At 42.5% G+C, this 41,655-nt stretch carries 39 protein-coding genes and 1 pseudogene; 18 read left to right on the top strand and 22 right to left on the bottom strand.

The window, feature by feature from the left end; all coding sequences use genetic code 11:
* Positions 1-120: pseudogene (locus VB775_RS26490) on the top strand (IS30 family transposase); the annotation flags it as partial.
* On the opposite strand, the gene VB775_RS14270 reads toward VB775_RS26490, so the two are convergent.
* Positions 94-450: an AAA family ATPase gene (locus VB775_RS14270; protein WP_281005938.1), complete on the bottom strand. Its 357-nt coding sequence runs from the start codon at positions 448-450 to the stop codon at positions 94-96. The pseudogene VB775_RS26490 and the gene VB775_RS14270 overlap by 27 nt on opposite strands.
* Positions 451-676: 226 nt before the next feature.
* On the opposite strand from VB775_RS14270, the gene VB775_RS14265 reads away from it, so the two are divergent.
* From VB775_RS14265 to VB775_RS14255, 3 genes are all read left to right on the top strand, one after another.
* Positions 677-1,102: a cupin domain-containing protein gene (locus VB775_RS14265; RefSeq protein WP_281005939.1), complete on the top strand. Its 426-nt coding sequence runs from the start codon at positions 677-679 to the stop codon at positions 1,100-1,102.
* Positions 1,103-1,110: 8 nt separating this feature from the next.
* Positions 1,111-1,755 (top strand): pyridoxamine 5'-phosphate oxidase, encoded by a 645-nt coding sequence (pdxH, locus tag VB775_RS14260; RefSeq protein ID WP_281005940.1) that lies wholly within the window; start codon positions 1,111-1,113, stop codon positions 1,753-1,755.
* Positions 1,756-1,833: 78 nt separating this feature from the next.
* Positions 1,834-2,286 carry a hypothetical protein gene (locus VB775_RS14255; RefSeq protein WP_281005941.1) on the top strand — a complete coding sequence of 151 codons (453 nt, stop codon included), beginning with the start codon at positions 1,834-1,836 and terminating at the stop codon, positions 2,284-2,286.
* Here VB775_RS14255 and VB775_RS14250 read toward each other — a convergent pair.
* Both VB775_RS14250 and VB775_RS14245 read right to left on the bottom strand, forming a co-directional pair.
* Entirely contained in the window at positions 2,273-3,328 is a 1,056-nt protein-coding gene (locus VB775_RS14250; RefSeq protein WP_281005942.1) for a glucokinase, read from the bottom strand. The genes VB775_RS14255 and VB775_RS14250 overlap by 14 nt on opposite strands.
* Positions 3,329-3,485: 157 nt before the next feature.
* On the bottom strand, positions 3,486-4,166 hold the full coding sequence (locus VB775_RS14245) for a HEAT repeat domain-containing protein (RefSeq protein ID WP_281005943.1): 681 nt from the start codon (positions 4,164-4,166) through the stop codon (positions 3,486-3,488).
* Positions 4,167-4,515: 349 nt separating this feature from the next.
* On the opposite strand from VB775_RS14245, the gene VB775_RS14240 reads away from it, so the two are divergent.
* Positions 4,516-6,141: an iron uptake porin gene (locus tag VB775_RS14240; protein ID WP_281005944.1), complete on the top strand. Its 1,626-nt coding sequence runs from the start codon at positions 4,516-4,518 to the stop codon at positions 6,139-6,141.
* A gap of 174 nt (positions 6,142-6,315) precedes the next feature.
* Here VB775_RS14240 and VB775_RS14235 read toward each other — a convergent pair whose 3' ends face one another.
* Positions 6,316-6,732, bottom strand: coding sequence for a hypothetical protein (locus tag VB775_RS14235; protein WP_281005945.1), 417 nt, complete (start codon positions 6,730-6,732; stop codon positions 6,316-6,318).
* 321 nt (positions 6,733-7,053) lie between these two features.
* Here VB775_RS14235 and VB775_RS14230 point away from each other — a divergent pair, with 321 nt between their 5' ends.
* Positions 7,054-12,396 carry a hypothetical protein gene (locus VB775_RS14230; RefSeq protein WP_281005946.1) on the top strand — a complete coding sequence of 1,781 codons (5,343 nt, stop codon included), beginning with the start codon at positions 7,054-7,056 and terminating at the stop codon, positions 12,394-12,396.
* Between the two features lie 294 nt (positions 12,397-12,690).
* A complete protein-coding gene (gene hisF, locus VB775_RS14225; protein ID WP_281005947.1) occupies positions 12,691-13,479 on the top strand; it encodes an imidazole glycerol phosphate synthase subunit HisF in 789 nt (262 codons plus the stop codon).
* 689 nt (positions 13,480-14,168) lie between these two features.
* On the opposite strand, the gene VB775_RS14220 is transcribed toward hisF, so the two are convergent.
* The 4 genes from VB775_RS14220 to VB775_RS14205 all read right to left on the bottom strand — a co-directional run bounded on the left by VB775_RS14220 (position 14,169) and on the right by VB775_RS14205 (position 17,156).
* The gene (locus VB775_RS14220) at positions 14,169-15,191 is read right to left on the bottom strand and encodes an SPFH domain-containing protein (protein ID WP_281005948.1); all 1,023 of its coding nucleotides are present in this window, start codon (positions 15,189-15,191) and stop codon (positions 14,169-14,171) included.
* Between the two features lie 87 nt (positions 15,192-15,278).
* Positions 15,279-15,503 carry a ferredoxin-thioredoxin reductase variable chain gene (locus VB775_RS14215; protein WP_281005949.1) on the bottom strand — a complete coding sequence of 75 codons (225 nt, stop codon included), beginning with the start codon at positions 15,501-15,503 and terminating at the stop codon, positions 15,279-15,281.
* Positions 15,504-15,908: 405 nt separating this feature from the next.
* The gene (gene rsfS, locus VB775_RS14210) at positions 15,909-16,343 is read right to left on the bottom strand and encodes a ribosome silencing factor (RefSeq protein ID WP_281005950.1); all 435 of its coding nucleotides are present in this window, start codon (positions 16,341-16,343) and stop codon (positions 15,909-15,911) included.
* 222 nt (positions 16,344-16,565) lie between these two features.
* On the bottom strand, positions 16,566-17,156 hold the full coding sequence (locus tag VB775_RS14205; protein WP_281005951.1) for a GNAT family N-acetyltransferase: 591 nt from the start codon (positions 17,154-17,156) through the stop codon (positions 16,566-16,568).
* A 133-nt stretch (positions 17,157-17,289) separates the two neighbouring features.
* Between VB775_RS14205 and rsmA the strand changes: the two genes are divergently transcribed.
* A complete protein-coding gene (rsmA, locus tag VB775_RS14200) occupies positions 17,290-18,117 on the top strand; it encodes a 16S rRNA (adenine(1518)-N(6)/adenine(1519)-N(6))-dimethyltransferase RsmA (RefSeq protein ID WP_281005952.1) in 828 nt (275 codons plus the stop codon).
* Positions 18,118-18,132: 15 nt separating this feature from the next.
* Here the strand turns inward: rsmA and VB775_RS14195 are convergent, their stop codons facing one another.
* The gene (locus VB775_RS14195; protein ID WP_281005953.1) at positions 18,133-18,987 is read right to left on the bottom strand and encodes an Rpn family recombination-promoting nuclease/putative transposase; all 855 of its coding nucleotides are present in this window, start codon (positions 18,985-18,987) and stop codon (positions 18,133-18,135) included.
* Positions 18,988-19,220: 233 nt separating this feature from the next.
* Here VB775_RS14195 and VB775_RS14190 point away from each other — a divergent pair, with 233 nt between their 5' ends.
* Both VB775_RS14190 and VB775_RS14185 read left to right on the top strand, forming a co-directional pair.
* Entirely contained in the window at positions 19,221-21,032 is a 1,812-nt protein-coding gene (locus tag VB775_RS14190) for a DUF1565 domain-containing protein (RefSeq protein WP_281005954.1), read from the top strand.
* Positions 21,033-21,187: 155 nt separating this feature from the next.
* Entirely contained in the window at positions 21,188-21,955 is a 768-nt protein-coding gene (locus VB775_RS14185; protein ID WP_094530845.1) for an amino acid ABC transporter ATP-binding protein, read from the top strand.
* A 36-nt stretch (positions 21,956-21,991) separates the two neighbouring features.
* Here the strand turns inward: VB775_RS14185 and VB775_RS14180 are convergent, their stop codons facing one another.
* The 9 genes from VB775_RS14180 to VB775_RS14140 form a co-directional block, all read right to left on the bottom strand.
* Positions 21,992-22,396 carry a hypothetical protein gene (locus VB775_RS14180; RefSeq protein ID WP_281005955.1) on the bottom strand — a complete coding sequence of 135 codons (405 nt, stop codon included), beginning with the start codon at positions 22,394-22,396 and terminating at the stop codon, positions 21,992-21,994.
* A 162-nt stretch (positions 22,397-22,558) separates the two neighbouring features.
* Positions 22,559-23,218, bottom strand: a complete 660-nt coding sequence (locus VB775_RS14175) for a Na(+)/H(+) antiporter subunit B (protein ID WP_281005956.1) — start codon at positions 23,216-23,218, stop codon at positions 22,559-22,561.
* Positions 23,219-23,283: 65 nt separating this feature from the next.
* The gene (locus tag VB775_RS14170) at positions 23,284-24,018 is read right to left on the bottom strand and encodes a DUF4040 domain-containing protein (RefSeq protein ID WP_281005957.1); all 735 of its coding nucleotides are present in this window, start codon (positions 24,016-24,018) and stop codon (positions 23,284-23,286) included.
* A gap of 364 nt (positions 24,019-24,382) precedes the next feature.
* Entirely contained in the window at positions 24,383-24,664 is a 282-nt protein-coding gene (locus tag VB775_RS14165; RefSeq protein ID WP_407072994.1) for a monovalent cation/H(+) antiporter subunit G, read from the bottom strand.
* 8 nt (positions 24,665-24,672) lie between these two features.
* Positions 24,673-24,957 carry a hypothetical protein gene (locus VB775_RS14160; protein WP_281005959.1) on the bottom strand — a complete coding sequence of 95 codons (285 nt, stop codon included), beginning with the start codon at positions 24,955-24,957 and terminating at the stop codon, positions 24,673-24,675.
* On the bottom strand, positions 24,954-25,346 hold the full coding sequence (locus VB775_RS14155; RefSeq protein ID WP_281005960.1) for a Na+/H+ antiporter subunit E: 393 nt from the start codon (positions 25,344-25,346) through the stop codon (positions 24,954-24,956). Before VB775_RS14155 ends, VB775_RS14160 begins: the two co-directional genes overlap by 4 nt.
* Positions 25,343-26,785, bottom strand: coding sequence for a cation:proton antiporter (locus VB775_RS14150; RefSeq protein WP_281005961.1), 1,443 nt, complete (start codon positions 26,783-26,785; stop codon positions 25,343-25,345). The genes VB775_RS14155 and VB775_RS14150 overlap by 4 nt, the downstream gene beginning before the upstream one ends.
* The gene (locus VB775_RS14145) at positions 26,782-27,129 is read right to left on the bottom strand and encodes a cation:proton antiporter subunit C (RefSeq protein ID WP_281005962.1); all 348 of its coding nucleotides are present in this window, start codon (positions 27,127-27,129) and stop codon (positions 26,782-26,784) included. Before VB775_RS14145 ends, VB775_RS14150 begins: the two co-directional genes overlap by 4 nt.
* Positions 27,130-27,365: 236 nt before the next feature.
* The gene (locus VB775_RS14140; protein ID WP_281005963.1) at positions 27,366-28,538 is read right to left on the bottom strand and encodes a molecular chaperone DnaJ; all 1,173 of its coding nucleotides are present in this window, start codon (positions 28,536-28,538) and stop codon (positions 27,366-27,368) included.
* A 947-nt stretch (positions 28,539-29,485) separates the two neighbouring features.
* Between VB775_RS14140 and VB775_RS14135 the strand changes: the two genes are divergently transcribed.
* The 6 genes from VB775_RS14135 to VB775_RS14110 all read left to right on the top strand — a co-directional run bounded on the left by VB775_RS14135 (position 29,486) and on the right by VB775_RS14110 (position 34,779).
* Positions 29,486-30,667: an NAD(P)H-quinone oxidoreductase subunit H gene (locus tag VB775_RS14135; RefSeq protein WP_190580035.1), complete on the top strand. Its 1,182-nt coding sequence runs from the start codon at positions 29,486-29,488 to the stop codon at positions 30,665-30,667.
* Positions 30,667-31,785, top strand: a complete 1,119-nt coding sequence (gene nuoH, locus VB775_RS14130) for an NADH-quinone oxidoreductase subunit NuoH (RefSeq protein ID WP_281005964.1) — start codon at positions 30,667-30,669, stop codon at positions 31,783-31,785. The genes VB775_RS14135 and nuoH overlap by 1 nt, the downstream gene beginning before the upstream one ends.
* A 179-nt stretch (positions 31,786-31,964) precedes the next feature.
* Entirely contained in the window at positions 31,965-32,552 is a 588-nt protein-coding gene (gene ndhI, locus VB775_RS14125) for an NAD(P)H-quinone oxidoreductase subunit I (RefSeq protein WP_281009421.1), read from the top strand.
* A gap of 131 nt (positions 32,553-32,683) precedes the next feature.
* Complete coding sequence (locus VB775_RS14120; protein WP_281005965.1) at positions 32,684-33,292, top strand: NADH-quinone oxidoreductase subunit J; 609 nt, start codon at positions 32,684-32,686, stop codon at positions 33,290-33,292.
* 233 nt (positions 33,293-33,525) lie between these two features.
* A complete protein-coding gene (nuoK, locus tag VB775_RS14115; RefSeq protein WP_009627748.1) occupies positions 33,526-33,831 on the top strand; it encodes an NADH-quinone oxidoreductase subunit NuoK in 306 nt (101 codons plus the stop codon).
* Between the two features lie 96 nt (positions 33,832-33,927).
* A complete protein-coding gene (locus VB775_RS14110) occupies positions 33,928-34,779 on the top strand; it encodes a hypothetical protein (protein ID WP_281005966.1) in 852 nt (283 codons plus the stop codon).
* A gap of 102 nt (positions 34,780-34,881) precedes the next feature.
* Here VB775_RS14110 and VB775_RS14105 read toward each other — a convergent pair whose 3' ends face one another.
* Together VB775_RS14105 and VB775_RS14100 are read right to left on the bottom strand one after the other, a co-directional pair.
* Positions 34,882-35,568 carry a diacylglycerol/polyprenol kinase family protein gene (locus VB775_RS14105; protein ID WP_281005967.1) on the bottom strand — a complete coding sequence of 229 codons (687 nt, stop codon included), beginning with the start codon at positions 35,566-35,568 and terminating at the stop codon, positions 34,882-34,884.
* A 29-nt stretch (positions 35,569-35,597) separates the two neighbouring features.
* Complete coding sequence (locus VB775_RS14100; protein WP_281005968.1) at positions 35,598-38,621, bottom strand: tetratricopeptide repeat protein; 3,024 nt, start codon at positions 38,619-38,621, stop codon at positions 35,598-35,600.
* 233 nt (positions 38,622-38,854) lie between these two features.
* Between VB775_RS14100 and VB775_RS14095 the strand changes: the two genes are divergently transcribed.
* Positions 38,855-39,169: a hypothetical protein gene (locus VB775_RS14095; RefSeq protein WP_281005969.1), complete on the top strand. Its 315-nt coding sequence runs from the start codon at positions 38,855-38,857 to the stop codon at positions 39,167-39,169.
* A gap of 444 nt (positions 39,170-39,613) precedes the next feature.
* Here the strand turns inward: VB775_RS14095 and VB775_RS14090 are convergent, their stop codons facing one another.
* Complete coding sequence (locus tag VB775_RS14090) at positions 39,614-40,192, bottom strand: histidine phosphatase family protein (RefSeq protein WP_323216829.1); 579 nt, start codon at positions 40,190-40,192, stop codon at positions 39,614-39,616.
* 138 nt (positions 40,193-40,330) lie between these two features.
* Positions 40,331-40,534, bottom strand: a complete 204-nt coding sequence (locus VB775_RS14085) for a DUF29 family protein (RefSeq protein WP_281005971.1) — start codon at positions 40,532-40,534, stop codon at positions 40,331-40,333.
* Positions 40,535-40,673: 139 nt separating this feature from the next.
* Here VB775_RS14085 and VB775_RS14080 point away from each other — a divergent pair, with 139 nt between their 5' ends.
* Entirely contained in the window at positions 40,674-41,510 is an 837-nt protein-coding gene (locus VB775_RS14080; RefSeq protein WP_281005972.1) for an Rpn family recombination-promoting nuclease/putative transposase, read from the top strand.
* The last annotated feature ends 145 nt before the right edge of the window (positions 41,511-41,655 follow it).

The following is a 41,655-nucleotide window of genomic DNA, read 5'->3' as shown; positions in this document are numbered from 1 at the left end:
GAAGAGGACTTTCAGAAGGCAGTGAATTTGATCAATTACAGACCCAGAAAATCACTTGACTATCGTACTCCTTACGAAGTATTCTTTGCTTCATCAGAACCCGTTGCATTTCATCCTTGAATTGGCGTTCCACTCTTTAAAATCTTTTGAAGTTCCAAGAAGAGTTATTAAGGGATAAGCACGATAAGGAGAATCTAAATCTTGCCTGCTCGGAATTATTTCCATACCAGCTAGACATCTTAAAAGTGTCGTTTTCCCGACTCCATTATTGCCTAAAATAACAGTCCATTGTGATGGTTTTCCTTGGTTGTCTGAAAGATTAAGTTCCTGTTTCCCTTTGAAGCAAAGAACATTTTCCACTTCCAATGAAAGAAAATAGACTGGAGGAGTTTTGTTGCTTGATGTCGAAGGTTTACTTTTGGTTGTAGCTTTCTTGGGCTGGTTGGTCATGGCTTTTGAGTGAGAAACCCTATGATCGAGCTAACTATCTAGATATTGGTATATTAACAGATGCTCGATCTAGCAAAAAATTGATGACTGAAAAGGATGATTTAGCAAGCCTTTAAATCACAAATGATCGGTGCGATCGCAGTATTATTTTGATGAGTATATGATTAAAGATGTAATTAGTACTTGTAGCAAGTACTGCTAAACACAAAAACTATCTCTAATTGCTATGGTTAATTCTGATTCTGAGCAATTACCTAACCATTCTAGTCAAATCATCACAGTGCGTCCTGACAGTGAAACTGCCACATTGCAAAAGCTGCCCTATTTTGTGGGAATTTCTGGGACTACTGCAGGAGCCAAGGGGATTTCGATGAATTTAGTGGTTATTCCCGCATGTGGTGCAGCAGAGCCACATTTTCATCGTGACTATGAAACTGCTATTTATTTAGTCAAGGGTCGCGTAGAAACTCGCTATGGTCAAGGGCTGAGCCAATCAGTAATTAATGAAGCTGGTGATTTTATTTTCATTCCCGCAGGTGTCCCACATCACCCCCATAATCTAAGTGATACCGAAGCCGCCCATGAGATCGTCTCCCGCAACGATCCTAACGAGCAAGAAAATGTTGTTCTTTACAATCCTAATATTGAGTAGTAAAAAAAATGGATATTCATGCATTAAGAGAAGATTACAAACAAGGGGAACTTAGGCGCAAAGACCTGCTTGATGATCCCTTTAAGCAATTTGAGAAATGGTTTCAGCAAGCTTGTAATGCTGAGTTGTTAGAACCAAATGCAATGACCTTATCGACAGTTTCCGAGCAAGGACAGCCGTTTATGAGGACAGTATTGCTCAAATATTTTGACAATAATGGATTAGTATTTTTTACCAACTATGAGAGTCGAAAAGCTCGTCAAATCGAGATAAATCCCAAAGTTTCAATTTTATTTACTTGGTTACCTCTCCAAAGGCAAGTACACATTACAGGAACAGCCGAAAAAGTAACCACAGCCGAATCATTACAGTATTTCACCTCGCGTCCTAGGGGAAGTCAATTAGGGGCATGGAGTTCTCAACAAAGCTCTGTAATTTCTTCACGGCAACTTCTACTGATGCAATTTGAACAGGTTAAGCAAAAGTTTTTGGATGGAGAGATTCCATTACCTGATTTTTGGGGAGGATATCGGGTTGTTCCCACCAGCTTTGAGTTTTGGCAGGGATGCACAAATCGCCTACACGATCGCTTCTTATATACATATACACCACAAGAAGAGCATTCGTGGCAAATTCAAAGGCTAGCTCCTTAGAGTAATATTGGGCAGCGCTTTGCGCCGCTCAATTAATTTCTGATAATTTCTGAAGGTTAATTTAGGAGACAAATTATAATGACGGTTAGCATGATCTTATTTATTGGGCTGGCAAGCTTAGGATATCCTCCGTTACGGCTATTGCATCCATTGCATCCATTAGCGATCGCTCAAAATTCACACATTCAAGGCAATGTACCTGAGCAGTTTGACCAGTTGCTTAAACGTGATCTCATAATCTACTTTCAGGATCTATACAAACAAACAGTAACAGTTGAATATGAACTGTTGCGAGAGATACCGACCCAAGTGGGTGTGGCTTTGCCCAAATATTACATCTGGGTAAAAATCTATAGCCAAAAAGTCTTACTCAATGAAGGCGCTGTCAAAGTTTCAGCCATAGAAAAAACTCACTTTACGGTACTTAACTACTTGGCGATCGCTGATTTAAAAAAATCACCAGAGAGAATTAATCAAATATTCCCATTACCCGTAGGCGATAAGATCCGATCTCGCTTCAAACAAGACTAGCAGAGTAAAGCATGGCTCCAATTAGCCCAACTTCGGGATTAAGCACAATATAAATAGGAATATCTTCTAAAACAGGACTAACTCTCCCTTTATTTTTGAGAATCTGCAAAAACCTTCCGTCTTGGAGTAAAGGCAATATTTTAGGGGCAATACCACCCGCAATATATAAGCCCCCATTAGGAATTAATTTCAAAGCAAAATTACCAACTTCGGCAGCATAAGCCTCTACAAACATTTGCATCGTTTGGGTGGCTAAATGATCAACATGATCAATATTAGTCTCACTATTAACTCCACAATTTGCTAACGCAGCATCGGCGATCGCTGCCGCCGCATTAACACTAAGATCTCCAGCTTCCCAAGACCGCACTTTTTCAGCAATTTCATCTGATTCAGGCGCAAATTGGTGATCGCGTAAAAACTGATAAATCGCCACAATTCCCATTCCTGAAGCTACACGCTCCACCGATACCCGCTCATGGCGCTTGAGCAAATATTGCAATAACTCGATTTCTAGGTTGTTTCGGGGTGCAAAATCCGTATGTCCACCCTCAGTGGCATACACATCATAGCGATCGCCATTCCATCCCAAATATGCCTCACCTAGACCTGTACCAGCACCAATCACCCCAATCGGCGATCGCGCTTTTACAATCCCCTCTTGCAAAGTATATAAATCATGGGGCTGTAATCCTAAAACCCCATAACCAACTGCCACAAAGTCATTAATTAAACTTACTTTGGCAATATTAAATTCTTCAGCAAGGCGATCGCTATCAAACGACCAACCGAGGTTAGTTAACTGCGATCGGCGATCGCGAACGGGGCCAGCAATCCCAAAACAAGCCGCCGATAATATTGGCAATTCACCCAAATTTATTTTGGCAGTTTCTATAAATTCGCCTAAAACATCTGAAAAGCTAGCGTAATCAGCACCAGCAAAACGCTGTTCATACAAAACGGTAAATCCATCGGGATTTTTTTCAGCAACCCGCAAAAGGGTTTTTGTACCGCCAATATCTCCAGCCAAAATTATTGTCATTGCTTATTATTTTCTTGTCTAATCATCTGAAAGTTCTACAATTTCATAAAGAACCAAATTTTTTAGTAGCACGGCTTTGCCGCGCCACTAAAAATTGGTTCTTTATTTTACGGCACGGCTCTAGAGCAGTAAGTTATAGAGCTTTACAGATTCTGTATTAATTAGTTACCAATTGCTCGATCGCATATTGAGCCGCCGCCGCTACCTGTGGATGGGCATCTTTAACGAGATAATTCAGAGCCGACAGACTTTTATCACAGTTTAGATGTCCTAAAGCCTCAGCCAAACGTTGTCGGGTTAACCAATCATCAGACTGAGCAAACCGCAAAATTTGATCAACACAACGTAAATCTCCCACCTCTCCCAAGGCGGCGATCGCTGCCTGATGCAGCATCGTTTCAGGGCTTTCTAAAGCTTGAATGAGAGCATCATAGGCTCGCACATCCCCCAAATTCCCCAAAGATACAGCCGCACTAAAACGAACTAGCCACTCAGTATCCTCATAAAAAGCGCGTAACAATGGCTCAACGGCACGATTATCTTGCAGATATCCCATAGCCCCTGCTGCATCAGCACGAATTCCATAGTCATTCTCAGTTTCTAAAATCCTTGCCAACACTGGAAAGCAATCTTCCGTATGCTTCAAACCTAGTGCAAATACCGCCATCGAGCGAATCTGTAAGTTTTCATCATCAATTACCTTTAAAATCAATGGCACTGCTTCGTCAGGGGACAAATCTCGTAAAGACACCAAAGCACGAAGGCGATCGCGTGAGTTTTCACTATCTAACTGTTGAGCGATATTGCTTAAATCTGAGATTTGATTGGGGGAAGACATAAAAAGCTCATATTAAAATTCTAAGTATAGCGATCGCCCTTAGCCAAAAGTAACAGAATCTTCCAAAACATTGCTAAAGAATAGCTTGCTGTCAAGATAACCCGATCGGATGACAAAATATTTAAACTAAGTATGCTAGGATACATCCAGATTGGAATTTTATGTAGCTAATCTAGCAGTATCTAAAGCAATAAGCAGTTATTTTGGGTAAAACCGAATCCCATGCATCTGCAAAAGTTGTATAGAATTGTATAGACTATAATCGATAGCGTAAGGGTCGAGAAACTCTAGACTAACTGCATAAATCAAACACACAAACTTAAAATTTACTCTCGTGAGGAGTGGAATAATGAAAAAAGTATCTTTGAATCTAGCTGGCAGCCTAAGTCTATTAGGTGTTATCGGTGCAGTCGCCGCAACCCCTGCACTCGCAGAAACCACTACAAGCGTTTCTCAAGTTAGCCAAGCTATGAGCAGCGATCCAGTTGCTCAAAATGTAACTTCAGTATCTCAACTTAGCGACGTTCGCCCTACTGACTGGGCTTTCACCGCATTACAGTCCTTAGTAGAGCGTTACGGTTGTATCGCTGGATATCCTGACAGCACTTTCCGTGGCAGACAAGCAACAAGCCGCTTTGAATTTGCTGCTGGTTTGAATGCTTGTTTAGACAAGATCAACGAAATCATTTCCGCAGGTTTGGCTGACAAGGTATCCAAAGAAGACCTCGCCACCTTGCAAAAGCTACAAGAAGAGTTTGCTGCTGAACTCGCTACCCTTCGTGGTCGTGTAGATGCTCTTGATGCTAAGACCGCTAAGCTCGAAGCACAACAGTTCTCCACCACCACTAAGCTTTCTGGCGAAGCAATCATGTCCGTACAGGGTGCTAGTGGTAATACTGCTGTTGGATTCCCAACCAGCACTAACGTTTTTGTGTCTAGCCGCGTTCGTCTAGACCTCGACACTAGCTTCACAGGTAGCGACCTGTTGAAAACCAGACTAGAAGTTGGTAATGGTAGTCCGACTAATATTCCTACAGCATTTGGTGCTGGAGCTACTACTGCTGCTACCGCTAATGTTGGTAGCAATATCGGATTCCAAACCTACGGTCAAGACTACACAGGTTTAGGCACAAACTTTGTACTTGCCAAGTTGCGCTACGACTTCAACCTTGGTGATGCTCGCATCTCTCTTGGTCCTGTCATGCATGCCTACGATCACATCGACACCAATAGCTTTGCCAATAATGAAGCTGTTGACTTCGCATCGACCTTCTTCATCAATAACCCTCTAATGGTTTTGGTTAATGGTCAAACTGGTGGTGCTGGTGCAGCCTTTGATTGGAACGTTGGTAAGAGTGCTTTTACCGTTCGCGGTCTTTATTTGGCAGGTAACGCTAACAGCCCTACTGCTGCTGCTGGTATTAACCAAGGACTCTTTGGTGATGCTTACCAAGCAACTGCTGAATTGGAATTTGCTCCTGAGAATGCTGATGGTGACAAGCCTTTTGCAATTAAGCTTCAATACACCAATGGCGCTGTAAACAATACCAATGTTAATGCTGGTGGTGTTAATGTTGAGTGGAAATTTGCTAAGGGAGCAGCCATCTTCGGTCGCTACGGCTTCGGTACGCTTGACACTCGCGGCGCTCTTGCTAATACTGCTGGCAGTTTCTTAAATAACCTAGGAACTTTTGCCGCAGGAACAACTAGTGTGAGTCCTCAAACTTGGATGGCTGGTTTTGCTTTCCCTGACTTGTTTAAGGAAGGTGCTTTGGCTGGTATTGCAGTTGGTCAACCTTTCATTTCTAGCCAAATTGGCAACTCAACTCAAACCAACTTGGAATTGTTCTATAACTTCCCAGTTACAAACAACATCCGCATCACTCCTGATGTTCAGTTCATCTTCAATCCTAACAACAACAGCACTAACAGCACCATCTTCGTTGGTACTTTGAGAACTGTATTCTCGTTCTAAGCTCTTGAAAAATAGGTGCTGCTCTACAGCACCTACAAAAAAATAAGGCTAGTGCAATGCACTAGCCTTATTTTTTTATTTATTGGTTGTAGGGGTAGCGCCCCCGTGCCTACCCCGTAGTAATGCAGAGCAAACACGGGAGGATTGCCTCTAACAAATAATGTGCGAATTTTTTTATCTAATTCCAATGAGCGATTTTGCCATTGGGAAATAGGTCGCCCATATTTTAGGATCGGGACGGCTTGCCCAGTCTCGACGGGAAACAATTAGTTGCAGGATGATGGCTGCTTGATCCTGATTGAGATTTTGAGCAGTAACTTTGACCGATACATCCGAGACAAGCACCTCACGATCAAATGTACGCTGAGCCGCCGATCGCGCCAGTATTTCGGCTTTACGAGTCATTACCGTAAATCCTTCATCTTGGTTAACCAGTAACCGAATATCGACCTCACGACGCTCTGCAACAGCACTACCAGCGATCGCTATAGTTGATAAAGTAGCGATCGCTGAAACAAGTAAGTAATTAGTTAATCGACGAAATGGCTGAATCATCGAAAAAGTCGGAGAAACATGCGATTTGTTTTTCATATTCATCTTCGCCAGAAACTCACAAAAAAATTTATAGAAAATCGCCAAGATATTAGCAAAAAACTGGGAAAGATGTGTGCTATTGTCTGCTAACAAATTTGGCTTTAGAGTGTAGCTCATTTGAGAGTCAATTTGCCTACCAATTTTCGTAATCTTGGGATTTAAGTACCTCAGCGTAAGTAAATAAAGATTCAAAAGCTGTGTGACCTTGCAGCAGTCGGCACATCTTTTAGGATTTTATATTTAGTTTTATACTTATCTACTTACTAATCTTCAAGAACATCCCTTATCTATTGTTATGGAGGTCTTACAGGGGGCGTTATGTCAAAAGTTCTGATTAGTAGTTTGATCGATCAAATCAATACATTGCTGAGCCGCCCTGTGGGATCAGTATCGAGGAAACCATCCCCTGATACCATTCACCAGAGAGAGCAGCTAAAACAGTTGCGATCGCACCTTGAGAGCCTAGCTGACGACTCACTTCTAGGTAATTTAGAGCAGCAGTATCAAGCTTTAGTAACACGCTTACAAGGTCAAAATCACCCCAATAATGACCTAAACAATCCTCAGAGTAGCGAACAGTCTAATCAAAATGACTTAAAAACCCAAGAAGTCAAGACAGACAAATTTAAAACAGATAAACTAGAGACATTGCCACCCCTATTAGTTAGCCCAGTAAGCAACTTATTTGGCGCTGAATCTTACTTGACAAAGGAGACTAGCACAATGACGAATGGCACACCTGAACCCAACTCTACATTTGTCAACGATCGCATGATTGCTTCGCTCCAGCAAGCGATTCAGCAGACATTGCAACAGGTTGTCAAAGATTCAGTGCAGCAATCCGTGCAGCAGGTGGTCAGCCAAACTCTCGCTGTCGAAAGAGCGCTCATGGTAGGAGAAATTTCGGCGAGTTTAAATAAAATTGTTGAATCTCAGCAGCGATCGCAAATAAGTCAAGAATTAATTACTTTAAATCAACAAAAACAAAAGTTAAATGCTGAAATCTCGCAGCTAGAATCTGATCGTGTGACTTGGATGAAACAGTTTCAAGAGTTTCAAGCTACACAACAGGAAGCCCTAGATCGATCTTTAAGCTCAGTAAATAATTATGTGCGCGATCAGATTTCTGACTCGTTACAACAAACTTTGCAACAAACTATGGCAGGAACTGTTGCTGATAGTGTCAATCAAACTGTGGTGCAGACCCTCCAAGACAAACTAGCCAATTTTTCTGCGGGTACTGTTAACACAGAGCCACCCCAAGAAGAATTTGTAAATAAAGTACAGGAACAAACCGATCGCTTCTTGCTGCATCTTGATGAAATGTTCAGTACTACATTTAGATCGCTAGAGCAGGAAATCCAAGAATATCAGACATCGCTCGCCGCCAAGCTTGGTCATATAGAAACCCTAGAACAAAAGGGAGAAGCATTAATTGAGGCCTTAGTCAATCGGATTAGCCAACAGACTAACCAAGCCCCACAAAGTACTGAAGAAGTTTCCTCAGAATCTCCCATATTGCCTGAATTACCAGATGACATTCCTATTCGCTATCTAGAGACTTTTACAGAACCTGCCGATGAAAATCTGATCAATGCTCTGTTAGCAGGTGATGAGTTCGGCGAAGCGATCGCAGAAGTGCAAGCACCTGAATCCGCCATTGAAGTTGAGAGCAGCCCGTTAGAGGTGGAAACTGATGGCGAAGATTTAGCCCTACCAGTTCCAACATCAGAGGATCGCTCTGGCAGTAATTTAGATGCAAACAGAACAAATAGCTTTGAAGAACCATTAGACTTAAGTGTTCCCGAACAGGAAAGTATATTAGGAGCATCTGCTGACAGCCTCTTTGAGGAGCCAGTTTCAGAAGAAATACAGGATAATCCATTAGTTGATTTAGCTGGTTTTGGCACAAGCATTATTCTCGACCCTCAAAGTGCACTCGCCGCCCGTGAGTTAAATCCTGATTTTGATGTAGAAGCAGCCACTCAAATCGTTGAGAGATTTGATGATCCACCGAATCAATTGGAAGACAATGAAGAAGAAAGTAATGCCTTTGACTTACTATCATTGAATTTTCCTGTATCAGAGGCAGTTAGCGAATCTGGAGAACTAATAGACGATCCTGAACTTTTACAGTGGTTGGAGGAGAGTAATAACCGCCCTAGCCCAACTACAAATATTGCTGATGTTTCTCCCGATGAAGATCTACTGTCATGGCTAGGTAACGAAGCTCTGGACATGGCTAAACTACCTACCCAGAGAGAAAATCAATCCTCAATGTTCAATAGTTCAGAAGCTGAACTAGAAATTTTTAATCCTTCTCAGATTGCGCCTATGATTGCCTCGGCTAATATCAGTTCACAGGCAAGTTCAGACAATCAAGATAGTATAGAGACTAAAATTGAACAGTTTTTAAATAGCTCTAATAGCGATCAAGCTGTCGATTCTGACGAATCACTAATTCTACTTACTAGTAAAAGTTCTGACGATTCTGCATTTCCAGAATGGGAAGATTCATTAGTTGATGATCTTAATTCGGATTTAGACCGCCTTGATGCTGGTGTTGCCTCAGATCCGCAAATAGCCGCTAAGCTTGATCAATTTATCCGCAATACTCCCTATGCTTTAACCAATTGGGAAACTGAAGAATCTCAAGCCTATCCTACAATCATTGAGGTCTCAGCTAAATCCTCAAGCATTAAAAATGTTAACCCACCATCAAAAAGCAATGAATTAGAAGTCCCACAAATTATTGAGAACCCCAACGCCTTATTTATTGATCGATTTGCTGATTCCTTTACTGATCAAGACGAACAGTTAGAAATTGTCGTAGATACGGCTGAATTACAACAATCTCCCTTTACAACTGAAGCCAATGATATTCCTGAAATTTTTGATGACGAGGATTCTCTATTTGATATAAAACCAGAAGATCAAATTTCAGAAATAGATTTATCACGCTCTTCTACATCTTCAGCCAAAGCCCCCACAGCAAATATTGATGAGATGGATGCAATTTTTGCTGAGGTAATTGCCGAAAATGCCGCTAAATATTCTCAAACAACACCATTTGCCGCCAGTGATGAACTGGATGAACTATTTGAGATCTCATCCAAAGTCATTAAGCAGGAAGTAAGTGACAATCCAGAGCTAAATCTAGATGATGAAAGCGATCTTGATACACTTCTATTTGGTTTTGATCCTGCCACTGAATTAGAAGAACCAGATACAGTCATGCAAGTTATACCACAAGTAGGCTATAGCAAAATTGACTTTCATACAGACACCATCAAAGAGCCTATTGCTTTTCCAGAAACAAATGCATCTATCGAAGAACAATTAGATACGATGATGCAAGGTTTTGCCCATCTAGAGTCAGTAGATTTAGTCGATTCTTCAGCTATAACTGGAGTTGTGGAGATTGCCGAAACCCCAACAGTTGTAGAAAGCTCAACTATTACCCAAGCGGAAGAAGATGATTGGAACATAGCCCTTGAAAAGCTTGAATCTAATCTAGTACTGCCAACTACTAACAAAGCAGACAACTCTAATAGTGAATCTTTAGAGTTGTCTGCTGACGAGTTTTTTGCTTCTTTGGAATATGACAAATTGAATAGCTTAGCAGACACTAGCGAAAAGGCTGCGCCGCCAAAGTTTTCAGATAAAGAAAAAGGAGCATCTGGAGCGATCGCTGATTTTATTGATTTAGAAAATAATGCGGAGAGTGAAGAAGAAGACCTATTACTCAATGAGTTTGCCGATGCTCAAGATGGCGCACCTAGTAATGTTACTGATAATGAGTGGGATAATTTACTCAAGGATTTAAACTCATTTAATTTTAATAAGCCATTACTTGATGATCGGCGAGAGCAACTTGGGCTGTCATCAGTAGCACCGATTAGCGACACCAGTGAAAATGTTTTTGATGTTGACTCCCTAGTGCTGGAATCACAAAGCATGGCGCTGATTCCAGCTCCACCTGAGAAAGAAGTATATAGCCTCGATGATACTTGGGTCTTAGGAATTGATTTTGGAAGTACTGCTATTAGAGCCAGCTTACTAAATGCAAATACTGGTCGCGTATATGCTCTGTATCTTGATGATGTTGATGAAATGCCATGCAAAGTTGTGTGGACAGAAGATCATCATAGTTTAGATGACCCGATCGCTAAAGATATTAGGATTCTTACTAAGCGATCGCAAAATGCTGGGCTTGAAACTGGTGAAGTAGCTTTTGTTCATTTCAAACAGTTCCTTAAACTGGGCTTACCCTATCGCGGTGTAAGTGCTTGGCAACCAATTATTCAATGGTCAGATTCCCGTCAAGTGAGTCTGCGGTGGTTAATTGCAGCTCTCAAAAATTTACTAGAGCAGATCCAAACTAGGGCAAATCATCCCAAACTTCCCGATGTTGGTTTGATTTTACTGAAGTTGAGTGGCGTTGTATTTGGATATCCTGCTGACTGGTCAGACACTTATATTCTTAATGTCCGAGAAGCAGTTCTTAAAGCAGGGTTAGTTAATCAGGCGGAGCAGGTGTTAGCTGTCGATCAGGCGATCGCGCCAGTTTTGTCACTGCTTCATGATCAAAGAATTTCTCAGGAAATTACGCTTTTAATTGATGCAGGTGCGGTCACTACCAATCTCTGTCTGACTAAGGGACTGAGTGAGACAAAAGATCGATCCAAGCTTCATATTCGCAGCCTTGACTATGCGGGTGTCAGCATCAGTCAAGATATTGTTGTCCAACTGTTCTATCCACACTGGCAGTTAATCACCAATCCTAACCGCCATCTCTGTAATTTCGAGCATCTCAGTTTGCCAGAGATTGGAGCTTCTGCACCTCAGCAACGGATTCTCCTTCAGCAATATTTATTGAGTTCCCATCTTGGTCAACAAATGTTGGAACTAGCCGATCGCGTTAAAGTCACATTTGGTAGAGATGTGGGTATGGATAGTTGGAACGAAGAGTTGATGGGGCAACCCATTGTCGTGCTGCGGAAGGAATTGGAAAACTTGATTTTACAACCATTTATTCAACGCCTCAATCGTGAACTCAATACCATCCTCAGTAATGCGGGCATTCTCGGTGAAGATATACACCAAGTTTTGCTACTCGGTAGCACGATGCATATTCCCTTACTATCGCGTTGGCTCGCCCAAAAGCTCCCTAATGCCAAGATCGATCCCTTAGCAACTTCTGTAGTCGCAAATGGCTTAGCCGTATCGCCTCTCTATCCCAATTTGCAAGATGTCGCACGTCAGCAATATTCTGATTACTTCCTCTTACAAGAGATTTGCCGACTTAACCTGACTAAGGCAGTTAATCCCAATCAACTGCTTCAACAATTACAAATGCGTGGCATTAATATCAAAACCTGTCGCGATCGCATTTTGAGCATTTTACAAGGTGATTTGCCTGAAGGGTTATTTCCTTGGCAAGAGCCAGAAAGCTCGGTGGTTTTAGAAGATCCGACTCTCAGTAGTGATTTATTTGCAGGTAGATTATTTGAACTGGAAACCGATGGCACATATCAGCCTAATGTGACCAAGTTCCAGCAATTACGTGTGTATCTACAGGCGATTATTGGCAATATGAGTCAAACTCTAAACGAGCCGCTAGTTTTTCCTGAGATTAAAACTATGGCGATCGCTAAATAAACAAAAGGAGTGCTTGGCACTCCTTTTGTTTTGAAAGATTTGCTAACGATTTTGTTATTTTCAGCACCTACGGTGCTGAAAATAACTCTCATTATAAAAATCGGTTTTTTGAAAGCCCGCCGTTGACGGGCTTTCAAAAAACCGATTTGGGTGTTTCCAGCGCCAAAGGCGCTGAAAACACCCAAATCGGTTTCATAATGAGAATTGCTGTTTGAAAACACCTAAGTTTTTGTCAAGCGCAAAGCGCTGTAAAATATTCTCTCTTGCTGTGATTGTGGAAAAGTTAAAGAGCTTATGCTAGCGAAACGCATTTTGCCTTGCCTAGATGTGAAAGCAGGTCGAGTCGTCAAAGGGATCAACTTTGTTGATCTTAAGGATGCTGGCGATCCCGTCGAACTAGCACAGGCTTATAATCTCGCAGGAGCCGATGAATTAGTATTTCTAGACATCACTGCTACCCACGAAGATCGCGGTACGATTTTGGATGTGGTCTATCGCACTGCCGAGCAGGTATTTATTCCGCTTACAGTGGGCGGTGGTGTCCGCAATGTAGACAATATTCGGGAGCTTTTGCGTGCTGGTGCTGATAAGGTGAGCATGAATTCAGCCGCAGTAAGTGATCCAGATTTGATTAATCGCAGTAGCGATCGCTTTGGCAATCAATGCATTGTGGTGGCGATCGATGCCCGACGTAGAAATGACCCAAACAATAGCGGCTGGGATGTATATGTACGAGGCGGTCGAGAGAATACGGGTATTGATGCCCTTTGGTGGGCGCAGGAAGTGGTCAAGCGGGGTGCTGGCGAAATTTTACTGACAAGTATGGATGCTGATGGTACAAAGGCTGGCTATGATCTGGAGCTAACCCGTCAAGTTGCGGATTTAGTCGAAGTTCCTGTGATTGCTTCAGGTGGTGCGGGAAATTGCGAACATATTTTGCAAGCAGTGACTGAAGGTAGAGCAGAAGCAGCATTGCTGGCTTCGTTACTGCATTATGGCGAACTGACGATCGCGGAAATTAAGGATTATCTCAATGCGAACCAAATCCCTGTGCGATCGCTGACCTCTTCAAGTAAGTGCTAATTACAAAACCGCAAAGTTCTATTATCTCCAGATGTTTTCCCAAAAAGGAACTTCTACAGGATTAGGCAGAGTAGAGATATTCATCTTGCGGCGAATATCGGCAATGTTCCAGCCTGTTAAACTTGCTAGAGTTTGGGCTTCCTTCTCAACTTAGAAATCGTTTCATAAAATTAGCTATGGGTATAAGTATGACTTTTTAAGTAGGTCGGAAACAGAAAACTGTAAATGCCCAGATCCCCGACTTTTTCTTTGAAATCACAGATTAGTTCTGTCAGTCACATAAAAAGTCGGGGATCTCAACTTCTGCATCTTCAGTTTTTTTGGCTTCTAGCTACTTAGATAGAGGCTAAAGATTGATAGCGCTTAGGCAACCATTGGAATCGTGGTGCATTCCAGATGCGATCGCACAAAACTGTGAGCGGTGAAATTCGACGAAAGCAAAAAATGGTAAGAATCGCTAAGTGATTCTTACCATTTTTTGCCATTTGCGGCGTGCGAAGCACGCCGCAAATGGCTATATCGAACTCACGTTAAACCTAGAAATACCAAGGCGTATAAACTATCTTCGCCCCATTATCCGAGCGATTTTTGTAACGATCACTTGCTTATAGCGCTTTGCGCCTTCTCAAAAACCACAAAACCACAAAAAAGCTTGCTCCGCAAGCTTTTTTATGGTTTTGTGGTAACACTTAATTATTACTAGGCTCACCCTTTTCGCTATCTAGTGATGGGTTAAGTGGTTTAAGTTCAGGCAAATTGCGTAATGTGGGTGAAATATTTGTACTTTCACCAAAAGGCTTCTTGGCGATCACCTCCGTCATTTTTTCAGGGATCTTGCGATCGCTCATTGCCAATAATGATTGCAGCGCCGCAGGGATAGAATCTGGGTCCATAAATAAAACTTTGCTGCTGGGACTTTCGCCGATCGCCTGTCCCATTTCTAGGTACTTTTGAGCTAACAAATACTGCACTGCTTCCTTGCCATTGGGATGCTTGGCGATCGCATTAGCAATTCGCTCAATCGACAGAGCCATCGCTTCAGTTTGTTCTAACTGTACTTGACGTTCTGATTCAGCTAATACGCGATTAGAGCGAGCTTCGGCTTCAGCCTTGGTAATTTCTGAAGTCTTCACACCTTCAGATAGCGAAATCATTGCTCTTTTCTCGATCTCGGCTGCCTTTTGTTTTTCCATCGACTGAAGTACAGAAGTAGGAATCGTGATTTCGCCTAGTCTGACGCGCAGGACATTGATTCCCCAGTCTTGAGTGTCACCAGAAATGCCAGTTAAAATTTCAGCGTTAATCCGTTCTTGCCCGCCAATAATGGTGTCTAGTTCACAGCGTCCAATTTGAGTTTGGATTTGAGTTGAAAGAGAGATTTGTAAAGATTGATCGACATTTTCAATGTTATAGCGAGCTTTTTGCAGATCAGCAATTTGCCAGTACATTGCACCACTGACATTGACACTAACATTATCGGAGGTCATGCAAGGTTGAGGAGGAAGCTCTAACACCTGCTCACGAGAGCTTTTAGTTAAAGAGACACGGTCTATAAATGGTAGAACAATGTTGATCCCTGGTTCCATTGTTTTTTGATACCTCCCAAACCTTTCAACCAGTGCGATCTGACCTTCTTCCATGATCCGAAAGGAGCGATAGATATAAGTGCCACTCAAGAGCGCAAAGACAATGCTGAAAATTGTTGCTTCCATATATGAAAACCAATGGTAGCGATTTATTCAGATTGTAAGAATTTACAAAAGACTCGCTTAGCAAGCCTTTTGTAAATTCTTACAATTTTAACTAACCGATTCTATTTCGTGATCGCCTAGATGAGTTACAAATTTAGGTGTAAATCTCACCTCATAGGGATAGTTAGGACTGATCGGGCGACCATTCCACTCCGTATGCACACGGACAATTTCGCCTTCCAGCCCTGAAATATCAAAGGATTTACCTTTGTGTTCAGGATGATGGAAAACACTTAAACCTGTTTTAACACGAACGCGATCGCCAACCTTCATAAAATTCTAATATATCCAAATGTAAACGAGATTTGTCAATTATCGCTTGTCTGACGTGTTAATTAACATCAAAAACAAAAAGTAGAGTGACAGCTATTCTCATTATAAAAATCAGTTTTTTGAAAGCCTGCCGTTGGCGGGCTTTCAAAAAACTGATTTAGGTGTTTCCAGCGCCGAAGGTGCTGGAAACACCTAAATCGGTTTCATTACTGATGTTACGTGGAACTAAGATGATGAATCTCTTGCTGCGAGCATGACAGGGCAACCACAGGGGGATTGCCCCTACCCCAATAATTTGATTTTGTAGGGGCTGCACCACGGGGCAAGCCCTAGACTTAGATGATTACAGGAATTCCTTCCACGTAACATCAGTCATAATAACAAAACCCCATAAGAGTTTTTAAACTAAGCTGATTGCTCTGATTCAGGCTCTGGCAAAAATACTTCAAGCTTTGGCGCATGACCCCAAAATGCTTCTAGGTCATAATATTCACGCTCTTGAGCCATCATCGCATGGACGATCACATCGCCGTAATCTAGCAAAATCCATGTACCATCTTGCTCGCCTGCGATATTTCTAGGCTTACGTCCAAATTTTTCCAAGATGGATTCTTCAGCCATACCTGCGATCGCCCGTACTTGCGCCTTAGAAAATCCCGACGCAATGACAAAATACTCCGCCAAACTCGACACTTCACCGATCGCAAGCAAAACGATATTTTCTCCCTTGCGATCATCCGCTGCGATCGCTGCGGCTTGAGCCATTTGATAGCTTTGGTCTTGCTCTCTCTCAGTGAGATTGAGATCTGTGGGGGTAGCGATATCGGTTGCGATGGTCATAGTTGGCAGATGTACTCCTGATAAATTATTTCAGCACATCAATATTGTAACTTGATCTCCAAGTTAGACATTAAGTTTGGCATTGCCTAAACATGTAAAGCCCCCATTCTCGTTATGAAACCGATTTTAGTGTTTCTAGCCTTAGTCAGTCTAAAACCAGAAGATGAGTGGCGGCGCAAAGCGCCGCCACTCATCTTCTGGTTTGGATCTCGCTGTAAATGTTTAGAACTTTTTGTGCAATAAAAATCTTCTTGGTTGTCCCATTAGCCAATACTGGACATTACCTTCTTGGCTATGTAATCGATAGCCAATGCGATTATACAGACTCCGCGCAGGCTGATTGTCCTCAAGTACATGCATATACAGCCGCGAAAAGCCCCATTGTTTTACGGTTTGCTCGGCTGCTAGCAAGAGTTGCTTGGCTACGCCGCGCCGCCGCCATTGTGGATGTACTGCCAAGTTAAAAACATAGGGATATTGCTGCATTTCGCGACCTAACCAAAATTCTCGATAGTTTTTGACAGGCACGTAACGCATACAAATTTCTAGGGAGGCGATCGCTTGAAATTTATTAACAGGATGCGTAGCCACAAGACAAGCGTAGCAAGGTGTTTTATCACCAAAACGACTACTGAGATCGAGCATGATGCCATAGCGCAAAAGTGGATATACCAAGTCTGTAAAGCAGCGCTGTAGAAAGTTAACTGGGTGATCGGTATTTCGATAAAAGCTCTCCGTCAAGATATCGGATACATGCCCAACATCTCTAGAGCTAGCGTGACGAATAGTAAACGAAGGAGATGGGCTTGGCACATTCAGCGCTAACGGCTTAGCGAAAATAATTTAACGATCTCAGTTATTATCACTAATAAATTACCCCAAATTTGCAAGGTTGCGCCCCTTCGGGGCGCAACCTTGCAAATTTGGATCTACTTATGCGATCGCAATGACCAATCCCGACAAACCTATCTATGTCCCTAGCAAAACTATTCGCCCTCGTAAACAATTTGGACAGCATTGGTTACGAAGCGATGATGTGCTGAATAAAATTTTGCGGGCGGGGCAATTGCAACCAAGCGATCGCATTTTAGAAATTGGTCCAGGGACTGGTAATCTTACTCGGTTACTTCTGCCGTTGGTTGAATCCCTGACTGCTGTGGAAATTGATTGGGATCTTTGCGAAAAGCTTCGCAAGACCATGACACAAAAGAATTTTCAACTAATTGAAGGGAGCATTCTGGAGATTCCACTTCCCGCGAATACTAACAAAGTAATCGCCAATATTCCTTACAACATTACAGGCGAAATTCTGAAACGGCTATTGGGAACTCTCGCGGAACCAGTCCAACAGTTTGATCAAATTGTTCTATTGGTTCAAAAAGAAATCGGCGATCGCTTAGCGGCAAAGGCGGGACATAAAGCCTACAACGCTCTCAGCGTTAAGATTCAATATCTTGCAGAATGTCAGTTTATTTGTGATGTTCCTGCGACTGCCTTCTATCCACCACCCAAAGTTAATTCGGCAGTTGTTCGCATCATTCCGCGTCCACCAGTTACTGCTGCAAGTGATCCTAGATTTTTAGAGCGACTGCTCACCCTTGGTTTTGCAACTAAGCGCAAGATGCTACGAAACAATTTAATTTCGGAAATAGATCGCGATCAATTAGTTCTCATTTTGGAATCAATGGGAATTAATGGACAGGTGAGAGCCGAGGATCTAGATGTTGCTCAGTGGGTTGCTTTGAGTGAAGAGGTACTCAAGTCGAAACTGTAGCAATATCTTTAGAAGTTAGGGTTTAGGCGATCGCTTAGGTTTTGATGACCTTGGCATTTGAGATTGTTTAGCGGAAAGCTTTTGTAATTTTTGGACTTGTTTGAGAGTCAGTCCTGTAAATTGGGCAACTAAATCTGTAGAGACGTTGGAACGCAACATGTTTAGAGCTATTTGACGAGTAGTTTCAGCCTTGCCTTCAGCCTTGCCTTCAGCCTTGCCCTCAGCCTTGCCCTTAGCCTCACCTTCCAGCAAAATATCTTGATAAATCACTGATTCTTTCATGATTTTACTCCTTAGTAGTCTTTGGATGATTTCTTTATCTAAGGCTATACCCGATATTATAGCGGTAGAAGCTGCTACGTTACTTTGTACTTGTTTATCGATAATATTATCAATTTGTCTAGCCACGTTTCTTAGAGTTTCTTCAGGATTGCTTGTTTTAGTTAAAATAGCCAAAGGCAACAGTCCAAGATATTGTTGAAAGATTTCAGTAGGCTGTTCCCAGAGACGGATCACATTAAATTTATGGTTTAGTTGCTGAGATTTAAAGCTGTTTTGGTAGACGAGAGGTGATTTTGTGGGCTTTAAATAGATGACAGTTTGATGAATTGTTTTGGAGGGATATTTACCATAAAGTCTCAACCAATAGTTCGCCATTCGATATGCCATACTGTCATCGATTTTGGTCTGAAATTCTAAATGGACAACTATTTCAGATGACTCTAGAAATATGACCGAATCTGCGCGAATAGGCTCAGCAGATAGCTCCGATGGCTCAAGTTTTGTTAGGGGAATTGATTTCCCCAAGAGCCAACTGGCAAAGTCTTCGGGGAAGTTCTCGGCTAGGAACTTGCAAGTATTGTCATACATCGCGAAATTTTATCATTTTAAAGTCAGCTCTATTCAAAACCCAAATAAACAAAGGCGGCGCGTTGCGCCGCCTTTGTTTATTTGGGTTTGCAAAACTTGCATTGCTATAAAAAATTTGTTGCTTCAGGATTTTTTGCAAGTGGGGGAATTTTCGTGTATTTTGATTGGCACAAACACACAATTAATTGTGTGCTTATGTAAACTTTTGTCCGTTGGTTAAGAGGATTTCCTGTATGCGGTGCAAGCCTAGTTTCTTCAGCGCGATCGCCACAAGCATCACGGTTTTGGCGATCGCCCCACCGATGTTGGCGCGTCCAGCCCTCTTAACGACGCAGGCGCACACATGGAAAATTAGCCAATTACCGCAGACAGCCTCACTGATTTATGTTGCTCCGCGTGCTAACCCTAATGGTAATGGTTCGCCCAATAATCCCTATCCATCGATCGCGGCGGCGCTTGCCACAAAACCTGTGGCTGGGACAGTGATTCAATTGCAGGAAGGACTCTACAGTGCTGATACAGGTGAGTCTTTTCCGATTAAACTTCCCGCAGGTGTGACATTACGCGGCGCACCCACGGCTAGGGGCTTGAATACGGTGATTCGCGGTGGAGGTAGATTTATTAGTACCAGCTTTGCTAGCCAAAATATTACGATACTCGCTGATAATGATGCGCGGATTGAAGGAGTTACCGTTACTAATCCCAATACGAGAGGTACTGCGGTGTGGGTGGAGTCAGGTAAGCGCGTGGCGATCGCCAATAATACTTTTATCAATAGCGATCGCGAAGGATTATTTTTGACGGGTACTGCTGATGCGAGCGTTAGTGATAATGTCTTTAGAAGGAATGGCGCAAATGGATTCTCGGCTGTGGGCAACAGTACAGGAGAGATTCGTAATAATACTTTTGAAAGTACAGGATTTGGATTAGCGATCGGGCAGAACTCGCGAGTGAATATCAGCAATAACAATATTCTTAATAATACCGATGGAATTATTATTTCTAATCTTTCGGCTCCGACTTTGCGAAATAATTTAATTTCTGATAATAAGCGTGATGGAATTGTCATTCTCAAAGATCGTAAAGGTTATCCCACTCCAGATTTGGGAACTTCTAATAATCTTGGCAAAAACACTTTCCGTAATAATCTAGGTAAAGACATTAACAATAATTCTGGTGTTACCCAAGTTGCCGTTGGCAATCAACTTGACCCCAAAAAGATTGCAGGAAATATTGCCTTTGTCGGAGAATCTCCAACTGCCCCAGCGCCGCAGATCCCCAGTACTCCATTACCTGCGGCTACAGCAACTTTGGCTCCTGCTCGGAATACCGCTAATCCCAGCAATATTGATACTGTCGAAATCACACGACCCCAAACCAGTTTTATTCCTCCTGCTACGTCACCAAATGCTTTAGCGCCTTCCAATAACAGCATCTTGATTGAGCCATTGCCTGATGTCCCCCAGCCAGTTATGACCGCTAAACCAAGCACTCCTCTAATTCCTCCAACTACGGCTCCCGTAACTACGTCTAGACCAGTGGCTCCATCCGTTAATCTCGCTCAAAGTCCCACCGAAGTTCTCATTGATCGAGATCCTGTTCCTGTTGTCCCACCAAGGCAAGTTACCCCGCCGCGATCGATATTTGTCCCCAGTAGTCCACCACCTATCACTACTCCACCACCACCCGCAACAACTACTCCACCACCCGTAACAACTACTCCTCCAACAACTTCTATCCCACCAACAGTTACCCCGCCACCAGCACAGACAGCCCCAATCCCCTACAATCCTCAAATTGCCGCACTAGTGCCACCACCAGCAAGGGATACGACCCCTTATTTAGTTGTGATTCCATCTTCAGATGCTGAAGCTCTCAATCGAGTTCGTAGTGTTGTCCCCAGTGGCAAAGTAATTCCTTCTCGATTTGGCAATATTATTTTGGTACAAGGCTACCCCGATCGCGATCGCGCTGAAGTCTTAAAAGTAATTATGCGATCGGCTATTGGGGTTGATGCTCGCGTAATACATCAAAATAGTTTATAGAGAACAGAATTTGCAGAGCAAATTTTGTTCTCATTCTTCATATAGCAATCTTAAATAGGTTGTGAGAGTGCGCCCCGAAGGGGCGCACTCTCACAACACTCAAAATCTTACAACTCATTTAGGAGCGCTATAATTAGCAAAACTACTCAATCATCATGCAAGAACAAATAGCCTCAAATCCATCTATGACTGAGCCGATGATTGTCGCCCAAGACGTGCATAAGTGGTATGGCAGCTTTCATGTGCTTAAGGGCGTGAGCTTGACCGTAAACCGTGGTGAAGTGGTAGTAATTATGGGACCATCTGGTTCAGGTAAATCTACTTTTGCGAGAACTTTCAATGCTTTAGAGGAATATCAACAGGGCAAAATTGTCATTGATGGGTTTGAGCTTTCACCCGAAAATCATCGAAATATTGATGCCATCCGCCGTGAAGTGGGTATGGTATTTCAGCAATTCAATCTCTTCCCTCATCTCACGGTTTTCCAAAATATTACCCTCGCGCCTTCATGGGTGCGTAAGTGGTCAAAGGCTAAGGCTTCAGAAGTTGCGACACAGCTATTAGAGCGGGTTGGTATTTCTCAACAGGCGCATAAGTATCCATTACAGCTATCAGGTGGTCAGCAACAACGGGTCGCGATCGCTAGAGCTTTAGCAATGCAACCGAAAGTGATGCTCTTTGATGAGCCGACTTCATCTCTTGATCCTGAGATGGTGCGCGAAGTGTTAGATGTCATGCGATCGCTTGCTGATTCAGGAATGACGATGGTGGTAGTGACGCATGAGGTTGGCTTTGCCCGTGAAGTTGCTGATCGCATTGTATTTATGGATGGCGGTGTAATCGTCGAGGAGGCAGATCCTGAAGAGTTCTTCCAAAATCCTAAAGAAGAGCGCACTAAGAAGTTTCTGTCACAGATTTTATAGCGATCGGAGCAGACTAAAAAAAGCACCGTATAAGGTTTAAGAGAGATAAAACTTGTAGCTAACTCCGCCATCTTCTGTAACTTCAAAATCGGCATTCAATTCGGTAGCTTTTTTGTCTAAATATTGCTTTGACTCTTCTAGAGATAGCTGATTAGCGATCGCAAAATTAATTGGCGTAATGCTGCCATTGTTAGCTTGCAAAGTTGTTAAAAAGTTAAATTCAAGTTGACGTTGGCGCACTTCGAGCAAGTCATCCTGTTTCTTTTTCTGTTTCCAAACGATCCAAGTTCCAGCCGCTATGGCAGGAACTCCAATCATAATTCCTCCAGCCGCCGCACTACGATCTTTGGGAGTGGGATTTTTGATGGCTAGCGATGAAACGGTCACAGTCAAAAAGATAAATCCTATGGAAAAGAGAAACCCTGCAAATATTTTCTGCATAGATCACAACCATAAATCGTAATGACCATCATAACGCTGTCATCCCTTTTATTACAACACTTTGCAACCCAAATCTAACCCAAGAAAACTTTTGAAAGCTTTGCGATGCAAAGCTTTCAAAAGTTTTCTTATAAATAATGGCGGTGCTTTTCGCTAGTATTCCTACAATAAACCGCGATAGCGGATAAAAACTAATACGACTGACCACGAGCCTAGCGATACCTTAATCGCAACTAAAATATTCAGAATCGGGATGATGCCACCACTAACTAGTTCTCCTAACTCACCGTGGGGCAACTCTATTCCTGAGAGGGTGATCACCGATAAAACAATAAAAATCAGTACTGATACCTTTTCCCAAGTTGCGGCGTGCCAGCGCTTGTATATTGTCTGAAGTCGTGCTGGAGGAGAAGTCATCGCAATCAAACCGATCGCCGTACCACCTGCCACACCCGCCGCAAAACCGCCCCCTGGGCTGAGATGTCCACGAATTGCTAACTCGATCGCTACTAGAGCAGCAATAGTCGCGCCCAATTGGGCAAGGACAATCGAAGTTTGATCGGTAAACTGGTAAATTCGCGTAAATGGTTTCTCATTGGCAAGCAAGAAATTTGCACCCATGATGGAGATCGTGAAAACAATCACTTCAAAAATGGTGTCATACAGTCGATTGCGAAAAATGATTCCTGAAACTACATTACTAACCCCACTGTCTTGAGCGATCGCCTCGACAATTGAGAAAGGCAGGCTAGGGGCTGGGTTAGCCAAAAAAAGCATTTTCACAAAAAAAGCAAGACCAGCAATTATATAAATCCATTTCATAATCTATTTCAAAGGTGTTTTTTTTTGGTTGAATCGGTTGAATCACAAATAAATTCTTAAAGGCGCTACTTCGCAATACTTGTATAGGATATGGCAACGCTATTAGCGGGCTTGGTATAAACCAACTGGACATTTGCTAACACTGGATTGGTTAGCATGATCTCATAGAGACGATGCAGACGGATTTTGATTTGGTAAAAGTTGGATTTCGCACCTTCTTGAGATTCCACAGCATCTTGATGTTCTGAATTATGTAGGGTTGCATGGACGGTCTTATCAGTTAGGGCTTGTTCTAGTTCTGCTTCGTTTGAATAGGGAACTAACTCAACTCGCATATAGTGCTTACTGAAAGTGCTTTTGAGAACATCGATCAGTTTTTTTAAATCAGAGCTAGAAACTGGATCGCGATTCTGCTCAGGTTGCTCCAATTGTTGCTCCATTTGCTGATTTAGCTGGTTTAACTGTTGATTTAGCTGTTCAAAGGGAAGATTGAGCTTATTTAATTCTTCTTCTTCTAAATTGTGGGCGATCGCAACTGATTCAACCACACCTAAGCGCAAAACTAAAGAAGATCGCACGGCAACTGCATAGAGCATTGTTGCTAAAAAAGCACCGACTAAAGCCTCAGTCAGAGCCACATCGGCCGCTCCCAAAATCGTATAGACCAGCGCCGATATTGCTCCCAAAATGCCGCGTATGACCAGAGCATTGTAGGGATTAGTTTGCGATACCAACATTGCTGATGATATGGGTAACAGTATGGCGATCGCATAGACATAACCATCATAACTACTGTTCATTTACCTCTTTACCTCTTTTATTTGCTTTATTTGCTTATTGAATTTTTAAGAAACCATTTAAGAATTACTTTCTACGCTCAGAGCATCTAAGAGATCCCCCTCAATCCCCCTTAAAAAGGGGGAAGAAGATAACTTAATTGATTCTTCCCCCTTTCGTAAACTATGGTGTACACACAAGTCATCAGCTATAGCGTGAGTTACTAATGATCCCCCTCAATCCTCCTTAAAAAGGGGGAAGAATTAAATTCTCCCCCCTTTTTAAGGGGGGCTAGGGGGGATCTAAACCCTCAAACGTAGACAGAGAGACTTGTGTGTACACGGTAGCTTTCGTAAGGGTGGCTGGGGGGATCTAGACAATCAATCGCTATTTATTACTTCTTGTACTGCTAGAGCAGTAAGCCATCACATAGCACAGCATCGTGTTCCATAGGGCTAGGGAAATAATGGCAAGAATTAGCAATGGTAGTTCCTTGGGGCGGAGTAATATCAAGCCGAACACGATCGCGATCGAGCCAATGGTGTCGGATACCGATAGACTATGCAATTTAAACAGTACTGACCGCTTTGTCAGCAAAGCCACAGTTCCCCAATACCAGAACACTAATCCACCAAAAATACAAATATAGCTAAGAATATTTATGAAGATTGCCACGGTTATATTTCTCCTGTGCGTCTGATGATATGGGCTAGGAGCATAAAGCCTGCATTGCCAACACTCAAAATTATTACCCCAACTACACCGATCATCCAGTCATCTCTCAAGATGGCGATCGCTAAGATCATCACTGAGGATTTGGCAGCAATACTGGAAAAGGCAAGCATAATTTCCCAAATATTGTCATGATGTTTCCAAGCTTGATATAGCGGAATCAGCATGGAGACGACCATCGCGCCAACGGCAAAATTCAATACAGCCTTAGTTGATAAATCAATGTTCATGGGTTCGACCTCTTCTGGCGCTTAATAACATGATGCACCACATACCAGCCTTCCTCGTGATGTCTCAGGACAATAGTTTTGGGAGTAAATGTGATCAAAAAAATGTCCAAGAAAACCAATGCTGCCGATCGCTGATGTTTGGTTTTCTCGATTAATACTTCTTCGTATTTGTGAGGTTGACAGATCATCTCGATCGATTCGATATAGGCTTGAGGAGTCGCCTTCAGGATTTTGCCAAAGCTTTGCAAAATATCTTTGAGTCGAATTGCTTCTGATCGGTAATAGGGCATCAGCAGGGAAACAATCACGCCAATAATTATGTTCGTAATACTAAAATTAGCGGTCAGCAAAAACCAGATCACAATTCGCAAAATAAATTGTCCAATCATGATACAGCCACCCAAAAAAGTAAGATTAAAACTAGTCCCATCACCCCGATCAGGTTATCAAACTCTTCAAATATAACGGGTAGTTTGACCGCAGATCGACGAAAAATAAGCCAGTAGGCAAGCCAACCAATCACGGTCGTCACCAAGGGCTTAATGACGTTTTCTAGGGTATAAGCTTCATAATAAACAGTATTTGCTACAAACAAGCTACCCAACAAAATCGCGATCGCTATCCAAAACTCTGTTCTGCTCTTAGCAGTTTTCGCCTCGATTGCTGACTGATGGGGCAGAAAAATAAATTTTGCAAAGGCGATCGCAGTTCCCATCGCCGCCACATTCATACCGATATCTTGCCAAGAAAAAACATTTTTAAGGGTCAATATTTTTGCGCCAAATCCTGCTAGCAAGGGAAATCCTGAAATCGAAAAACTCGCAATTAAAAGGGCTAACCAGATATTTCTGGGAATTGATTGCTGTTGCAGTTCCTTAAAGTTGCGGCTAGGTAATTTACTTACTGTCAAAAATAAAGATGACTTCACTAAGCCGTGAGTGAGCGCATAAAACCCACCGACGGCGGGTGCAGCTAAGATAAAACCCATCTGAGAAACCGTAGAAAAGGCTAATAGCCGCTTAGTATCTTTTTCAAATACTGCAAAGCTAACACCTAGCAGAGCCGTACTGACTCCAAAGATTCGCACAATCGGATCAATTTCTTCAATCAATAGGGCGCATCGCAGTAATGGCAAAACTCCCGCTTTCACGACAACGCCCGACATTAGCGCTGACACTGGCGACTCGGATTCGGAATGGGTCAAGGGTAGCCATAGTCCTGATACAAAGATGCCACCTTTAGCTAACAGACCTAAAAAGATCAAGGCGATCGCTTCAGGAGGTGCGCCTCGCAGTCCGCTAAAGGTAAAGGAATGATTTGCCTTGTAAACCAGCACTGCGCCAATCAGGTAAAACAACATCGAGACATTGCTGACAAATAAATAGCGCAAACCAATCCAAATCGAACGATCGCTACGGGGATAAGCAATTAATAAAAAGGTGGAAATGCTAATGACTTCTAGCGATACATATAAACTAATGAAGTCGGAACAGGCAAAGGCGGCATTGACACTGCCATGTAGCAATATGACTTGAGCATAAAAAAAGGCAGTGCGATCGCTATGCCAACAGTAAATAATCACCGCCGCCGTCACCAACGCATTGGTCAAGATAAAAAATCCTGCCAAGGGATCAAGAATTAAGGTCACACCAAAGTTATCGAGCAATTGCAAATTGATCGGAGTTTGCTGGACAAATAACGGGATCACATACAGCGCCGAAGCAAATGCGCCAACTAAAGCCAAAACGCGATCGCCCTTTGGCAGTAGATAAATAATAAATCCCACCATAAATGGCAAGACAATCCAGATCAAAGTTAGGGTGGTCATACAAGGTCACTCTTCTCGATCTCATGGATTTCTAGGGTAGGATTGTTCCGCGCTAGTTTAATCGCACCGACTAGCATCAGTGCCTGAATCGAAAAGCCAATCACGATCGCAGTCAAGATCACCGCCTGCGGCACAGGGTCAGCATAATTAGTCCTTGGTATATCCCCAAGGATCGGCGTAAATAAGCCTTGACGAGCCGCAATCACCACAAAATAGGCAATTACCCCACTACTCATGACATCCATTGAGATTATTTTCATGATTAAATTCTTCTTGAGAATAATCCCCAAAAAGCCACAAAGTATCGTCGCAAGGACAAAGGCTTCTAATAAATTAACTGACATCAATTGGCGCTTATAGCATCACTACTAAAGTTTACTGTAGGGTTTCATGACACGTTTCGCCTAGCAGCTAACCCAGAAAATTCTCTATGGGTAGCAGTGCAAAAGATAGGTAGGATACAAATCAAAAATCAACAAAGATTAGCATCCCGATGCATCTCAAGTCTTTGTGTTTTAAAACCCTTGCTGGGTTTGGTTTTTACTTCACGAAATTGTGCCAACACTTTCGTGAATTGGTATTATGAGCGTCGAGAGAAAGCCCATGAGAGTAAATGCGCTAGCAAGCCTTGCTTTTGTGGTGAAGGAGTTTTCTTAATATTTGGTGAAGCTCCCTTGCCATCACCTTTCTTAAGGTTCACATTTTTTGCGCTGTTTTGGTCAACATTGGATTCGGTTAATTCTAGAAGATGCTTGAGGGCTAGAGCTTCCTGCGGATTAAGATAAAGCGATCGCTTGAAGCTCGCTTTTGCCATTTGGGGCTGATTCATATTTGTATAAACCACACCTAACAAAGCAAGACATTTACTATTGTTCTCATCAGTTCTTAATATATCTCGCAAATCTTGGAGCGCCGCCTTCCAATTACTCTGCAATATATAGATTTCGCAGATCTTGATACGATTATTAATCATCTGCATGTCATTGCTCTCAAAACTAACCTGAAGGATTGTCTCATCAGAGTTAGCTTGTTGATGACTAGCATTCTGGATATCGTAGTCTGTCACTCTAGGCTGAATGATCGTCTCATCAGGGGTAGCTGGCAGATTACTAGCCTGTTGATCAGTCGCATACTGAAGATTGTAGGTGTAACTTGGTTTTGAGGGTGGAGGGAGAAAGTTTGTGGTATGCGATTTGGTGCTTTTTGGGGTCAACTTTGGCGCAAGTACTGGTGGCATATTAACCGCTCCATGTCGATACCCCTGTTTATAAAGGATGTAGACCAGATTTAGCTCACTTATCTCCGCCGTATGCTCCAAAATCTGTGTAAGCGATTGATATTGCACTTTAGCGATTTCCGTAACTAAGCGCTCATAAACCTCATCACTAGGAGTCATCACCAACTCACAGGCACTCTCCGAATGAATCTGGATATTACGAGATCTCTGCATTAAGCGTTTAGCAAGGAGCTTAAATATTCCTTGATAGGCTATGCGATCTTGCTCTCGCATCAGCCCGTTATAGGCAGGGTTGACAAGTTTTGCTAGATATTGCGTGGCAATAGCTTTCTCTTCTGCTGAAAAGCCGTATATATCGGGATGCAAGATGCGGGCAATCCGCAAATACACATTGCGAATGTATGTAGGATTGCTAATGATTGGTAAGCCCAAAGCAGCATAGTAGTCATGATTGTACTGACTAATGCCTCGATCAAAGCGGATAAACTGGAGTTGTGTCTCCTTGGGCTGATTCATGTTTTCCTGCTTTGCCCATCATGATTTAAATAATGGTAGCGATTTTGAATCTTAAGTAGCTCGATATATAGCGATCCTAAATGAGTTGTAAGATTTTGAGTGTTGTAAGAGTGCGCCCCGAAGGGCGCACTCTTACAACCTATTTAGGATTGCTATATATAAAGTATAAAGACAGACCCCAAACTTCCGATGCATTTTGTTCGTGTGTTCAAGGATCGCGGATTCAATATTTTATGGTTATCTACTCATTAGAGACATTTATACCAATATCAAGTCAAAAACAAAATAGAGCAATTGTCTTAATACTGATCTGTCGTACTCACCCTAATTTCACTACAGGGAAGTACTTATACAAAGCAAACCCCGTAAAGTTTAGCCCCTGCGAGACGAAACTTTACGGGGGGTCTTAACTGCGTTATACCAAAACACAAAATGGCTATGCCATTTTGTGTTTTGGTATAACTTAACGTGAGTTCGATATAGCCATAATGGCTATATCGAACTCACGTTAATCTAGTGTCGGGAGTAATAATTCGTTTGATTCCTGACATGAATATTCAGTGAGTAAAGATCCTTACTACCAACGTAATTTATCCCTCAATAAAAGTCTCAAGTTTTATATGGATTTTATATAATTATTAAGTAATGGTTTTTTATTAAAGCATAGATTTTTATCTACTGAATTAACAGGATAAATTATGGCATAAATCATCATTCAGCTACTTTTCAACACATATTCTCGCTCCAACATGACGATATACTGATAACCATCAAGGTATATCTACTTAAATAACATAACTAATAGAGTCAATTGCTAAAGCAATAGCCCAAGCCGTGACTTAAAATAACAAACGTTTAGGATGTGCTGCATATCCTAGATAACTAGCAAAAACTAGCACTACTTAACCAGAGCAACAGTTTACAGAGTAAAGAGGCGATCGCAAATCATGGTGATGATTGAAACCAAAGCCGAACGCATGGTCATAAATATGGGGCCTCACCACCCCTCCATGCACGGCGTTCTCAGACTTATTGTCACGCTAGACGGCGAAAATGTAGTTGATTGTGAGCCTGTTTTAGGCTACTTACATCGCTCCATGGAAAAAATCGCCGAAAATCGCACGATTATCCAATATTTGCCCTACGTGACCCGATGGGATTACCTCGCAACCATGTTCACTGAGGCAATCACCGTCAATGCACCCGAAAAACTAGCTAATGTACCAGTGCCGCGTCGCGCCAGTTACATCCGCATGATTATGCTAGAACTTAGCCGCATCGCCTCTCACCTACTGTGGCTTGGCACATTCGTCGCAGACATCGGCGCACAAACTCCATTTTTCTACGTCTTCCGAGAACGGGAAATGATCTATGACCTGTTCGAGGCAGCAACAGGGATGCGGATGATGCACAACTATTTCCGCATCGGGGGAGTTGCCGCCGACCTACCCTATGGCTGGATCGAGAAATGTGAAGACTTTTGCAACTATTTCACTCCCGTCATTGACGAATACGAAAAATTAATCACCAATAACCCCATCTTCCGTAAACGGATTGAAGGACTTGGCACAATTACCCGCGATGAGGCAATTAACTGGGGTTTATCAGGTCCAATGTTGCGTGGTTCAGGAGTAAAACTCGATCTACGTAAAGTCGATCACTATGAACTTTACGACGAACTTGACTGGGATGTACAGTGGGACAACGGCGGCGACTGCTTAGCCCGTTACTTGGTGCGCGTCCGTGAAATGCGCGAATCCACCAAAATGATCCTGCAAGCCCTCAAGCAAATTCCTGGTGGCTCCTACGAAAACCTTGAAGCGCAAAGAGTCTTGGCAGGGCCAAAGAGTGAATGGAACTCGATGGACTATCAGTTTATTAGCAAAAAACCATCACCCACATTCAAAGTTGCTTCAGGCGAACATTATGTCCGTGTCGAAGCACCAAAGGGTGAACTGGGTGTCTATATCATTGGTGAAGATAGTGTCTTCCCTTGGCGTTTTAAGATTCGTCCACCAGGATTTATTAATTTACAGATCTTGCCAGATCTAGTACGCGGCATGAAGCTCGCTGACATCATGGCAATTTTAGGAAGTGTGGACATTATTATGGGTGAGGTCGATCGCTAATGTACGGTGGAATTGATTTACAAAGATCTTTAATTGAAATCCTGACAGGGCTGGGCTTACCCGCCGATGTTGCCAAAGTAATTTGGATGTTACTGCCCATGGCAGTAATGGTTTTAGGCGTAACCGTGGGCGCACTGGTCTGCACATGGTTAGAGCGGAAAATTTCTGCTGCGGCTCAACAACGGATTGGACCTGAATATGCGGGACCTTTTGGACTGTTGATCCCGATCGCTGACGTAGCCAAGCTAGTCATTAAGCAAGGCACGATCCCAGCTAAAGCCGATCCATTGCTCTACACGATTGGACCTGCGTTGGTATTTACCTCTGTCTTCCTGTGCTATCTAGTTATCCCCTTCGGTCAAAACCTGATCATTTCTGATATTGGTACGGGCGTATTTTTCATCATTGCTATTTCCAGCATTGCTCCCATCGGCTTACTGATGGCAGGTTACTCTTCCAATAATAAATACTCGCTCTTAGGTGGTTTACGTGCAGCTGCACAGTCAATTAGCTACGAAATTCCTCTAGCTTTGGCAGTGCTTGCTGTAGCGCTGATGACCAATGGACTTAGCACCATTGATATTGTCAATCAGCAAGCTGAATATGGGATTCTTTCTTGGAATATTTGGCGGCAACCGATTGGTTTTGTAATTTTTATCATTGCGGCTCTTGCCGAATGTGAACGCTTGCCCTTTGACTTGCCAGAAGCAGAAGAAGAACTTGTTGCTGGTTATCAAACTGAATATTCAGGGATTAGGTTTGCCTTTTTCTACGGTGGTTCCTACGCTAACCTTTTGCTAGCTGGTCTACTAGCCTCCATTTTGTACCTCGGCGGATGGGAGTTACCATTCCCCATCGACAAAGTTAGCGAAGCTCTAGGTATTGAAGCAAATACAGCTTGGTGGCAAGTTATTGCTGCTTTCATTGGACTAACGGCAACCCTAGTCAAAACCTATGCCTTTATTTTCTTCGCCATCCTCTTGCGTTGGACAGTTCCCCGCGTTCGGATCGACCAACTGCTCGATTTAGGCTGGAAATTTTTACTGCCAATCGGACTTGCTAATCTGTTGATTACCGCCGCTTTGAAGTTGGCTTTCCCCTTTGCTTTTGGTGGATAGCAATTAGCGCTTAGCTATTAGCTGTTAGCGCTTAGCTTTCGCTACCAGTTGACTTTATAGATTTAGGTTTTTGAATGCTCTAAGCCTAATCCCGAAAGCTAAAAGCCAATAGCTAACAGCTAATTGCTAAAAGCTAATATCCCTAATTCAAAATTTTCTACAACAATCAAAACACCATGCTGAAATTTCTTAATAAAGTTGGTGAATACACCAAAGAAGCTGTACAGGCAGCTAAGTATATCGGACAAGGCATGTCGGTAACCTTTGACCATATGCGTCGTCGTCCGATTACGGTGCAGTACCCTTACGAAAAGCTGATCCCTTCAGAGCGTTTTCGTGGACGCATTCACTTTGAGTTTGATAAGTGTATTTCCTGTGAAGTCTGTGTGCGGGTATGTCCAATTAACTTGCCTGTAGTTGACTGGACATTCAACACAGAAATGAAGAAAAAGGAACTCAAGAGTTACAGCATTGACTTTGGCGTATGTATTTTTTGTGGTAACTGTGTGGAATACTGCCCCACTAATGCCTTGTCTATGACTGAGGAGTACGACCTGTCAACCTTCGATCGCCATGAATTAAACTTTGATAGCGTCGCTCTCGGACGGATGCCCACCAAAGTTACTGAAGATCCTTTAGTCACACCAATTCGTGAGCTTGCTTATTTGCCGAAGGGTGTAATGGAGGGGCATGAAACACCTCATACAGCTAAGCGTGCGGGGTTACGACCTGAAGAAATTGCCGAAGCTGCTTCTGAGAACAAATAATACCAAAACACAAAATGGCTAAGCCATTTTGTGTTTTTAAAACCCTTGCTGGGTTTGGCTTTTAATTTCCAAAAGTGTAGCCACAATTTCGGAAATTGGTATAACAGACAAGATTACTGAAGGAGATTTTAATGAGTAATATCGGTCTAGGTGATGGTTCACAAACCGTGTCTTTGGTTGTTTTAGCTGCAATGCTAACGGCTTCGGCTATGGGTGTGGTGCTGTTGCAAAATGTCGTCTATGCAGCTTTTCTGCTCGGCGCAACTTTTATCAGTGTTGCAGGACTATATCTATTGCTCAATGCTGATTTTGTGGCGGCGGCTCAAGTCCTCATTTATGTTGGGGCTGTCAATATTTTGATCCTGTTTGCGATCATGTTGGTCAACAAGCGCCAAGACTACCAAGATGTCAAATATGGAGCTTTACGCAGTGTTGTGACTGGTGTCGTTTGTTTAGGACTATTTGGATTGCTAGGAGCCACTGTCATTTCGACAAACTGGGCTGTTACTCCAACGATCGCTAAATTACCTTCGACAATGGTGGTGATTGGTCAGCACTTCTTCAGCGATTACTTACTGCCCTTTGAATTGGCATCGATTTTGCTGTTGGTTTCCCTAATTGGCGCGATCGTGTTGGCGCGTCGTGAGCTTGTACCTGATGCTGTGAAAGTGGGTCAAGTTGATGAAGACTCACTAGAGTTATTAGAAAAGCCCAAAGAGCAACTTGTTGCTTCTAAATAGATAATTACTGCTTTCAGCGGTAATTATCTATTAATACCTGATGTTACGTGGAAGGAATTCCTATAATGGCATAGGTTTAGGGCTGGCACGGGGGCGCAGCCCCTACTGAAACCTTTAGATTTTGGGGTAGGGGCAATCCTCCCGTGGTTGCCCTACTTCGCTACCAGCAAGAGATTCATCATCTGAGTTCCACGTAACATCAGTTAATACATTGCAATTAATAGTAAACAAATATGTCTTTAGAACCTTTTTTGATTATTGCGGCTGCACTTTTTTGTATTGGCATCTATGGATTAATTACCAGTCGTAATGCTGTGCGCGTATTAATGTCGGTGGAGCTAATGTTAAATGCCGTTAATCTGAATCTGATGGCTTTTTCTAACTTCTTGGATTCAGCGAGCATTCGTGGTCAAGTATTTACCATTTTTGTCATCTCGATCGCTGCTGCCGAAGCCGCCGTTGGTCTGGCGATCGTCCTATCGATTTATCGGAGTCGTGACACCGTGGATATGGAGCAATTTAACTTACTACGTTGGTAATAGAATTCTGGCCAATTTAGTACATAACCCATAGCAATCGCCTCTCAATGTTAGAGGCGATTGCCATATTTACAACATTTCTCAATACCTTGAACTATGACAGAATCACATTCTTATCAACACCCTGTATCCCAGATTCTCCATTTAAAAGAAGCCACAAGTTGGGAAGATGATTGGCTAGACTACACAAAAATGCTTGGGTTGACAACAGCAGATATACCAGAATTAATTCGGTTAAGCTGGGATCAAGAGCCATTGGATTTTGAGGTCGAGGAATGGGGTGTTCATGCGATCAGAGCCGTAATTCAGCTAGATTCAGAGGTGGGACTAAATCTCTATATCGACCAGTTAAAAAAGTTTCCCGATGATGATTGGTTGCATGAGGAGGTGTCTGGGATCAGTAAACGGGTTGGCGCGATCGCGATTAAACCATTTATAAAATTACTGGAAGATCCCAGCCAAGAATTATGGTTACGTTCAACAGCAGCCAATGGTTTACAAGCGGTTGGTAAAGCTTATCCAGAATGTCGTGATGCTTGTGTGCAAGCAACGATCGCGCAACTACATCACTATCAACAACAAGATGATGGTGTGATCAATTCGATATTGGTTGATACTTTAATTCAATTAAAAGCTGTAGAAGCTGCATCCTTAATCGAACAGGTATTTGCTAACTGCGAGATCGATGAGTGGTTAACAGGTTCTTGGGCAGCAGCTCAGGTAAAGCTAGGACTTAAACAAGAGTCTGATTTTTCACCAGAAGATTTGAAACCTAAGCCGCCAGAGAAAATTCTCGCAATCAGAGAGATGTTAGATGCATTTGAAAAGAATCCCAATGTCAATGATTGGAATCAGCGATCGCTTATGCCCACCAAACCTGTTGCCAAAGGTTTTGGTTCGAGTAAGCAAGGTAAGCAGTCCAATAAAAACAAAAAGAAACAACGCTAATAATACCAAAACTCAAAACCCAAATAAATGAAGGCGGCGCTTCGCGCCGCCTTCATTTATTTGGGTTTTATTTCCTAATCCAAACTTGCATTGCGATACAACTCATATTGACTGCAAAGCAAAACTTAAGAATGCACTAGCCAACGGCACAGAAATATTATCGGTTCCTCCTGGAGAATAGGCTTCAAGTAAGGCGGCGATCGCGGCTACAGGTATGGCAATTCCAAGGTCACGGGGCTGAATACCGTGGGTAATTCCAAAAATACCAAGCATCACGATCAAGCTGGTGGCAAACATGGCAAAGGAGCCTTCAAAACTGCGTTTATTGCCTAGATGCACAAAGGTATGCTGACCAAAACGTTTCCCAATTAGCGCCGCCATGCCATCCCCCCAAGACATAACCATCACACCAATAACCGCATATTGGGGATACTGATCCCAAAAAAGAGCAACTAAAATCGTGATGCTGAGCGCATAGTAAAACACGCCGTAGGTTTTGCGTCCCACATCATGGATCATCGGTAAAATATTTGTATAGTGCGAGGCTAAGGCGATCGCTGTAAAGGTCACGCCTGCGGTCACACATAGCCACATCGGGATCTGCAACCACCATGCAATCAGCAAGACGTTACCAGTGCCAATATGCACAACCTTCCGCACGAGTTCGGGATCTTGTTTGAAACGACGTAGGATTGCTGAAGCTAGAAATACCAGCCCAATCCAAATAGCTACGGCACTAATCTGGATCGTTAGGGTGTTAATTGGGGATATATCACTAGTTATGGGCATAAGACAGCTATATAGGCGGACAAAAATGCTTATAAGCCATTACCAATAATGATAAATGGTGACCAATAGTAAGGATGACTAAAGTTACTATCTTTACCAGTATTAATCAGCAATCGTTGGGATTTGGCTAATATTTCAGCTTTAGTGAGCTTTGTATCTTGGAGTATGCCATAAAAAGCATCCATTAAAGCTTGTGTGCCACCATCGGAAACTTGCCAGAGAGATGCGATCGCTGCCTTTGCTCCTGCATACTCCATTTGATAACCAAAACCCATAATTTCTGTACCATTACCAAGTGTGCCACCTAGCCCTGTCTCACAAGCACTGAGAATTACGAGATCGACATTTTGTAATGACCATGTGGACACATCTCTGAGGGACGCTCGACTGCCATCTCCAAACAGCACAAAGGAGTCTTCAGGTTTCCCAATTACAAAGGCAGCATGGGTAGCCAGATGAATGATGTTGTATTGCTTAAATTTAGCGACAGTAGACTTAACGTTAAAATCGCGATCAATAAATTTAGTGGAATTAGGCAACTTGGCTATCAAGTTCTCAACTTCTATACCCGCAAAAGGTAATCCAGAAAAGTTAAAAGTTTGCCCATTTACCTCAAAGATATATTTGCCAGAGGTAAAAGCGCCTGCGAGTACACGAGGCTGGCTATTGCGGCGGCGATCGCTTAAATTCGTGAGACTCGCGGCAGTAATCGTATTAATCGCATAACGTTCTATTAACCATTGCTTACCGTCATGGAGCGCGGCGATCGGCAGATAGCGCAATTGTGCATCAGGGGCATAGATGATGGTTTGTATACCAGCTTTTTGTAAGTCAGCCGCGATCGGTGCGATCAGCCAAGTATATATCCGTTGCGATGAGTCCAAGATATCAAGGGAGCTTGGATCGCGGACATCAGAACGGAAATCGATGATCGCACTATTGAGATCTTCTCGTTTTATCGCAACAGTGCGCCGAATCGGATCACCATTAGCCGTTACAAGAATTAGTTCTAGGCGATCTTCTAATATAAGAGGATAGAAAATGGCAGTTTTTTGTGACATTTGCTGGAGAGTCTTTTGTAGAGCCGTGAATTGTTCCAGATTTACCGTATTAGAACGATCGCCGCCTTGATTGATTTGGTTTAAAATCGTGGCTACGGCGGGACTCTGCACATAGGTATTCAGTTGTTGGGATGATTGTGATTGCACATCAAGCAACTCTCGTAGCCGATGAATTTGCTGTGGCGATCGATTTGCTTGAGTAATCTTCAAAATATCTAGTTGTTCTTTCCCAGCTTGAATAGAACGATTTTGAATCGCACTATAATCAGTTAAAAATCTCTGTTCAGGTGCTAGAAGTTCGATCCCCTTCGCTGTTTCCACATTACCGCGCACATCTTGGAGATAGTCGTCTAGTTCTTGTACCTTCAATAGATCAAGCACCTGTTGAGCTTCTAAAATGCGGTTTTGCTTGAGCAGTAAATTTGCCAAATCCCGATAGGTTCTTTCGACTGTACCCGTAAAGGTTTTCTGGTCAGCTACCGATAGTGATCGCAGTTCTTTGCGAATGGATTCACGGATATTTACTGATTGTTTGTAAAAGAGAATTGCTAAATCTGGTTGCTGCCAATTAGCAAACAAATTCCCTAAATTACCAAGAGCAATGCTCTCGCCTCGGCGTTCTCCTAACTGGCGATGAATTGCAGCCGCCTGTTGATAAGCATCGAGAGCTGCGGGATATCGCTTGAGATCCGCGTATACTAGTCCCAAATTGCTCAAAGAAGTTGCTTCGGCAGAGCGATCGCCAATTTCTCGGACGATGCTCAAGGATTGTTGGTAGTTACGAATCGCTTCGTTGTTCTGTTTTGAAAGTCGATATATTTCACCAATATTGTTGTATGTGATGCCCTGTGCAGGAATATCATTGAGTTCTTTATGAATGGCAAGAGCTTTTTCGTAATAACTTAATGCTTGTTTGAGATTCCCTTTGTCATCGTAAATTGACCCAATATTACTCAGAAAAATACTCTCTGCTTGCCGATCTCCAAGTTTTTGAATTTGTTGTAATGCTAATTCTTGAAAACGCAGGGCGTTATCTAGCTGTCCTAATTCTTTATAGACAACGCCAATATTACTGAGAGTGGTTGCAGCCTGACTGGTTAAGTCAAGTTGTTGAGACACTTCCAACGATGCTTTGTAAGCTTCTAAAGCTTGTAAATATTTTCCCTGACTGCGGTATACCCCCGCAATGTTATTGAGAATACTAGTTTCGATTTTACGTTCCCCTGTTACCCGCACTAACTTTAAGGATTGTTGATAGAAGTCTAGAGCTTTCTCAAATTGTCCTAGTCGTCGATAGGCAAAACCAATATTGAGCAGGACTCCTGCCGAACTTTTTTGACTATTTGTGGATTCATAAATAGCCAGAGCTTGCTGTAATCGTTCTAGCCCCTGACTAAATTGTCCAATCTCCACATAGATATTGCCAATATTATTAAGAATTGTCAGTTCTCGTTCTTGGGCTTTAATGGCTCTCGCTTTTACCAAGGCTTGCTCATAGGTGGCGATCGCCTGCCGCCAATTATTAGCCCGATTCAAAGCAAAGCCTAGATTCTGCAAAATCTGGACTTCATCTAATCTGACCTGCAAATTTTCCTTAACATTTTGTAACTGAAGCCCACTGACTATCTTAAAAGCTCCCTGATAGGAAGCGATCGCTTGATCTAATTGCTGCAAACTTAGATAAACATTACCAATAAAATTCTGAGTTCTTGCTTCCGAAAAGCGATCGCCTTCTTTCTGAAAAATGGCGATCGCCTGTTGAAATAGTTGAATTGCTTGTTGAGACTCACCACGCCGCAACCGAGTGCGACCATCAATCACTAACTGAAAACCGCGATCTAGATTGCTTTGTTCAGGTTTTGGTGCTTGACTTTGAGCCAGTTTAGACTGAGAAGTTAAAGGCTGCAAAAGCATTTCGGCGTTTGCTGAATTTGCTAAAAAAGTTGAAGCATTCAAAATCAACAAGGTAGATAGGATTGAGCGATATAGCATGATGACCTTCTCGAAGGTAATTTTTGGTAGTAATTTGGCACTTGCGATCGCTAATCGTTGATCTTGCTACCGTAAGTAGCTGGGCATAATTAAAAACCAGAGTCAAAAACTGTGGCGCACGCTGCGCGTGCGCCACAGTTTTTTGGGTTTTATATTTAATTGCGCCTAGCTATTTAGAAAATGGTACAATTATAGAATGAAGAGATAAAACTATTCATTGAGGAATCACCGATATGTATACCATCGATCGCAACGAAATGAAGGTAGCAGATAGTCGTAGTGATAGCAATGAGCTACCCTCCGTAGAAGTTCCAGAAGCAGTTCAAGAAACCACTTTTGAAACCAGTTCTGAATCAGGTATGCCCCTCGCAAGTGGTTATACCGTAGATGATCAAGGACTGCTCAATAACTATGCAATTCTAACTCCGATGTATGTGGAAGAGCCTACTCTTCTAACTGATCAAGAGCGACTTCACTCTCAATATAAAGTCATATTGGCTATCTTAGTCACAGCAATGGCAATACTTATTGCACTCATTGTAAGTTAAGGTATCGCAGTAAAATAAAGAACTATTTTTTGCGGCGCGTCGAACGCGCCACAAAAAATAGTTCTTTGAGATTTATATCTGATGTTACGTGGAACTAAGATGATGAATCTCTTGCTGCGAGCATGACAGGGCAACCACGAGGGGATTGCCCGTACCCCAATAAATTTGATTTTATAGGGGCTGCGCCCCCGTGCCAGCCCTAGACTTAGATCTGATGTTACGTGGAACTAAGATGATGAATCTCTTGCTGGTAGCGAAGCAGGGCAACCACGGGGGGATTGCCCCTACCCCAATAATTTAGATTTTTGTAGGGGCTGTGCCCCCGTGCCAGCCCTAGACTTAGATGATCGTAGGAATTCTATCCACGTAACATCAGTTATATCTCTTAAACGCTTCAAATAAATGCTTAAAAGTATTCCCTTACCGTAGTCTCTTTGTCCTATCTTAAGGATCTAGTTCACCAATTACAACTACTTCGCCTGCGGCGTTAGCCTGTACCACTACAGAGGCTCCTGATCGCGGCACAATCCCCGTTAAAGCTGTAATATTTACCTGATGCGTCACCATAATCACTACGCCCTCCTGTTGGCGATTTTCTGAGATGAGTCGGCGGGTTTGAGCGGTTTGGATATCCTCTGTACTGCGATCGCGAAAAAAGGAATTGAGGGCAGGCACTGGCTTCACCTCTCCTAAGTTCAATAGCTTGGCAGTTTCTAAACAACGACACCATTGACTAGATAAAACCTGTTTAACAGGAATTTGTCGCTTCCGAAACTCATTCCCTGCTTGGCGAGCTTGCTCTCGTCCCGTTTCTGACAAATTGCGCTGAGTGCTACAGTCCCCCAGTTGAAATCCACTCGGATCTCCCGTGCCGGGGGCAAGCGCATGGCGCATTAGTACGACTTTGCCTGTACCTTTGAGAGCAGTCCATTCGTCATTAGCAGGGGATTGGGCAACAGATTGAAAACTAGTTGCTGCGGACATCATCATCACACTAGCGATCGCCACAATACTCTGGAGCATATTTCTTGATAGATAGTTTCTGTATTTTACTCCACTAACCATTGCTGCTAGGTAGCTAGGTATAAGAAAACTCAAAATAGGAAGTGTCAAAACTAAAGGAATCGTCATGGGAATGAAGAGTATCTTCTAAACCCCAGATTAAATTATCCTCAGATACCTACTTCCTATAGAAATCATCGGCAACCAAAAACTCAAAATCCCTTGATAACTGCCATGTTTTGGGATAGGGATGTCTGTTAAGTTTTCAAGGTCAAGATGCTCAAAGTTTTTGTCTTTGAGTTGCTGGGTCGTGAGTTTTACCCATGCGGTAAAGTCGCGATCATACAAAGATTTTTCTGACATGATTTTGAGCTATGAACACCAAAAACGATCATAGCTGAAGTAGGTTTGGAAAGTTTACTTTAACCACATTTTTTGTGCTATACAGGAGATGGCTTACAAGGTTTTCACAGCTAAATTGCACGAATGTTTTAGGAAAATTATGGTGGCGAAATACTTTAATCCTTATACTGATTTTGGCTTTAAGAAACTGTTCGGCGAAGAAGGCAGTAAAGATTTGCTCATCGATTTTCTCAATCAACTTTTACCGATACATCATCAAATCCAACAATTAACATTTAAAAATTCTGAAAACCTCTCCGACACCATATCGGAACGTAAAGCTATTTTTGATATTTACTGCGAAAGTAAAACTGGTGATAAGTTTATTGTGGAAATGCAAAAAGCGAAAATCAAGCATTTCAAAGATCGAGCCTTATTCTATTCCACATTCCCAATTCGAGAACAATCGGAAAAAGGTGATTGGAATTTCTATTTATTACCAATCTATTTTATTGCCATATTAGATTTTGAGTACGATGAACATATCACGCCCAAGTTTAGGCGCGATGTCTGCCTCAAAGACCAAGATGGAGATATATTCTTCGATAAATTAAATTTTAAGTTTTTACAGATGCCTCTATTCAATAAACAAGAGAATGAACTGGTAACTCACTTCGATAAATGGCTGTATTTTTTAAAGAACCTAGAAAGTTTTAATCACATACCCGCAATACTCAATGAACCGATCTTTCAAAAAGGATTTGAAATCGCCGAAATATCGCACTTAGATTTAGAGCAGTATGAACAATACAAAAAGAGTTTAGTCCAGTATTTAGAAGTGAAAAATGTATTTGATACAGCCTTTGAAGAAGGTGAAAAGGTCGGTATTGAGAAGGGGATTGAGAAAGTTGCCAAAGCATTGAAAGAGCAAAATGTAGCCGTAGAAATCATTGCCGAATCAACTGGGTTATCATACGAGGCTATTAGTAGGATTTAAGCCAAGCCCTATAAACACAAACTTGTAGATACTGTCTTGAGTACCAAAAAGTCAAGAGGGAATTTTAACAAAATTAGGATCGAAAGAACGCTGAGACTTGAGAACACCAAAGACCTGTCGTAACAGCTTGTGCATTACAGCACCA

The organism is Pseudanabaena sp. CCNP1317 (assembly GCF_034931345.1).
GTDB lineage: Bacteria > Cyanobacteriota > Cyanobacteriia > Pseudanabaenales > Pseudanabaenaceae > Pseudanabaena > Pseudanabaena galeata.
Note: the sequence above shows the minus strand (reverse complement) of the source record. Positions and strands in the feature narration are given on the sequence as shown.

Excerpts from the sequence above, each read along its gene's own strand:
- VB775_RS14240 (WP_281005944.1), top strand. The coding sequence starts at position 4,516 with ATGAAAAAAGTATCTTTGAATCTAGCTGGCAGCCTAAGTCTATTAGGT.
- VB775_RS14145 (WP_281005962.1), bottom strand. The coding sequence starts at position 27,129 with ATGTCAGTTAATTTATTAGAAGCCTTTGTCCTTGCGACGATACTTTGT.
- VB775_RS14105 (WP_281005967.1), bottom strand. The coding sequence starts at position 35,568 with ATGCCCATAACTAGTGATATATCCCCAATTAACACCCTAACGATCCAG.
- VB775_RS14270 (WP_281005938.1), bottom strand. The coding sequence starts at position 450 with ATGACCAACCAGCCCAAGAAAGCTACAACCAAAAGTAAACCTTCGACA.
- VB775_RS14095 (WP_281005969.1), top strand. The coding sequence starts at position 38,855 with ATGTATACCATCGATCGCAACGAAATGAAGGTAGCAGATAGTCGTAGT.
- hisF (WP_281005947.1), top strand. The coding sequence starts at position 12,691 with ATGCTAGCGAAACGCATTTTGCCTTGCCTAGATGTGAAAGCAGGTCGA.
- VB775_RS14100 (WP_281005968.1), bottom strand. The coding sequence starts at position 38,621 with ATGCTATATCGCTCAATCCTATCTACCTTGTTGATTTTGAATGCTTCA.
- pdxH (WP_281005940.1), top strand. The coding sequence starts at position 1,111 with ATGGATATTCATGCATTAAGAGAAGATTACAAACAAGGGGAACTTAGG.
- VB775_RS14160 (WP_281005959.1), bottom strand. The coding sequence starts at position 24,957 with ATGAACATTGATTTATCAACTAAGGCTGTATTGAATTTTGCCGTTGGC.
- VB775_RS14235 (WP_281005945.1), bottom strand. The coding sequence starts at position 6,732 with ATGAAAAACAAATCGCATGTTTCTCCGACTTTTTCGATGATTCAGCCA.
- VB775_RS14150 (WP_281005961.1), bottom strand. The coding sequence starts at position 26,785 with ATGACCACCCTAACTTTGATCTGGATTGTCTTGCCATTTATGGTGGGA.
- VB775_RS14185 (WP_094530845.1), top strand. The coding sequence starts at position 21,188 with ATGCAAGAACAAATAGCCTCAAATCCATCTATGACTGAGCCGATGATT.
- nuoH (WP_281005964.1), top strand. The coding sequence starts at position 30,667 with ATGTACGGTGGAATTGATTTACAAAGATCTTTAATTGAAATCCTGACA.
- VB775_RS14255 (WP_281005941.1), top strand. The coding sequence starts at position 1,834 with ATGACGGTTAGCATGATCTTATTTATTGGGCTGGCAAGCTTAGGATAT.
- VB775_RS14080 (WP_281005972.1), top strand. The coding sequence starts at position 40,674 with ATGGTGGCGAAATACTTTAATCCTTATACTGATTTTGGCTTTAAGAAA.
- VB775_RS14220 (WP_281005948.1), bottom strand. The coding sequence starts at position 15,191 with ATGGAAGCAACAATTTTCAGCATTGTCTTTGCGCTCTTGAGTGGCACT.
- rsmA (WP_281005952.1), top strand. The coding sequence starts at position 17,290 with ATGACCAATCCCGACAAACCTATCTATGTCCCTAGCAAAACTATTCGC.
- VB775_RS14120 (WP_281005965.1), top strand. The coding sequence starts at position 32,684 with ATGAGTAATATCGGTCTAGGTGATGGTTCACAAACCGTGTCTTTGGTT.
- VB775_RS14215 (WP_281005949.1), bottom strand. The coding sequence starts at position 15,503 with ATGAAGGTTGGCGATCGCGTTCGTGTTAAAACAGGTTTAAGTGTTTTC.
- VB775_RS14250 (WP_281005942.1), bottom strand. The coding sequence starts at position 3,328 with ATGACAATAATTTTGGCTGGAGATATTGGCGGTACAAAAACCCTTTTG.
- VB775_RS14135 (WP_190580035.1), top strand. The coding sequence starts at position 29,486 with ATGGTGATGATTGAAACCAAAGCCGAACGCATGGTCATAAATATGGGG.
- VB775_RS14090 (WP_323216829.1), bottom strand. The coding sequence starts at position 40,192 with ATGCTCCAGAGTATTGTGGCGATCGCTAGTGTGATGATGATGTCCGCA.
- VB775_RS14190 (WP_281005954.1), top strand. The coding sequence starts at position 19,221 with ATGCGGTGCAAGCCTAGTTTCTTCAGCGCGATCGCCACAAGCATCACG.
- VB775_RS14195 (WP_281005953.1), bottom strand. The coding sequence starts at position 18,987 with ATGTATGACAATACTTGCAAGTTCCTAGCCGAGAACTTCCCCGAAGAC.
- VB775_RS14085 (WP_281005971.1), bottom strand. The coding sequence starts at position 40,534 with ATGTCAGAAAAATCTTTGTATGATCGCGACTTTACCGCATGGGTAAAA.
- VB775_RS14140 (WP_281005963.1), bottom strand. The coding sequence starts at position 28,538 with ATGAATCAGCCCAAGGAGACACAACTCCAGTTTATCCGCTTTGATCGA.
- VB775_RS14155 (WP_281005960.1), bottom strand. The coding sequence starts at position 25,346 with ATGATTGGACAATTTATTTTGCGAATTGTGATCTGGTTTTTGCTGACC.
- rsfS (WP_281005950.1), bottom strand. The coding sequence starts at position 16,343 with ATGACCATCGCAACCGATATCGCTACCCCCACAGATCTCAATCTCACT.
- VB775_RS14180 (WP_281005955.1), bottom strand. The coding sequence starts at position 22,396 with ATGCAGAAAATATTTGCAGGGTTTCTCTTTTCCATAGGATTTATCTTT.
- VB775_RS14245 (WP_281005943.1), bottom strand. The coding sequence starts at position 4,166 with ATGTCTTCCCCCAATCAAATCTCAGATTTAAGCAATATCGCTCAACAG.
- VB775_RS14170 (WP_281005957.1), bottom strand. The coding sequence starts at position 24,018 with ATGAACAGTAGTTATGATGGTTATGTCTATGCGATCGCCATACTGTTA.
- nuoK (WP_009627748.1), top strand. The coding sequence starts at position 33,526 with ATGTCTTTAGAACCTTTTTTGATTATTGCGGCTGCACTTTTTTGTATT.
- VB775_RS14175 (WP_281005956.1), bottom strand. The coding sequence starts at position 23,218 with ATGAAATGGATTTATATAATTGCTGGTCTTGCTTTTTTTGTGAAAATG.
- VB775_RS14265 (WP_281005939.1), top strand. The coding sequence starts at position 677 with ATGGTTAATTCTGATTCTGAGCAATTACCTAACCATTCTAGTCAAATC.
- VB775_RS14110 (WP_281005966.1), top strand. The coding sequence starts at position 33,928 with ATGACAGAATCACATTCTTATCAACACCCTGTATCCCAGATTCTCCAT.
- VB775_RS14230 (WP_281005946.1), top strand. The coding sequence starts at position 7,054 with ATGTCAAAAGTTCTGATTAGTAGTTTGATCGATCAAATCAATACATTG.